The sequence below is a fragment of the Sphingomonas sp. Leaf339 genome (assembly GCF_001426195.1).
In the GTDB taxonomy this organism is placed as follows: Bacteria; Pseudomonadota; Alphaproteobacteria; order Sphingomonadales; family Sphingomonadaceae; genus Sphingomonas.
This window is the reverse complement of the sequence record NZ_LMRS01000059.1, coordinates 56,775-105,213: the sequence shown is the minus strand read 5'-3', so window position 1 is coordinate 105,213 and position 48,439 is coordinate 56,775. Positions and strand designations below refer to the sequence as shown.

Below are 48,439 nucleotides of genomic sequence, written 5' to 3'. Positions count from 1 at the left end.
GCCAGCGACTTGGTCGCATCACAGGCCGGACAGATGGCAGCATCCGACTAAGTGTCAGACCCTCAATAAACCGCTTGCAACCGAAGGGGCGTCCACAGATGGAAAGCGGCCTGTCCGTTTTCGGGCGGCGATCGCGGAAAGTCGCCGTTCGTTTAGATGGCGGGGCAGAGGGTCAAGTCCCCGGTTTCTGGTGGGAAACGGCCCGTCCGCTTTGGGGCAGTGAGCCTCAAACCAGCCAGCTTCGTCGTCAATCACGTAATGATGCACGATACGCTGAAACAACGTCTCCCCAATTGAGACCAAGGCGCGACAATTGTGGTACATGACAAGCTCATCGCTCCGTCCCTTGCAAGCCAGGCCAGGTGCGACAAGCGCTGCTACCAATGCCGCATCCGCATTGAGATCATGTTTGGCAGGCTGAAGGACTGGGGCCGCGTCGCCGCTCGCTACGACAATCGCGTTACCACTTTCTTCTCCGCCATCGTCCTCGCGGCCACGGCCATCTTCCGGTTCCAGCTAACGAGTACTGGCCCTAAATGACCCTCTGACTAATCAATAAATCCACAACGTCTGGAGATGATAACGTCGACAGATCTCCAAGATTGTGTGTATCTCCCTCTGCAATTTTTCGAAGAATCCTTCGCATGATTTTGCCTGAGCGTGTTTTGGGCAACATAGGCGCAAATTGAATTGCATCGGGGCTGGCTATCGGACCGATTTCTCGCCGAACCCAGGAACGAAGATCATTTCTCAGTTCGTCCGAAGCCTCTTCTCCGACGTTGAGCGTGACATACGCGTAGATGCCTTGGCCTTTGACGGCGTGCGGCCTGCCGACGACCGCGGCTTCGGCTACCTTCGGGTGGGAGACGAGCGCGGATTCGACCTCCGCAGTGCCCATACGGTGGCCGGAGACGTTGATGACATCGTCGACGCGGCCGGTAATCCAATAATAGCCGTCGGCGTCGCGGCGGCAGCCGTCACCGGTGAAATATCGGCCCAAATAGGTAGTAAAATAGGTCTGGAAAAAGCGATCGTGATCGCCCCACAAGGTGCGCATCTGGCCCGGCCAGCTATCGGCGATACAAAGATTGCCTTCTGCCGCGCCGGTCAGCACCGCACCCTCGGCATCGACCAGCAGCGGCAGGACGCCGGGCAACGGTTTGCTCGCAGATCCCGGCTTCAGGTTGGTGGCGTGAGGTAGTGGAGAGATCAAGATGCCGCCCGTCTCCGTTTGCCACCACGTGTCGACGATCGGGCAGCGTCGCTCGCCGACGACGCGGTGATACCAGTCCCACGCTTCCGGATTTATCGGTTCGCCAACGGTGCCGAGCAAGCGCAGCGACCGGCGGCTGTTGCGCGTTACCCAATCGTCACCTTCGCGCATCATCGCGCGAATGGCGGTCGGCGCGGTGTAAAAGATGTTGACGCCTAGTCGGTCGATCGTTTCCCAAAAGCGGCCGTGGTCGGGGTAGTTTGGTACGCCATCGAACATCACGGTCGTCGCGCCGTTCGCGAGGGGGCCATAGACAACATAGCTGTGGCCGGTGACCCAGCCGACATCGGCCGTACACCAGAAGACCTCTTCGTCGCGATAGTCGAACACGTCGCGGAACGTCGTTGCCGTCCAGACGGCATAGCCACCGGTGGTGTGCAGCACGCCTTTCGGCTTGCCGGTCGAACCCGAGGTGTAGAGGATGAACAGCGGGTCCTCCGCATTCATCGGCTCGGGCGGGCAGTCCGGTGCGGCGGCGGACAGCAGCGCATCGTACCAAAGGTCTCGGCCCGCAGTCATCGCGACATCGCCGCCGGTGCGGCGGACAACGATCACGCGTTCAACCGACGGGCATTGCGCGAGCGCCATGTCGACGTTCGCCTTGAGCGGAACCCGCTTGCCGCCGCGGCACCCCTCGTCGGCGGTCACGACCAGTCGGCAGTCGCAATCCTGGATGCGATTGGCGAGACTGTCGGGAGAGAATCCGCCGAACACAATCGAATGAATTGCGCCGATGCGTGCGCAGGCCAGCATCGCCACCGCGGCTTCGACGATCATCGGCAAGTAGAGCGTCACCCGGTCGCCCTTGCGCACGCCTTGTTCCTTGAGCACGTTGGCGAAGCGGCAGACGCGGTCGTACAGATCGCGATAGGTGACGGATTTCGTCTCGCCCGGCTCATCGCCTTCCCAAACGATGGCGGGCTGTTGGCCGCGGGTCGCCAGATGGCGATCGAGGCAGTTGGCCGAAAGGTTCATGGCGCCGTCGCCGAACCAGCGGATGCGGAAGTCCTTTTCGTCGAACGAGGTGTCCTTCACCTGGGTATAGGGGACGATCCAGTCGATGCACCGCCCCGCCTCGCGCCAATAGGCCTCGGGATCCTCGGCTGCGGCAGCATGGCGGCGTTCGTATTCGGTCGTATCGATACTGCCGGCACGCGCGGTGGCAGGGTAGGTCGCGTCGGTCATGATGTCTCCGGATGCGTGGCCGTCATCGCACAGCCGATGGGCGTTGCGACGACGGCGGGGATCGGCAGATGCCGGTCGATGTGTCGGTTCAGAAGAATAGAATGGCACCGGCCGCCAGCGCGTCGGAATCGGCGTCGTTGCCGTTGTGCGACTTCGACATGGTGTGGGTATATTCCCCGATCAGGGTCACCCAGCTGGTCAGGCCATAGCGAAGCTGGCCGACATAGCTCGAGTTGCGCCGGACGAGGTTCGAGATCGCCTCGCCATCGGCGCGGTCGAGATTGCTCTGCCCGTAGCTGGCACCGGCAGTGAATTTGCCGAAGCCGAGTGTGCCCTGGACGTAATAACCGTCGCTATCGCGCTTGCGCCCCAGCGCATCGGTGGAGAGCAGGAACAGGCCGATCGTGCCGACGCCGGAGCCAGTGTAATAATACCCCGTGAGGCTGGCGTTGGCATAGGATAGCTTGGCACCGAGATCGAGCGCCTTGCCGGTATATTCGGGCAGCGTGGCGGTTGCATCATGCTTCTGCACGAGCCCACTCAGCCAGGCGTGCATGCCGAAGCCGCCGTCGACCGGCACCATGTCGTACGTCACCTTGGCCTGGAAGCCGGGGCTGTCGTTGACCTCACTGAAGCCCACCGTCGTCAGGGGCTGGAAGATGCCGCCCGACACCTGCAACCCGCCGAACTTGGGCGAGGAATAGGTGATCTGCGGCTGGAAGTCGGTGTAGATGTAGCCGAGGCCGATGCGGCCCAGCGAGGTGTTCGACGGCGCGGCGTTGCCCGATGCGGTGCCGACGGCGAGCAGCGTGATGTCGTTGAGGATCGCGTCCGAGCCGAACAGGCCGATGTCGCGGCCGATCTTCACTTCGCCGAAATTGGCACGGCCGAAGGTCAGATAGGTCTGGCGAGCGTCGATGCCCGACGTCTGAAGCGCGGCGGGCGATCCGCCGCCGTTGGCGCCGGCATTGCCCAGATTGCTGTTGATGCCAGGATACAGGCCGAAATGCGCGCCGACGTCCCAGCCGCCCTGGTTGGTCGAAACCTCGACCTTCAGGAAGCCCGGCAGCAGGCCGTTGCGGATCGAGGAAGAATTGTCGCCGACGGTGGCCAGACCGCCGGCGACGGTGTTCGCCGGGATCGCGCGGTCGCCGCTGTCATGGACGTAGAAGCCGTTCACCGAGCCGGAGAATTTCAGCGCGACGTCGCCGACCATCAGGCCGACGCCCGAATCGGTCATCCGCACCATCTTCTTGTCATCGAGCCGTTCGGCGGCCGCCTGCTGCGTCGCCTCGCCCTGCGCGACGGCGGCGTTGACGGTCGGCTGGCCGGTCGCAACGGGGGCGGCCGCCTGCGTGGACTTCCGCGCGACCAGCGCGTCATATTCGTCGCTGGTCAGGATCCCCTTTTCCTTCAGCCGCAGCAGCAGTTCGTCGGTGGCGTCCTGCGCCTGCGCCGGCGATGCCGCACAACACATCAGCGCCGCTCCGGCGACCGCGCTCAGCAGCTTGCCCGTTCGGTTCATATCCGTCCTCCCCTGTTCGCGAGACCATCGGTCGAGGCCCTTGGGCGAAAAGCTGACGGATGACGGGGGCGGGCGGAATTGGACTTTGGAGAGGCTCAGGGAGCGATGGCGACACCCCATGGCGCCCTGCCCGCGGGGATGGTGGCGGTCACCGTATTGGTCTTTAGGTCGATGACCGATACGTCATCGCTCAGCCCGTTGGCGGTGAAGGCGCGGGTGCCGTCCGCATCGATCGCCACCTGCCAGACGCGCTGGCCGACAGGTATGTAGCCCGTCACCTTGCGCGTCGCGACGTCGATGATCGCGACGTGATTGGCGCGGCCGAGCGCGACGAGTGCGCGTTTGCCATCGGGCGTGAAGCGGATGCCGACCGGCAGCACCTTTTCGGGCGCGATCCCGGGCGGAGCGAAGGGGATCGTCTCGACCACCTTGTGCGTGGCGGTATCGACGATCTGCACCGTGCCGCCAATTTCTGCCGAAGACCACAGCCAGCGGCCATCGGCGGTGAATTCGGCATGGCGCGGGCGCGCGTCGACGCTGGTTTCGGCGATCGGTTTGCGGCTGGCGATGTCGATCCAGTGCAGCGCATTGTCGGTTTCCGACGTCGACACCGCGGTCCTGCCATCGGGACTGACCGCCATGCCTTCGGGTTCGACGCCGACGACGATCTGGAACGCGACGGCGCGGCGCGGCACGTCGATCGCGGTGACCGTCGCATCGCGCTCGTTGGAGGCGAACAGCAAGGTGCCGTCGGGCGACAGCGCGAACGTCTCCGGGTCCTCGCCGGAGGGCAGGTCGGCGACGACCCTGCCGGTGGCACGGTCGATCACCTGCACCGCATTGTCGTCGCTGGCGCAGACGTACAGTTGCTTGCCGTCGCGCGACAGCGTGATGCCGCGCGGGCGCTTGCCGACCGGCCAGGTCGCGACCGGTTTCAGCGTCGCGCCGTCGATGACGGTGACCGAATCGCCGCGTTCGTTGGTGACGTAGATCGTCTCGGCGGCGGCCGGGGCGGCGAGCATCGCCGACAGGGCGAGGAGGGGGAGCGTGCGCATGGCCGACAGGATAGCAGCGACCGTTGCGAACGCCCCTCCTACCAAAGTGCAATGGGGTTTCCGGCGCCTGTCCGTACGATCCCGGCCGAGTAACCGCGCATGGCGGTCGTTCGGGAGAGATGTGGTATGGCGTATCGTGGATCACGGCTGATATTCGCCGCATCCGTGCTGGTCGCGGCAGGTTCGATCGGCGCCAATCTGCTCGCGCACGGCAACGTCGTCCCACAGGCGGTCGACACCAGCGCGCTGCCCGACATCGCCGGCGGCAACGATGTCTTCGTCACCAAGAACCCGTATCGCGCCGACCCCAAAGTTTATGCGACCGCGCAGAAGATCGGCCAGAGCGCCTATGGCCAGAATTGCGCGCGTTGCCACGGGCTGGAGGCGATATCGGGCGGGATCGCGCCCGATCTGCGCTACCTCGAAAAGGGCGAGGATGGCGACGAATGGTATATGGAGCGTTTCCACAAGGGGTCGGCGCGCGACGGCAAGGTCTATATGCCGCCGATGGGCGACGTGTTGGGGCAGAAGGCCGGGTGGGCGATCCGCTCGTGGCTCGACACCAAGCGCGAGGAATAGGCGGGTGATCGGGCGCAGGGGATTTCTTGCCGGGGCGCTGGCGAGCGCGTTGCTGCCGGGTGCCGCCGCGGCAGTGTCGTTCAACAAGGTGAAGGCGGCGGGCGTGATGCGCGTCGCCGTCTATCGCGATTTCGCGCCCTGGTCGTGGCGGCAGGACGGCAGGCTGGTCGGCATCGACGTCGATTTCGCCGAGGCGCTGGCCAAGGCGATCGGCGTGCGCGCCGAACTGGTCGACTTCATGGCGGACGAGGATGTCGGCGACGACCTGCGCAACATGATCTGGCGCGGGCCGCTGATCGGCGGATCGGCGGCCGACCTGATGATGCACGTCCCGTACGATCGCGCCTTTTCATTGGCCAACGATCGTGCCGTGTTCCTGGCGCCTTATTACCGCGAGGGATTCCAGATGGCGTGCGGGGTCGACACCGACTGCGAGGTCGCGCCGCCGCAGCTGAAGGGCAAGCGGCTGGTCGCGGAACTCGATTCGATTCCGGATTTCTATCTGTCGGGCAGCTTCGGCGGCGTGCTGCGCAGCGACGTGCAGCATCTCACCAGCGGTGACGCCGCGCTGACCGCCGTGAAGGAGGGCAAGGCGGATGCGGTCCTCGCCACCCGCGCCCAGGTCGAACATGCGCTGATGGGCGGCAATACGAAGGTGAAAGTGCGACACGGACCGTTGCCCGCGCTGCCGTCGCCGGGCTGGGACGTCGGGCTGGCGGTGAAGGACGACAGCCGCGATCTGGGCGACGCGCTGGAGCGTGCGGTCGCGGGGTTGCAGAAGGACGGCACGTTGGCGGCGATTTTCGCAAAATACGGCGTGACCCCGAAGCCGGCGTTGAGCGCGGGGTAGGGTGGACTCAAAAGCCTGCCGAACTTCCCCGTCACGCTGGGCGCGTCCGGCGACGATCCTCTTCGGACGTGTACCGGTCCTATGCTCCCGCCGTCGCGCGAGCGCATGTCATGACGGGCAGGACCCTATCCAGGGTCGAAGGGGGTAAGCACCGACTTGTTCCGGGGCCATGGTTCCGCACAGGCAATGCTGTTGGAGTGCGGCGCGGCGGACCCCGGACCCCGTCCGCAGTGACGGAGTGGTCGGGACACGTTCGAGCCTGGGTTCGCATGGCGTTCGTCGGCCCCCGATTCTCAGCGAACTCTCATAGTGCCAAGGTAGCATTTGGACCGTCGCCACTGCGGTTTAGTCTCCACGTCAGATAGCCCGACCGATCCACCGGAATCGGGCAATGGGGAGAGACCGCATGATCCGACACCGCACCCGCTTCGCCTTGCTGGCAGGCGTAGCGCTATCGACCGGCGCACTGGCCGCCGCCGACAAGCCCGCGACGCCGACCGCAGCCCCGGTCGCCGCCGCCGGTGCAGGGCCTACCGACGCCGACCTGATGAACGATGCAGCGACGCCGGGCGACATCCTGACCTATGGCATGGGTCCCAAGGCGCAGCGGTTCAGCCCGATGGCGCAGATCACCACCGCCAACGTCAAGAGCCTCGTCCCCGCCTTTTCCGCGTCGCTCGGCGGCGAGAAGCAGCGCGGCCAGGAATCGCAGCCTCTGGTCTATGACGGCACGATCTACGTCACCGGATCGTACAGCCGCCTGTTCGCTTTCGATGCGAAGACCGGTGAGGAGAAGTGGCAATATGACGCGCGCCTGCCGGACGGCATCATGCCGTGCTGCGACGTCGTCAATCGCGGTGCCGCGATCTATGGCGACAAGGTTATCTTTTCGACGCTCGACGCGCATATGGTCGCGCTCAATCGGACGACGGGCAAGGTCATCTGGAACAAGAAATTGCAGGATTACGCCGCGGGCTATTCGAACACGGCCGCCCCGATGATCGTCAAGGGCAAGGTGATCTATGGCAATTCGGGCGGCGAATTTGGCATCGTCGGCCGCATCGAGGCGCGCGACGTCAACACCGGCGAGCTGATCTGGTCGCGTCCGACGATCGAGGGCAATGTCGGCGAGCTGAACGGCAAGCCGTCGACGATGACCGGCAAGCTCAACGCCACCTGGCAGGGCGACCAGTGGAAGACCGGCGGCGGCGCGACGTGGCTCGGCGGCACCTACGATCCCGAAACGAACCTCGTCTACATGGGTACCGGCAACCCGGCACCGTGGAACAGTCACCTGCGTCCGGGCGACAACCTGTATACCGCATCGACGCTGGCGCTGGATCCCGACACGGGCGAGATCAAGTGGCATTACCAGACCACCCCGCACGACGGCTGGGACTTCGACGGCGTAAACGAGTTCATCCCGTTCGATCAGGGCGGTCGCAAGCTGGGTGCGAAGGCGGACCGCAACGGCTTCTTCTTCGTGCTCGACCGGACCAACGGCAAGTTCGTTTCCGCGACCCCGTTCGTCAGCAAGACGACCTGGGCGAAGGGCTACACCAAGGCCGGCCGGCCGATCTACGACGATACCAACCGTCCCGGTCCGCCGACCGCAGAAAAGGGAACGACCGTCTTCTCCGCGCCGGCGTTCCTGGGTGCGAAGAATTGGATGCCGATGGCCTACAGCCAGCAGACCGGCATGTTCTACATCCCCAGCAACGAATGGGGCATGGACATCTGGAACGAACCGATCGCCTACAAGAAGGGCGCGGCGTATCTGGGCGCGGGCTTCACGATCAAGCCGCTGTACGAGGACCACATCGGCGTGCTGCGCGCGGTCGATCCGAAGACGGGCAAGATCGCGTGGGAATACAAGAACAAGGCGCCGTTGTGGGGTGGCGTACTGACCACCGCCGGTAATCTCGTCTTTACCGGTACGCCAGAGGGGTTCCTAAAGGCGTTCGACGCCAAGACCGGACAGGAATTGTGGAAGTTCAACACCGGTTCGGGCGTCGTCGGTTCGCCGGTGACATGGGAACAGGACGGCGAGCAATATGTCGCCGTCATGTCCGGCTGGGGCGGCGCGGTGCCGCTGTGGGGCGGCGAAGTCGCCAAGGCGGTGCAGCACATCAACCAGGGCGGCGCGCTCTGGGTGTTCAAGCTGCCGAAATCGTGATGAACGAATGGGGGGCGTCGGCAACGGCGCCCCTTGGCTCCGGCCCGTCAGACGCGCTAGGCTTGCCGCAGGGGAGAGGGGGCAGCGTGGAACGTGTCCTGATTGCGGACGATCATCCGCTCGTACGCGACGGATTGCGGACGGTGATTTCGGTCGCGTTCGACCAGACCGAATTGTTCGAGGCATCGTCGATCGCCGAAGCGCAGGCGGTGATCGAGCGGGAGGGGGATTTCGACCTCGTCCTGCTCGACCTCAACATGCCCGATGCCGATGGCTTCGCGGGGCTGGCCACGTTGCGGACGCGCTTTCCCTCGGTGCCGATCGTCATCGTGTCGGGCGCGGTCGAGGGCGGTCTCATCAGCGCTGCGATCGCGCACGGTGCGGCCGGCTTCATCCCCAAATCGCTTAAACGCAGTGCGATCGTCGCCGCGATCCAGTCGATCCTGGCGGGCGACGTGTTCATGCCCGAGGAATTCCGCGTCGGATCGGGCGACAATGGCGAAGGCGCCGATATCCGTCGCCGCATCGACACGCTGACCCCGCAGCAGCGCGTCGTGCTGGGGCTGGTCGTCGCGGGCAAGCTCAACAAGCAGATCGCCTATGAACTCGAAGTGTCGATGACGACGGTGAAGGCGCATGTTTCGGCCGTCCTTGCCAAGCTGAATGTCTACAGCCGCACGCAGGCGGTGATCCTCGCCAACAAAGTGCATTTCGTCGGCGCGTCGCGGGGCTAGATCCCGCCGGTCCCGCCACTCCTGCTGGTCAGCTGCGCCAGCAGCGCGCGCAGCTGCGCCGGCTTCACCGGTTTTTGCAAGACGTGCAGCCCCTGCGCGATCAGCGCATCCCGCAGCGCCGGCATGCGGTCCGCGGTGATGATGACCGCCGGCACCGGACGACCGAGATGGGAACGCAGCCGCGCGACTGCGGTATCGCCGGTAACACCCTCTTCCAGATGATAATCGGCGAGGATCACGTCGATCGCCGCGGTATCGGACGGAGAGGCGGCGCGTGCGGCATCCTCGTCCAGCGCGGTGACGACGTGGCACCCCCAGCCTTGCAGCACGGCGCGCATCCCGTCGAGGATCGTCTGTTCGTTGTCGAGCACCAACACCGCCCGCGCGCCGATGCCGCGGCTGCTGGTCACCGTCACCGGCGTGCGCGACTGGACGCCGACCGCGGCGAGCGGTGCGGCGACGGTAAAGGTCGACCCCGTACCCGGTTCGCTTTCCAGTCGGATCGGGTGGCCAAGCATGCGCCCGGCACGCTGCACGATCGCCAGGCCCAGGCCGATACCCGGCCCGTTGCGTCCGTCCAGCCGGCGGAATTCCTCGAAGATTTCGGCATGGTGGCGCGGATCGATGCCGGGGCCGGTGTCGCTGATCGCCATGCACACCTCGCCGCCGACGCAATGCGCGGTCATCCGCACCTCGCCCGTCATCGTATAGCGCAAGGCGTTCGACAGGAAGTTCTGGAGGATGCGGCGCAGCAATCGTGCGTCGGAACGCACCCAGATCTCGGTCGACGCCACCACCAGCGACAGGCCGCGCTCGTCGGCGGCATGTGCATATTCGGCGCGCAGGGCGGCGAACAGATCGTCGAGCGGCACGTCGACGATCTCGGGCGTGATCGCGCCGGCGTCGAGCTTCGAGATTTCGAGCAGCGCCTCGAGCAATTGCTCGATCGAACCGAGCGCCGAGGCGGTCTGGTCGACCAGGATTCGGTTCGGTGGGGCAAGCCGGCGCGTACTGAGCGCGGAGACGAACAGGCGTGCGGCGTTGAGCGGTTGCAGCAGATCATGGCTGGCGGCGGCGAGGAAACGCGTTTTCGACAGGTTCGCCTGTTCGGCCGCGGTCTTCGCCTCGCGCATCGCAGTCTCGGCGGCGACGCGTTCGCTCACCTCGCGTTGCAGTTCGGCGGTGCGTTCGGCGACGCGGCGTTCCAGCGCCTCGGCGGCGCGCAGCCGGTCGGTGACATCGTCGAAGCCGATGACCATGCCGCCGCCGGGCATCGCCAGCCGCCGGACCTCCAGCGACCGGCCATCGGCGAGGCGGCGGATCTGCGACACCTCGCGCGCCTCGGCGTGTTCGTCGATCCAGCCGAGCGTGTTGATCGCATCGGCACGTGGCAGGACCAGCTTGCACCGCTCGACCAGCGCGTGATGATCGGCGATCTGCGCCCGCGCGCGCGCCGGGTTCAGCTGGAGCAGCGCGAGCAGCGGCCCGTTCCACGCGAGCAACGCGCCGCCGCGATCGAAGACGCAGACGCCCTGCGGCATCGCATCCAGCGTCGATTGCAGCACCACCGCACGCTCCGCCGCCTCGCGTGCCCGCTGCCGCGCCTCGTCCGCCTTCAGGTCGGTGATGTCGGTGTAGACGCCGACGATGCCGCCTTCCGACGTGCGGCGTTCGTTGACCTGGATCCAGCGCCCGTCCGCCAGCGCGATGACATGGCCGCCGCCCGCCACCTGATGCTGCGCGACGCGTTCGGATATCCAGCGATCCGGCGCGATCATCGCGCCCAGCGAGCTGCCGGTCGCGCCGATCCGCCCGGCGATCTCGTCGAAGCTGACGCCCGGCACGATCTCGTCCGCGATCGCCGGCCACAGCGACCGATAGGTCTGGTTGCACAAGAGCAGCCGGTCGTCGGCGTCGAAGATGGCAAAGCCTTCGTTGATCGTCTCGATCGCGTCGCCCAGCCGGCTGCGCGCGCTGTCGGCGGCATCGCGGGCATGCGCCAGCGCAGCATTGGTCGCGGCCAGGTCGGACAGCGCGCGCTCCAGGTCGGCGGTACGGTCGCGGACCTTGCTTTCCAGGCTGATCGCGGTTTCGAAAACCGAAAAGGCATTGCCCTGAAGATCGGTGGAGCGTTCGACCCGGCCCATCAGCGAAGCGTTGATCCGGGTCAGCTTGGCAACCTGCGTCTCCAGCGCCGCGACCCGTGATTCGGGATCGTCGGCAAGGTCGTTGGCGGGACTCAGCATGGGATACGCCCGATCGCCAGCCCGCTGAACGTCTGGTTGACGTGCAGGCCGTGGAACTGTTCGCCATAGGTATTAAAGCCGACGACGCCCTTGGCCGCGAACAGACGCGAGACCGCCTGACGCAACTGGCGCTGTTCCATCTCGACCGAATTGAGGACGCAGTCGAAGCCGAGGACATGGTCGATGCCGCCGACGCTGTCGTCCAGATCGTCGAACAGGCGGTTCAGCCCACCCATGATGTCGCCCGCCTCGCCCAGCGTCAGCACGATGCCCTCGTCGATCGCGCAATAGAAGGTGAGGCTGCCGTCCGGATTGGCGGTCTGAATCGAGCGGACGTAATATTCGCCGCCGGCGCGGACCATCGGCGGATGCGTCGCGAAGACTGCGGGGCCGAGGTCCTCGACCCGCGCGCCGACCAGCCGGGCATATTCCGCCGCGGCGGGCTCGGCGTTGATCTCGTGGACGGTGCGCAGGTCGGTGTTGGCGGCGGTGATGACCATCTTGATGCTGCCGGGGCCGTAATGCTGCGCGCGGAACGCCTTCAAAGGGCGGCGAGACGACAGCAGCGCGACGATCGCGGCATCGCGGCGGAAGCGGCCGTCGTACAGGACGAAGGTCTCGCGGAAATCGAGGCCGTCGCCGGACGATCCGCCGACCAACGGTACCTCGCCCAGCGCATCCTGCAAGGTCAGCGTCAGCATCTCCTCGCGATGCGACAGGCCGTCGACGAGGAAGACGCCGGCATGATGCGTCATGTCCATGTCGCGCGTCGCTTCATTGGCATCGGCGACGAGTGCACGCAGCACCCGCTGCGCCTCGGCGGCGTCGAACACGTCGAGGTTTTCGAAACAGGTCGCCGACAGGCGGAAATCGCCGATCGGGAAACCGATCGCAGTGATCGTGCCTTCGTCCAGTCCGTCAGGCGTGATCTCGCCCGACGAGGTGCAGCCGACGATCGTCAGCCCGTCGGATCGCGAACCGATCGCCTCGGCCAGCACATCGAGCGGATAGCGGCTGGAGCAGAACAGGATCATTCCGCTGAGTTCCGGCACGTCGAGATCGCGGAACAGTGCGCGGATCGCAAGTTCGGGATCGTCGATGCGGGTGGACGCGACACGGATGGGCATGGCGGGGATCATGTCATCGCGCTTCGCCAGCGTCATCCCTTCATTGTCCCCGCGCGGGTTCGCCGGCCCTGTCCAGCGCGTCGGCTTCGTCGTCGGTGAACACGCGACTGCGCACGATGAAGCGTACGCCCTCCGGCCCCTCCAGCGAAAAGCCGGCGCCGCGGCCGGGGACGACGTCGATCGTCACCTGCGTATGCCGCCAATAGGCGAATTGCGCTGCGCCGATCCATACCGGCACGTCGCCCGCCGTGCCGACGTGGCCGAGCAGCACGTCCTGTCCGCCGACGCGGAACTCACCGGCCGGGTAGCACATCGGCGCCGACCCGTCGCAGCAGCCGCCGGACTGGTGGAACATCAGCGGGCCATGCTTGCCCGCCAGCATGGCGATCGTCGCGTCGGCCTGCGGCGTGGACAGGATACGGGGTGGGGGCATCATGCGCGGGTCTCCTGAAACGGAAAGAGCGGCGGACCCGAAGGTCCGCCGCAAGCTGCCCCGCAGGTCGCGGGAAAGGGGGAAGGCTCCCCGCAGGGCAAGGGAGAGATCAGAAGAAGCCGAGCGCCTTCGGGCTGTAGCTGACCAGCAGGTTCTTGGTCTGCTGATAGTGATCGAGCATGATCTTGTGGTTTTCGCGCCCGATGCCCGACTGCTTGTAGCCACCGAAGGCGGCATGGGCGGGGTAGGCGTGATAGCAATTAGTCCACACGCGCCCGGCCTGGATGCCGCGACCCATGCGATAGGCCGTCGTCCCGTCGCGCGACCATACGCCGGCACCGAGGCCGTAGAGTGTGTCGTTGGCAAGGGCGAGCGCGTCGTCGGCGTCCTTGAACGTCGTCGCGGCCACGACCGGGCCGAAGATCTCTTCCTGGAACACGCGCATCTTGTTGTGGCCCTGAAGGATCGTCGGCTTGACGTAATACCCGCTGCCCAGTTCGCCTTCGAGGGTGGCGCGCTCGCCGCCGGTCAGCACCTTGGCACCTTCGGCGCGGCCGATGTCGAAATAGCTCAGGATCTTTTCGAGCTGGTCGTTCGACGCCTGCGCACCGATCATCGTCGTCATGTCGAGCGGGCTGCCGGCACGGATCGCCTCGACGCGGGCGACGCATTTCTCCATGAACTTGTCGTAGATCGATTCCTGAATCAGCGCGCGGCTGGGGCAGGTGCAGATCTCGCCCTGATTCAGCGCGAACATCGTGAAGCCCTCGACCGCCTTGTCGAGGAAATCGTCATCCTCGTTCATGACGTCGGCGAAGAAGATGTTGGGCGACTTGCCGCCCAATTCCAGCGTCACCGGGATCAAATTCTCGGTGGCGTATTGCATGATCAGGCGCCCAGTCGTCGTTTCGCCGGTGAAGGCGATTTTGGCGATGCGCTTGTTCTGCGCCAGCGGCTTGCCGGCCTCCACGCCGAAGCCGTTGACGACGTTCAGCACGCCCGGCGGCAGCAGGTCGCCGATCACATCCATCAGCACCATGATCGACATCGGCGTCTGTTCGGCGGGCTTCAGCACCACACAATTGCCGGCGGCGAGCGCGGGGGCAAGCTTCCACACCGCCATCAGGATCGGGAAGTTCCACGGAATGATCTGGCCGACGACGCCCAGCGGTTCGTGGAAGTGATAGGCGACGGTGTCGTGGTCGATCTCGGACAGCGACCCTTCCTGCGCGCGCAGGCAGCCGGCAAAATAGCGGAAATGGTCGATCGCCAGCGGCAGGTCGGCGGCGGTCGTCTCGCGGATCGGCTTGCCGTTGTCGATCGTCTCGACCATCGCGAGCAGCGACAGTTTCTCTTCCATCCGGTCGGCGATGCGGTTGAGGATCAGCGCGCGTTCGGCGGGCGCGGCACGGCCCCACGCATCCTTGGCCTTGTGCGCCGCATCGAGCGCCAGTTCGATATCCTCGGCGGTGCCGCGGGCGATCTGGCACACCGTCTTGCCGGTCACCGGCGACGGATTGTCGAAATACTGGCCACGGACGGGAGCAACCCAGTCACCGCCGATGTAATTGTCGTATTTGGGACGAATCGCGACCTGGCCCTTCAGCTGGTCTAGCGCTTGTTGCAACATGGCATCCTCCTGATCTTCGTCGCGAACTGTCTGCCTCTCGTTCCGCGTGCGCCATTGCACCAAAGGCCGATTGCGCCGGATCGCCCCATCCGGCTGAGACGGCAGGGTAAAAGGAGAACCGTATCATGAAGCTTGCACATGCCGCCGCCGCGCTGCTGGCGCTGACCGCGACCCCCGCCTTCGCCAAGGAGATCGTGGTCAAGATGAAGAACCAGGGCGCGGCGGGCGCGATGGTGTTCGAACCCGCGTTCGTAAAGGCGATGCCGGGCGATACCGTCCGCTTCGTGCCATCCGATCCCAGCCACAATGCCGAGACGATCCCGACGATGCTGCCCGCCGGCGTCGTGTCGACCAAGGGCGGCATGAACAAGGAATTCGTGCTGCCGGTGAAGACGCCCGGTCTCTACGGGATCAAGTGCATGCCGCATTATTCGATGGGCATGGTGGCGCTGGTGCAGGTCGGCAACGGGCCGTCGGCGAACCTTGCCGCGGCCCGCGCGGTCAAGCTGCCGCCCTTCGCCGCCAAGCGGATGACGCCGATGCTCGCGCAGGCCAAGTAGGATGCCCGCCGCTTTGCTGGTGAGCTATCCGGCGACCGAGGGCGCGCGGTTCGACCGCGATTACTATACCGCCACCCACCTACCGCTGGTACGCGAGACATGGGCGCCGCATGGTCTCACCGAGGCGATCGGCATGTGGCCCGACGACGACGCGCCGGCGCATGTCGCGGTCGCGTTGCTGACGTTCCGCGATGCCGCGGCGCGCGATGCGGCGCTGGCGTCGGCAGAGGCGGCGGCGGTGTTCGGCGACGTGCCGAACTTCACCGACATCCAGCCGGCGGCGCAGCGGCTTACCGTCGCCTGACCGTCGCCCGATACGGCGCGACCGGGACGAGGCCGCGTCCCAGGTCGCGCCAGCCATCGCTGCCTTCGGCGAACCAGCGCACCTGCGTGTAGCCGGCGCGGCGCAGGCGCAGTGCGGCGTTCCAGCTCATCCAGCAATCCGCCAGGCAGAAGACGACGATCGGCGCGCGGGGCTGCGCGGCGGCGAGGGTGCGGACGCCATCGAGGAACCAGCGTGCGATCGCGGGATCGGGAACGCCGCGGCCCGCTTCGGGAAACCAGTGCGCCCGTGGGATCGACACCGCCGGTCGGGCAAGCCGCCACATGCCCGTCGCCGTATCGCGCACGGCGCCCTCGGCCGGAACGACATCGATCAGCACGGCCCGGTCACCGAGCGCCGCGACCGCCGCCGCATTGATCTGCGGCACGCCGGGCGGCGGGTCGGGAACCACGCCGCGATAGGCGGCGATGCGATAGCCGCTGACCGGATCGAATGCCGTATCCTGAACGGGCGCGACGACCAGAGCGGCGAGGGCAAGCAAGCGACCTGATACCATGGTGCGATGGTAGCGGCGTGGCGGCAGGCGTAACCCCCTACCTTGGAATGACACGCTGGACCATGCTCGCGCCGATCGCGCTTCTCGCCACCCCGGCCGCCGCCGCGTTGCCGAAGGACCCGCTCGCCTCGCCGATGTGGGAATTCGTCGGCGATCAGGTGTTCGGGGCGAATGCCGTCGTCCGCTTCGATCCGCGGGTAAAGGTCAGCTTTCCGACCATCGCCGAGAACCAGCGTGTGTTCCCGGTGCAGGTCGACGCCCGCGATATTCCCGACGTCGTGCGGATGGTCATCATGGTCGACCTGAACCCGATCCAGCTGCCGCTCGATTACCGGCTGGAGGACGCCGACGCGTTCGTCGCCGCGCGCATCAAGCTGGACCAGCGCACGCCGGTGCGCGGCGCGGTGCAGCTGAAGGACGGCAGCTGGCTGGTGTCGGGCGGCTGGATCGACGCGGCGGGTGGCGGCTGTTCGGCACCGCCGGTCAGCCGGGTGAAGGGCGACTGGTCGCAGCATCTGGGCGAGGTGCGCGGTGGCCTGTGGCAGCAGGACGGCGCAGTGCGGCTGCGGCTCGCATTCCGCCACCCGATGGATACGGGCCTGGTCGACAACATCGCGGCTTACTACCTGGACGAACTCGCCGTCGCCTCGTCGACGGGCCGTCCGCTCGGCAAGCTGACGTTTCAGGCGGCGATGGCGGAGGATCCGGTGATCTCGCTGCAACCGCATCTGCGTGACGGCGAGAGCATCCGCTTCGACGGCCGCGACACCAATGGCATCGAATTCCGCGGCAGCGTGGAGCAGGTCCGCTGATCGACCGGCGCCACCTGCTGGGCGGCATCGCGGCCTTGTTCGCCGTGCCGGCCGCCTCCGCGCCGCTCACCTACGTGCTGGTGCCGGAGCCGGTTGCCGACGGCATCTGGCTGATCCGCGGCGCCGACGAGGATATCCGCCAGTCGAACGGCGGTGCGATCGCCAACATCACGGTGATCGCCACCGATGCGGGCGCCGTGCTGGTCGATGCGGGGCCGTCGCTGCGTTACGGCCGGCAACTGGCCGAGGTTGCCGCCAAGCTGGTCGGCAAGCCGGTGACGCGGGTGTATCTGACCCATCTGCATCCCGATCATACGTATGGCGATGCCGCTTTCGATCCCGCCGCGATCGCCGCGACGCCGGCACTGATCGCCAGCCTGAAGGCGGAGGGCGGGGGATTTGCCGACGGCATGTACCGGCTGCTCGGCGACTGGATGCGCGGCACCGAATTGCGGCTGCCCGGCCATGTCGTCAGCACGCCGGACGAGATGGTGGGGGCGCGCAAGTTCCGCCTGCTGCCGCTCGCCGGACATAGCGCCGCCGATCTCGCGTTGCTCGATACGCGAACCGGAACGCTGGTCGCCGGCGACCTCGTCTTCCACGATCGCGCACCCTCGACGCCGCACGCCGACCTGCCGCGCTGGCGGACATCGCTCGACGCATTAAAGGCGCTCGGCCACACCCGCGTCATCCCCGGCCACGGACCGCTCGACGCGACGCCAAATGCCGCAATCGACCAGACGCGCGACTGGCTGGACTGGCTGGACGGCGCGCTCGGCGACGCCGCGGGCCGGGGGCTCGACATGGTCGAGGCCGGCGCGATGCCGATCCCACCCCGCTTCGCCGCGGTAAAGGAGGCGCGCTACGAATTGCAGCGGTCGGTCGCCCATCTGTATCCGGCCTTCGAGGCGCGCTGGCCACGGGTCGACAGGCGTTAGGAGATACGCGCCGCCGCGATGATACCGCCGCCGTCGCTCGCCTGCACCAGCACGACACGACGCCAGCGCGATGCCGGCGGCAACATGACCCGCACCGCGTCGCCACTCCACCGGCCGATCGCGCGCAGGCCGCGCACGACGTTGCGATGGGGCAGGATACGGCCGCTGTTCTCGCCTGCGCCGATCGGCACCAGCACCGTGCGCGGATCGTACTGCACCAGCCACAAGGTCGCCGGTCGCGCGGTGCGGCGATCCGCGCCGACGACCAGCGCCGCGCCCGATCGCCGAATCGACGGACCGGGATCGGCCGGCTCGGCATTGCGGATCGCGCGCGCCATCTCGGCGGGGTCGCGTCCGGTGATCGCGATCCGGCCGTTGACCAGCACCTGCGGCGTCGCCAGTTGGCGGTGGCCGACGATCGCATAGCGCCGCTGCCGTTCGGTGAACGCAGGCTGCCCGAACCGGTCGTGCCAGCCGAGCGCATCCCAATAGGTGACCGAAAAGCTGAGCGCGATCACATCGGGCCGGTCGGCGAGCGCATTCACCACCGCCTGCGCCGGCGGGCAGGCGGCGCAGCCCTGCGCGGTGAACAGCTCCACTACGGCCGGGCGCGGCAACGGAGCGCTTGCGGATAGCGATAGGCTGATGCCCGCGAGCCAGAGCCTGTGCATCGCGGCAGGCTCTGCCTCCGATCCCGCGCACGCAATGGTACCAAAGTGTCAGGCGCGGCGGGCGGCATCGGCGGCTAGGACAGGCTCATGATGCGGGGGTGGGTGACGCGCCGGGACCGGTTGCCGTTGACGGCGGCGTTCGCGCTGCTGGCGTCGATCGCGACGCTGGCCGTGCTGTTCCTCCACACCGCCGACCGGGGCGCGACGCTGTTCGACAGGGCAGCGCTGAGCCAGGCGCAGTTCGGCGACGTGCTGGCGATCCACGCCGCCGCCCAAGCCGGCGATGCGCCTGCGGTCGCCGCCGCGCTGGCGCGCTACCGGGCGGACATCGCTGCGGAAAGCTGGCTGATCGGCGGCGGCGGGCAGCATGACGAACGGATCGACGCGGCGGCGATGGCGGCGCTCGCCGGAGCGCAGCCGCCGCGGCTCGAAGCGCTGTCGCGGCTGGTCGCGGCGGCGACCGCACGCGAGCGGGCCGAGGCCGATGGCACCGCGCGGCAGATGGCGGCGCTGCGATCGCGCAGCCGTGGCTTTGCGCTGCTGCTCGCCGCCTGCGCCGCGTTGTCGGCGCTGGTCGGTGCGGCCGGGCTGCGCCTCGCCAACCGCCGGCTGGAGCGGGCGGTCGCCGACCGGACGGCGCGGCTGGTCGGCGTCGATGCGTCGCGGCGCCTGTTCTTCGCGAAGGTCAGCCACGAACTGCGCACGCCGGTGACGGTGATGCGCGGCGAGGCGGAGGTGGCGCTGGCGACCGGACCCCGGGATGCGGCGGCGCTCGGACTCGCCTTGCGCGAGGTGGTGATGCAGAGCGAACAGCTCGACCGCCGTATCGGCGAGTTGCTGGCGCTGTCGCAGGCCAACGACGGCAGGTTGGCGCTGGACGATGCGCCGTTCGATCTCGGGAAAATCGTCGCCGGTGCGGTGGCCCGCACCCACCGGCACGCCGCCTCGCACGGCGTCCGGCTCGCGGCGGCCCCCACGTCGCACGTGTCGATACGCGGCGACGCACGCTGGCTGGAACAGGCGCTGGTGGCGGTGATCGACAATGCCATCAAATTTTCGGGCGAGGGCGATGTCGTTGACGTCAGCCTGAAAGGACATGGCGCAACCGCCGAAATCCATATCGCGGATCGTGGCTGCGGCAGCCTGCCCGAAGCGCTGCCACGGCTGTTCGACGCCTATTACCAGACCGACGAGGGGCGCGCCCGCGGCGGCAGCGGACTGGGGCTGGCGCTCGTCCGTTGGGTGGCCGAGCGCCATGGCGGCACCGCCCGCGCCGCCGTCCGCGATGGCGGCGGCTGCATCGTCACGCTCGTGCTGCCGGTGACGGCATGAACGTGCTGCTGATCGAGGACGATCCCGGCATCGGCCGCTTCGTCAGCCGCGGGTTGACCGCGCGCGGCTATCGTGTCGCCTGGGAACGGGACGGATCGCGCGCGCCGGCGCTGCTGTCGGGTGGTGCCTTCGCCGCGGTGCTGCTCGACCTCGGTTTGCCCGACGGCGACGGGCTGGCGCTCACCCGGCGGCTGCGCGCGGCGCAGAATGCGGTGCCGATCCTGATGCTCACCGCGCGCGGCGCGTTGCAGGACCGGCTCGACGGCTTCGCAGCCGGGGCGGACGATTATCTGCCCAAGCCGTTCGCGTTCGATGAGCTGCTCGCACGGCTGGCGGTGATGGTGCGACGGGGCAGCGCGGCGGCGGTGCCGCTGCGTTTCGGTGCGCTGGAGCTGGCTCCGGCAAAAGCGGGGGCCACCGTCGATGCGCGTATGCTCCCGCTCAGCCGGCGCGAATATCGGCTGCTGGCGGCGCTGGTGGAGGGGCGCGGTGCGGTGATCCCGCGGGCAGCGCTCGCCACCGCGATCTGGGGCGATGCGCCGGTCAGCGACAACGCGCTCGACGTCTATGTCGGTTACGTCCGTCGGCGGCTGGCGGAACATCCGCACGCGCCCGCGATCGTGACGGTGCGCGGGATCGGCTTTCGCCTCGCCGATCCCGCCTGACGGCGTCAGAACGCCAAGCGCATGCCCGCCTGCACCGAGCGCGGCGCGCCGGGTGCGTAGAAGGTCGAATTGACCAGCGGCCGCTCGCCGTCGATCACCGGGCCGGCGAATGGCCGCGCGACGAAGTTGCCGGTCGCGTCGAACCCCGTCGCGCCCAGTTGCGCCGCAGTAGCATAGTCCTTGTCGAGTACGTTGCTGATCTGTGCATAGAGCGCGAACCCGGGCGCCGGGCGCACCTCCATCCCGGCGTTCACGACCGCATAGGCGCGGGTCTTGCCCTCGCCGAGATAATAGGTGCCGTCCGGTTCATGATCGCCATTCTCGTTGCCGCGGGCGATCACGCCGGCGCTGGCGACCATGTCGGTGGACACGGTCAGCCAGTGCACCGGGTCGATGGCGACGCCGGCCTTCAGCAGGTGGCGCGAGATCAGCGGGATGCGGTCGCCCCTGACGATGTCGATCTCGCCCTCGAATCCCGGCGCCGGCCCTTCGTTGCTGCTGTTCGCGGAACCATCCACCGTTTCCGGACTGCGATAGGTCGCGTCGAGGAAGGTGTGATGCGCGGTGAGCGTCAGCGGCCCGACCCGGCCGGCGAGGTCGATGTCAACACCCTGCCGCCGCGTCCGGCCGAAATTGCGGAAATAGCCGAAGCCCGCCTGATCGTCGGCGACGAACAGGATGTCGTCGCGGCTGACGGTACGGAACACGCCGACGCGCGCCTGGATGCCGGCAATGGTCAGGTTGATGCCGCCCTCCACGGTCCGCCCCACCACCTGATTCAGCGGCGGATCGCCAGCGAGCGCGTTGGGCAGCCGGCACGGGCTTTCGGGATCGGCGCACCCCAGTTCGATCGCCGACGGCGCGCGGCTGGTCTGCGCGATCGCGACGTCGAACGCCAGCGCCGCGGTCGGCGTCCAGCGCAGCGCCACCGCTGGGTTGAGCCGGTGAAAGCGGTGGTCGCCGTCCAGCGACCCGGTGCCGCCGCCCGGAGTGATCCGGTCGCGATTGCGCACGACGGTGCGGTCGAAACGCGCCGACAGGTCGGCATGCAACGTCGGCGTCAGGTCGATGGCGTCGAGCGCATAGGCGCTGAACACCCGCGTCCGCCCCTTCAGGTCGACCCGCGCGTCGAAGGCATTCTCCGAATCCTGCGTGCCGTCGGCGAACGCGCCGGGGCCGCCGATCGGCACGACGCCGCGATCCGCGGTCAGATAGCCGAACTGCGACGACTGGATGAAATCGGCCCGGCCATCGACATAGGCGAGGCCCAGCGTCAGCCGGTTGATCCCCGCCGTCCAGGCGAGTTCGCCGGTGCCGCCCCATTCGTGCTGTCGCGTCGAGGATCGGTTGGCGAGGCTGTTGCACTTCTCGTTCGGCTCGCTGTCGAGCAGTGCATTGGCGATGCAGCGCCAGCGCGGGAAGGGCGTGTTCGCCTGAGTCTCGCCCGCCAGCGGGAAGCCGGTGAACCCGGCGCGGGTCAGCGCCGCCCGCTCCACGGCGCTCGGCTGGTACAGGTTCTCGCCCAGCGCATCGTCGTTGATGTCGCCGTTGAAGGTGCGCGTGCGGATGTTGCGGTAAAAGGCGTTGGTATTGAGCGTCAGCCGGTCGGATAGGTCATGCGCCAGCGTCAGGTTGCCGCTCCACGCGCGGTTCCGCGTGGTGTCGGGGTGCGTGTAGACGCTGCTCCGGTCCCGCTCCAGCAGGCGCAATTCCTGCAAGCCGTTGCCGTTGAGGTTGGTGTCGGCAAAGCTGCCCGACAGCGCGATATCGGTGCGATCGTCAGCCCACCCGACCTTGCCGAACAGCTGCCCGGCGCGCGACGGCGAGACATCGCGCCAGCCGTTCTCGGCAAAATAGTCGGCGGACCCGAACCAGTGGAAGCCGCCCCGTGCCTGGCCGCCGACCGTGGCGCGGGCGATCCTGCGGCGGAAGCTGCCATAGCTGACGTCGGCGGTCATGCCGGGGTGGCTGCGCCCGTCCTTGGTCTGCACGACGAGCGCGCCGCCCAGCGAGTTGCGCCCGAACAGCGGGTTCGATCCCGACACCACCGTGGTCGAGCGGATCGCCGAGGTCGGGATCAGATCCCAGCTGACGACGTCGCCGAACGGCTGGTTGACCCGGACGCCGTCGACATAGACCGACAGCCCCTGCGGCGTGCCGAGCAGCGGCGAGGCGGTGAAGCCGCGATAGGTGATGTCGGGTTGCAGCGGATTGCCCTGAACCTCGTTGACGAACACGCCGCCGACGGTGCGGCGCAGGTAATCGGTCAGGTCAACGGCATGCGCCGCGACGAGTTGTTCGTCCGACACGTGCTGCGCGGGCAATCGGACAACGTCCTCGCCGGCATCGAGCAGCGGCGTCGCCACCACGACGATGTCGCCGCCCCCGTCGCGGGCAGAATCGACGGTCTGCGCTGCCGCTGGCGTGGTGACCACTGCGGCGCAGAGCAGCCAATGAGCGTGCAAAATCGTCTCTCCCCTCGAGATCTGTGTTGCTAGCTTAGCAACGTTGGATGCGGGGATGCTGAGAGGAATCTCAGGATGCCATCGTGCCTTCGGCCGAAGGTTCTATCAGTTACATGATTTTTGTGCGCACCCCTAACCAGAGCGTCCGCGGTGTCGCGCGTTCGACGATGTTGGCGCCGCTGATTCCCACCTCGACCCGCGCGTCCAACACGTTCTCCGCCCGCACCTCGATCGTCAGCCCATGGGTCAGGGGCAATGCGGCGAAGCCGTCCAGCGTCGTCGCGGGGGCGAGGCTGCGGCTGTTCTGGTCGTCGTCGAACTGGCGGGCGACGTGCCGCACTGTGGCGGACAGCGCGGCGCCACCCCGGCGCCAGCCCAGCGTCCCCGACAGCGCGTCGCGCGGCGTCTGCGCCGGGCGCAGGCCGTTGAGCGCCACCGCGGCACCCGACGCCCTGACCCGCGCATCGACGTGGCTCCACGATGCCAGCGCGCCGAAGGCGCCCAGCGTATAGCGCGCGTCGACCTCGACACCGGTCGACCGGATCGCGTCCAGATTGCGCCGCACCCGGGATGCGCTGGTCGGCGTCGACGACAGGGTCACGTTGGCGATCGCATCGTCCAGCCGGTTGTGGAAGACCGTCGCCGCGAGGCTGGCACCGGCGAACGGGGCCAGCGTCACGCCGCCCTCGACGCCGGTCAACCGCTCCGGTGACAGCGCGGCATTCGCGGCGGTCGTGTCGTTGCCGACGCGGAACGGGCGGTAGAGTTCGTTGAGCGTCGGCAGCCGCCAGCCGCGATAGCCTGCGGCGCGCAGCGTCACCGCCGGGACCGGGCGATAGGCCGCGCCGATCCGCCCGGTGAATTCGCTGCCGTCACGGTCTGCGAAACGGTTATCGGTTAGCGCCGCGCCACCGGCGATCGGCCGCTCGCTGAGGTAACCACCGTCGATCCGCCACCAATCGACGCGCGCCGCACCGGTCAAGGTCAGGTCGCCGATCGGCACGCTGCCGTCGGCGAACAGGCCGGCGGTCCGGGTCGATCCACCCGCGTCGCGCCGCCGCGTCGGGGCGGCGTTGACGAAGGTGAACAGCTCCTGCGTCTTGCCCGACACGTCGCGGATGTCCGCGCCCAGCCGCAGGTCGACGAACCCGCCGAGCGGCGGCTGCACCTCGATCCGCGCGCCGAGGCCCGTTGCTGGGGTGTTATACTGGTCGAGCGACTGGCTGACCGTCGTTCGGGTCGCGTTGACGCTGGCGAAGCTCGACGCGAAGGCGCGAGTCTGCAGATAGCCGAGCGCCGACCAGCCCCAGGCTCCCCGCCCGACGAGGCGCAGGCTGGCGTCCGCCCCTTTCGAGCGGTTGGCAGTGAACGCCGTGCCGCGCTCGCGGGTGTCGGTGAAAGCGCTGACATTGGCCTGCACTTCGGTCGAGGGGGCGATCGTCACCACGGTGCGGAGCGCGCCGGATGCCTGTTCGTAGGGTGCCGGGCGATCGACCGGGCCGCGGCTCTCCGCCACCGTCGGTACGAAACCGTCGCCGCGGGCATAGGCCGCCGACAGCGTCGCGAAGCCGCCGTCGCGCACCAGCGCTGCCGACCCTTGAGCCTCGACCGAATCGCGGCTGCCGTAGACGACGCTCGCCACCAGCGGCGCGATCTGGTCGGGCGTTGCGCTGTCGAGTTCCACCGCGCCGGCGAGCGCGCCCGGCCCGAAATAGCCGCTGCCGCCGCCCCGCGTCACCCGCACCTGCCCCAGCCGGCCGGTCGCATAGGCCGGAAACGCGACCCAGCCGCCGAACGGATCGGCCTGCGGCACGCCGTCGAGGATCAGCAGCGCGCGGCTCGACGCGTTGCCGCCGATGCCACGCAGGGTGATGCCCTGACTGGTCGGATTGGCAGAGCGGCTGTCGGAGCGGCGGAATTGCTGGAGGCCGGCGACGTCGGCGAGCACGCTTTCCAGCCGTTGGCTGGCGTTGGCCTGCAACCGGTCGCGATCGATGGTGACGATGTCGAAGGCGCGCTCGCCGGGCGACACCGGCAGGCCGCGCCCGGTCACGACGATGTACTCGTCGGTAATTTGCCCCTTCGAGTTTTTCTGCCCATCTAACGTTTGACAGGTAGCTGGTGTAGTGACCGACATGCTGATTAAGGTCGATAGGGCGATACGCTTTTGCATAACTCTTCAGAGTCCGCGAAGCTTACGAATGCTATAGAACCTTAGGTCGGTGAAATGATCTTGGTTCGGCCTAATTCCGCGGAAGGGGCATTCGGCTTTTAAGTCCGAGCCACGCTAGTCTTTTTTGGGTGGAGACCCGCCTGTCTGCTTTAGATTTTAAGAATGTTGAAATCGGACGTTCGTTCAGCTTCAGATCCCGCAAAATCGGAAACGCTAAAGCGTCGTTCGACTGAAAAAGTCGCTGATGGAGCCGTCGAAATGGGCGTTCATCATCGCCACCGCGGCAACGGTGTCGCGGTCGGCGATGGCGTTGGCGATGGATCGGTGATGCGCGAGCATCACATCCTGTTGCTCGATGTCGGTCCGGGTCCGCCATGCCGTCGGCACGGCAACCAGCATCAACGCCTCGAACGATCGCACGATCTGCAGGAACAGGGCATTGCCGCTCGCCTGCGCGATCGCCTGGTGGAACGCGATGTCGTGCCGCGTTCGCGCGTCGAGATCGTTGCGATCGACGATCATCGCTGCGGCCAGACCGGTGATCCGGCGCACATCGCTGTCGCTGCGATGATGCGCGGCGAGTTCGGCCGTGCGCAGTTCGAGCGTGCGCCGCACATCCCACACATCGGGAACCGAGATCTGGTCGGTCGCGACGGCATGGTCGAGCGAAGCGCTCATCACCGTCCCGTCGATCGCCGCGACGCGCGCGCGGCGGCCATTGGCGACGTCGATCTGGCGCAGCGCGGCCAATGCCCCGAACGCCTCGCGCATGACGGCGCGGCTGACTCCGAGGTCGGCGGCAAAATGGCCTTCGCCGGGCAGGGTGTCGCCCGGTTTCATGTTGTTCGACCGGATGTGATCGCGCACGCGGCGTACGGCCTGATCGACGAGGCTGCCGCCGATTGCGGTTACGACGGTCACGCCGCCATCGCCCCGGCGCGCAGACGCGAGGGGACGACACCGTAGCGACGCGAGAAGGCGCGGGTGAAGCTCGCATTGCTGAGATAGCCGCAGGCATAGCCGACCGACGAGACGGGCAAATCGGTCGCCAATAGCATCTGTCTTGCGCCGCCAAGCCGCCGTTCGGCGATCGCATCGGCGACGCTGACTCCAAACATCGCGCGGAACCCGCTCGTGAGTTTGACGCGGTTGACGCCGCAGGTCCCCGCGATCGTGTCGAGCGTCAGTTTCTCGCGCCAATGCTGGTCGATGATATCGCGTGCATGGACGATCCGACGCGTATCGCGCTCGGACAAGGCGGCGTTGGCATTGGCGGGCACCAAGGCGCCACCGAGCAGCGCTGCGATGCTTTGACACAGCAATTCGGTGCTCTTGGCACCCCGCAATGTGATCCCGGCAGCGCCTTCCAGCGTGCAATCGCGAACTGCCAGCGCAATCGCGCGCAGGTCGCTGGGAAGGTGATAGGTTGCCGGCAGGGTAGGGATCTGGCCAAACAAGCGGCGGCACGCATCCTCGGTAACGCACAACCGCAACGCGGCCGTATCGCTCGATGGGTCAGCCTCCTGGATTGCGATGATCGGCATCTCGCCAAGGCTGAAGGCCAGCATAAGCGATGCGTCGAGCGGCGGGTCGGTTACGCCGGGTCCCACGATTGCCATCATCTCGGGCGACATCGGTATGCGTTCCATCTCGCCACTCCTCGACAAAGCCCATAGAGCTATCGGATAGGTTGATCAACTGCTCTCTTATAGGTCGGCCTTATAGTGATCGGTCGGCGCCATCGGCGCGCGGCGCATCGCGATATAGAATGAGCCAAGCGCCGCGATGCTCGTCGTCACGCCGACGATCGTCAGGCTGATTGCAAGATGCTGCTCGCCGCCGAGCAATAGGCTGACCCAGCCGACCAGCGGCGGTGCGAGGCCGTAGCCGATCAAGCCGGCAAAGGCGATGAACGCGCCGAGGCACAGGCCGCGCAGGTCGTTGGGCAGCATCACCGTGATCGCGACCGAGGTGATCAGCCCGGTGATCGTGCCAGCGAGCATCAGTGTCCCGAGCGCGATTGCAAAGACCGGAACCGATCCGCTGAGCGGAAACAAGGCCGCCGGAATGCCGATCACCGCCGCGCCGACAGCGCCGATCAGCAGCCCGCCGCGCCGTCCGCTATTCTGCCCAAGGTCCGCGACGATCCCGCCGAGCAACGCGCCGATGACACCAGTGCCGAGCAGCAACGCGCCCATCCAGCCCCCGAACTGTTGCGGCGTCAGGTGAAAATAGCGGGTCAGCATCGGCGCGGCCCAGATACCGGCCGCCGCGTCGGCCATCACCACCGATACCTGGCCCATGAACAGCGGGATCAGGAAGGCGCGGCGCGCCCACAGTTGATGGGCAACGACGCGAAAGGCCGCACGCGGGCCAGCCGCGACCTCGAGCCGCACCGGCTCCGCGAGCAGCAACAGCGGCAGGCTGGCGAGCGCGGCAACCGCGGCGAGCGCGATATGCGTCGCGCGCCATGGCAGCCCGGTTCCCAGCAGGGTGAAGCCGCCGGAGAACAGGCCGAACAGCCATCCGACGAGTGCAAAGGCGCAGGCGACGCCGAGCGATTTCCCCAGCGTGACGAGCAACATCGCGCGCCCGCGCTGCGCCGGCGCGCACATGTCGGCCGCCAGCGACAAGGCCGCAGTGAGCCCGCCGGTGGTCGCGATGCCGGTCATCATCCGCGCGACGAACAAGGTCGGCACATTGCCGGCGATCGCGGTCAGCAGCGATCCGCACACCGCCACGGCCGAAAACAGCAACAGCAGCCGCATCCTGTTCCAGCGATCGACCAGAATGCCGATCGGGATCGAGAACAGTACCAGCGGCACCGCCGCGCTGCCGCCCTGGATCAGGCCGAGCGTAACGTCGCTCAGCCCCAGTTCGGCCTTGGCGCCTTCCTGCACGGTGCTGAACGAGCCCATCTGCGCGAAGCCGACCGCCATTGCGAGCCCGAGCACCAACAGGCCGGGGACGGCGCGACCGAACGGCCGGTCGATGACACGCTCGTTCATAAAGAAAAGATCTTGCCGGGGTTGAACAGGTCCTGCGGATCGAGCGCCCGCTTCAGCGTCCGCATCACATCCACCGCATCGCCGAGCTCGGCGACCAGCCAGTCCTGCTTGCCGAGGCCGATGCCATGTTCGCCGGTGCAGGTGCCCTCCATCAGCAGCGCGCGCTGGACCAGCCGGGCGTTGATCGCCTCGACCTCGCGCAACTCTTCCAACGAGTTCGGGTCCATCGAGAAGATCACGTGGAAGTTGCCGTCGCCGACATGGCCGAGGATCGTGGCGGGGACCGTGCCCGCCTCGAGATCGCGCTTCGTCTCAAGGATGCATTCGGGCAAGCGGCTGATCGGGACGCAGACATCGGTGGTCCAGCCGACCGCACCGGGGCGGACGTTGACCGCGGCGTAATAGGCTTCGTGTCGCGCCTTCCACAGCTTGGCGCGCTCCTCGGGCAGGTTGGACCACTGGAACTCGCCACCGCCGTTCGCCTCGGCCAGATCGCGCACCAGCGTGACCTGTTCCGCCACCCCGGCCGGCGAGCCATGGAATTCGAAGAACAACGTCGTCACCTCGGGATAGCCGAGCCTCGACCAGGCGTTGACCGCCGCCATCTGCTTGTCGTCGAGGATCTCGACGCGGGCGAGCGGGACGCCGCACTGGATCGCCTGCACGACGGTATCGACCGCGCCCTGCAGGCTGTCGAAGCCACAGACCGCCGAACTGATCGTTTCGGGAATCGGGTGCAGCCGCAGCGTCACCTCTGTAATAATGCCGAGCGTGCCCTCCGACCCAACGAACAGGCGCGTCAGATCATAGCCCGCCGCCGATTTTCGCGCGCGGGTGGCGGTCTTGATCGCCTTGCCGTCGGGCGTGACGACGGTCAGCGACAGTACCGCTTCGCGCATCGTGCCATAGCGCACCGCGTTCGTGCCGCTGGCACGCGTTGACGCCATGCCCCCGATCGTGGCGTTCGCGCCGGGATCGATCGGGAAGAACAGGCCCATGTCTCGCAGATGCAGGTTCAGTTCCTCACGGCGCACTCCGGCCTGCACCGTGCAGTCGAAATCCTCGGCATGGACCGCGACGATCTCGGTCATCCGCGAGAGGTTGACGCTGACACCGCCGCGCACCGCCAGCGCATTGCCCTCGATCGACGTACCGGCGCCGTAGGGAATGATCGGCACGCCGGCCGCGGTGCACATCCGCACCAGATCGACCACCTCGTCGGTCGACCCCGCATAGACCACGGCATCGGGCGCCATCGGCGCGAAATGCGCTTCGCTCGCGCCGTGCTGGGCAAGCGCCGCGGCGCCCATGTCGAGCGCATCGCCGAAGCGCTGCCGCAGCGCCGCGACGAAGCCGGGATCGAGCGGCGGGCGCGTTAAAGTAACGTCGATATGCATGAAGTCGTCCTTTGCCCGGGCGGCAGGGTCAAAAACGCAGCGCCGCTTCCAGGCCGATCGTGCGCGGCTGGATATAGGCGGCGCCGTACACCTGTCCGGCGGTGTTGCTCGGCGCGAGACCGGCCGGCGCGACGACGGTGATCGCACGCTTGTCGGTCAGGTTGCGCGCGAAGGCCGAGAGAGACCAGGCGCCGTAGCCAATTCCCGCGCGCAGATCGAAGGTGGTGTAGGCGTTCAGCCGCTTGGGGAATCGCTGGCTGTAATCGGAATTGCGATTGCCGATATAGTTCACGCTGCCGCCGATGTTGGCCTTCATCTCTCCGCTGAGTGGAATGCCATAGTCGGCGGTGAGCGATCCGGCGAGCCGCGGGACGTAGGGCAGGCGGTCGCTATTGAGCCCGCCGGCTGCCGGTGCCGCGGTCACCAGCTTGGCATCGGTGTAGCCGGCATTGAGGCCGAAGTTCAGGCCGGTGACCGGACGATAGCGGATCGTCGCCTCGGCCCCTTGGCTCCGCGCCTTGCCGCCGTTGACGAAGAAGTTGAACCCGGCCGCGCTGGTCTGGATCTGGATGTCCTTCCAGTTGGTGTAGAACAAGGCGGCATCAATGCTCAGCTTGCGGTCGGCGGTCTGCCCCTTGAAGCCGATCTCATATTGTGTCAGCTGGTCGGGCGCGAAGGTGTCGGGCGCGACGAAGACGTTGGGCGGTGGCACGGCGTTCGGCCCGCCGGGGCGATAGCCCGAGGCGACGCGGCCATAGATCATCGCATTGTCCGACAGCTTGTAGCGCGGCGAGACAAGGTAGGTGGCGATGTCGGCCTTTTCCTTGCCGGTGTTGATGCGGCGGGGGCCGATGATCAGTCCGCTATAGTCCTGGAAATAGTCCTGATCGTCATGGCTGTAGCGGATGCCGCCGAGCAGATCGAATTTGTCGCCGAGATGCAGCGTCGCATTGCCGAACACCGAATATTCCTCATATTTCGAGAGGATCGCCGCGGTCACGAGATTGGGCAGCGGGAGCGCCGCCCCGTTCGTCGTCAGGAACGGATCGAAGCTCGGGATCCGGTTCGAATCCTGCTCGTGCGTCCAGTAGAAGCCGGCCTGCAGATCGATCAGCCCGTTGCCGACGCCATCGGCACTGGCGCGGACTTCCTCCGACCAGCGCTCGCTGCGCGTGTTCTGGTTCTGGCGCACGCCGAGCGTCGGGATCCCGAACAGCCCGCCGAGCAGCGCCCCGAAGCTGCGCGTCGCGTCGGACACCTGGCGGAACGACGTATGCTGATACGTCGTCGACGAGACGACGTTGATCGCGCCGAGATCGGCGCGCAGCGTGGCATTGTAGAGGCGGAACTGGGTGAAGCCGCTCTCCGCCACGTTGCGGTTCTGCGTCAGCCGGCCGAACAGCGGCTGGAGCGTCACGGCGTCGACGTCGACGGTGTTGAGTCCGCGCGTCGAGGTATCCTGGCCGATTGCCGACAGGTCGAGCCGCACGTTGGGCCCAAGCTTCATCGCGAGCACCGCGCGCCCGCCGCGCACCGTTGCGCGGTTGATGTCGCTGCGGCCGATGCGCGCGTTGACGTTGTCGATATAACCGGCGTCGCGCCGATAGAAGCCGCTGACATGGAAGGTCAGCTGATCGGTGACGAGCGGGACGTTGAGCACGCCGCGACCGGCATAACCGACGCCGCCATGCGCGACTTCGGTAACCCCGCCGGACACGCGCCCGCCGAGCTCGGTGAAGCTGGGCGATGCCGTCACGAACTTGAGCAGGCCGCCGACGGCGCCCGCACCGTAGAGCGTTCCCTGCGGGCCCTTCAGCACTTCGATCTGCGCCAGATCCGACGGATCGAGATCGGGCGTCGTGGTGCTGCCACCGGTATAGGCGTTGACCGATCCGATCGGCGCCTCATCGACATAGTAGCCTGTCGAGGATGCTGACTGTGCCGCGCCAGTGGTGATGCCGCGGAGCGTGACCTGCGTCTGTCCGGTGCGGACCGAGGTTAGCGACAGGCCGGGCACGCGCGTCGCGTAATCGGAGAATTGGACGACGCCCTGCTTGGTGAGATCGGTCGCGGTGACGACCGAGACGGAGGCTGGCACGTCGCGAAGCCGCTCGCTGCGCTTTTGCGCGGTGACGACGATATCCGCGGTTTCGCTGGTGTCCGACGCCGGCGTCGCCTGCGCCGCGGTCGTGTCCTGCGCCGTGGCAGCGACCGGCACGAGGATCGCGAACGCTACGCCGGTCAGTAGTGCGCGCGAGGTGAAGTTATGAGCGCCTGACATTGTCTCTCTCCCGTGAAGATGCTGTGCTGCACCCGTCTTTTGTTTTTGACCTATCAGGTAGGTAGAGACGTCCTATCAGATAGGATCGGGAGTGCACACGGGAACAGTGTGCCGATCGGATGCCAGATTGTGCAGAGATGCGAGCGGGAGGGCAGTGGTCGCCAAGCGCGCACGGCGTCCTGGAACGGGAGTCGTGTCGGCGCAGGCCAGCACCGGACCTAGCGGATACGCGCGGGCTTCCGGGTCAGGCCAGGAACGGCGCCGCAGGCATGGACGGTTCCGAAACGGCTTCCCCGCGCTCCAATTGGTATACCTGCCGGGTATCCGCATCGAACGCGGCCCACGGCAGATAGCCGTCGGTCGCGAAGCGAACCCACAAGGCGTGAACGCGCGTCGCCAGATCCTGCGGCGGTGCGGTGCCGGTAAGGCCTTCGGGACCGGTCGTGATCGCGAGCGAGTCGAACACGAAGGGCAATTCCATGCCGTGCGCTGCACCGAGCCCGCCGCCCGCCGGGGACTGCCAGTCGAACTCGTACATATGCGTGCGACCCCGATGCGCCGCAGCATAGACCCGCGCCGGCCAGCGAAACACAAGATCGGTGGTGGCATCGACGAACACGTCGCCGATCGGCCTCCGCCCCGCGCCATACGCCTTCAGGACGCCCCACGCGCGCGGCATCGATTTGCGCAGCACGACCCAGGCGAGCCATCGCCGCATCTTCGCCTTCACGCCGGTCGGCACGAAATAGAGGTTCATCTCCTGAGCATTGCTGCCGATCAACAGCTGGACATCGGCGCCGGCGCCCTTTTGCAACGCGGCGACCGGCGTGTCGGGCAGAACGTCATCGCCGAACACTGGCACGAACCGGCTGATGCCGAACACCGGCTCGCGACCCTTTGCATCGCGCAGGTCGATGCGGGCGGTCGGTTTGGCCACCGCCTCGACCGCATCGAGACCCGCTTCGGAATCCACGCTGCGGATACCCGCCGCATCGGGCGAGACCTTCAAGATGCCCGCGATCTTCTTCACCAGCCGCTGCGCCACGGACATGTCGCGGACCATCGCGCCGTGGCCGCTCTGCACGATCGCACGGCCGAACAGCCCTCGTGCCAAGGGCGACGCGATCAGGTCGGCGACCGCCATTGCGCCTGCGGATTCGCCGAACACCGTGACGTTGCCGGGATCGCCGCCGAACACCGCGATGTTGTCGCGCACCCAGATGAGTGCAGCGATCATGTCGCGCAGCCCGAGGTTGGTCGGGACGCCCGGGATCGGCAGGAAGCCGTCGATGCCCAGCCGGTAGTTGATCGCGACATAGACGATGCCGTCGCGCGCGAAGGTCGTGCCGTCCTGCACCGACGCATCCTTGCTGCCCACGACGAAGCCGCCGCCGTGGATGAACACCATCACGGGGCGCGCTGCCGCATCGACCGGCGTATGCACGTTGAGCGTCAGATAATCGTCGCCGCGGGCCCGCCCGTCCCCGACCAACGGGATGACGTCGAGACCGGGAAAGTCCCTGATCCGCTGTGGGGCGCTCGCCCCGCGCAGCGTCGCCTCGCGCTCGCCGGTCCAGGGCTCGACCGGTTGGGGGGCGGCAAAGCGCAGCGCGCCCACCGGTGGCGCGGCGTAGGGGATCGCAAAGAAGCTCCGCACGCTGCCATTCCGCGTGCCGCGCAGGCTGCCCGTGCTCAATACGACGCGCTCGTCAGTGCTCATCCTGCATCCCATCGTTGTCTTCGTTGCGTCGCGCTTGGCGACGGACCTGCTTCCCCGGTGATTACGGGGGCAAGATCGTTGCCGACGCTATCGACGCCTGTCGATCGACAGGCCAGCTACCGTTCCGCCAGATCAAACCTAACTGCCGATCTGCATCATTGCGATTGAGGAAGACTCCGGTTGCGAAGGACTACCGCCAACCCTCCCAATGCCGGACATGGCGGCGGGACAGGGCGGCAATGTCGTTCACCCCCGCCAACGCCATGGTGCGTTGAAACTCATCGCCGAGGATCGTCAGCACACGATCGACCCCGGCCTCGCCGGCGGCGGCCAGGCCGTACAGATACGGGCGCCCGATCGAGCAGGCGGTCGCCCCCAGCGCGAGCGCCTTGACGACGTCCGAGCCGCGCCGGATGCCGCCATCGCAGATCACGTCGGGCGCATCGCCGACCGCCGCACGTACGGCATCGATCTGGTCGATCGGGGCGGGGGCTCCATCGAGCTGCCGGCCGCCGTGGTTGGAGATTATCACGCCGGTCGCGCCCGACGCGATCGAGCGGCGGGCGTCTTCAGGGGTCATGACGCCCTTGATCGCGAGCGGCCCGTTCCACTGGCTCGCCAGCCATTCGACGTCGCGCCATCCGACCGAGCGATCGAATTGCGCGCCGATATAGTCGAACAGGCTCATCGGCCCCGAGGCGAGCGCGTCGACCTTGTGGCTGACATTCGCCAGGTTGAACTTCGACCCCGTCAGCGCGGGAAGCGACCAGGACGGGTGGAGCGCGAAGCTCAGCAGCGACTTGGGCGTGAGCTTGGCGGGCAGGGAGAAGCCGCTGACCCGGTCGCGTTCGCGATTTCCCGCGACGGGTGTATCGACGGTCAGCGCAAGGCCGTGGAACCCGGCCTCCTTGCAGCGCGCGACGAATTCGGCCGTCAGCCCGCGATCCTTGAAGATGTAGATCTGGAAGACCTTCGGCCCGGCGAAGGCCTGTGCGAGCGCCTCGAGTCGTGTCGTGCCCATCGTCGACAAGCTGTAGAGGAGGCCGTGCTTCGCCGCCGCGCGCGCCACGGCGAGCTCGGCATGGCCGTGGAACATGCGCGTGAGCCCGGTGGGGGACAGCATCAGCGGCCACCGCGACGTCTGTCCGAAGATCTGGGTTTCGGTCCGGATCGCCGACACGTCGTTCAGCACGTCGGGGACGAGTTCGTAGCGCGCAAAGGCGCTGACGTTGCGCCGCAACGACACCTCGTCGTCGGCGCCGCCATCGATGTAATCGAAGATCGGCCGCGGGAGCCGGCGGCTGGCCATCCGACGGAGATCGGCCACATTGTTCGCACGTTGTATTTGCATCGGGCTTCCCGGCTATTGGCTCTTTGTCGGCATTTCGGATGTCGGGTCAGGATGACGATCGTTCATGCGAAGTCGCTTGCCGTAAGCGCGACCTGCCCGTTGAGGCGGGTGATCATGGTGGGGGGCGAACCGCCATCGAGGTTGATCTCAACGCGCGTCTCGCCGTTCTCGTATCGGACGCGGATTTGGCCGGCGCCGCTGAACGGCGCCGCGCCCACGAACGCCAACCGACGCAACGGAGAGAGGGCGGAAAGGACGATCCGGTCGCCCTCCGATTGTGAGAAATCAGTGATCCGGTCTTCGGTCGCCGCGGTTATTCCGCTGTCGGTGCGGTTGAGATAGACGAAGGCGTCTGCTCCCGCACCGCCGGTCAGCACGTCTGCGCCGCCGTGTCCGATCAACCGGTCCTTGCCGCCCAGCCCCTGAAGCCACTCCGCCCCGGCGCTGCCATCGACGGTCAGCGGAAGCTTGCCCGCAGGGCCATAACCCGGTGCGATCGAGTCGCCCGTCTGGAATTGCTGGCTCAGCGCGGCCGTCGCGGCCGCCTGATCCGCTGCGGACAGCCAGTCAGGCAGCCCGAGCGCAGCCGCATAGGTCGTCGGGTAATGCGCCGCGATCCCGTCGAGCGCCGCGCCCAGGCCGCGCAAGCCGCTGAACGCCGGGAGATACGTGTTGATGCCGATCCGCACCACGCCATTCAGCAGGACCGGATCGTTCGAAGCGGTGAAATCGACCATCCGGGCGGCGGCCAGCGTCGGATCGACCCCGAAATGCGCCGCTGCCGACGCCAGCCAGTTGGGCGAGCCGAAGCCGAGGAAGTCGGCGCGCGCATCGGTTGCGGCCGCCCCGTGGGTCGCGAGCGAATAAGCGAGAATATATTGCGTGTAGCCCGTTCCCAGCGAATGCCCGGTGACGTGGATACGCGCGTTCGCGTAGCGCGGGTCGTTCCAGAGCTGTTCGAAGACATTCGTCGCCCGCGTGGCCTCGTCGAGCGGGATACCGGCGAGAATGGCCTCGCCCTGGACGGCATCGAGCCCTTGCGCGCCCGCGAACGCGACGATCACGTCGGTGATCCGCCCGTTCGCATCGACCTTCTCGACGATGCCGTCGAAGAAATCGCCGTCGCTCGTGCGGTCGATCCGCGCATTGGCATAGCCGCCGCCGAGCACGATCGGGGTCTGGAGCACCTGCCAATAGGCGCCGAACCAGACGCGATCCTGCAAGGTGACGTGGGTCGGGAGACCGCATCCGCCCGTGCCGGGGGCCGGATCGGTCGCACCCGCCGAAGCGGTCAGCGCGGTACAGGCGGCGGTGCCGGGCGTTGCGTCGGACGCCGGGGCGGGCAAGGCGACCGTTGCGATGGTCGCCGTGCCGCTGACGACGGCAAAATCGGGCTTGAGCGGACCTAGCTTGACCCCGGCGGATAGGCCGAGCGTCGCTGCCCCCGCTACACCGATCCCCGCGATGAGCAGTGCGGGCATCAAGGCCTTGGTCATAACCGTCTCCCTACGCGCAAAGCCCCCCGTTTGCCGGGATGACCGACGGCGTCGACAGCACACGTCGACGCCGTCCCCGTTTCGACATGCGTCGTCGCGAGGCGCAGACGTTGCGCCCAGGAAGCGCCGCTCGGCGACCGTTTTCGCTGTGCTGAGCGGAATGCAGGCTGTGCTTTTCGGCAGCAGCAGGCGCTGATGCGGGGTGATCAGGATGGCCCCGCACACGCCGCGGACGCCGATCGACTCGGCCTAAGCGGACCCGAGCAGCGGCGTGGCGCGCGCGGCGAAGGTCTTGAGGACGAAGCTCGACTGGATATGCGCGATCCCGTCGAGCCGGGTGAGCTGCCCGAGCAAGGCGCGGTAATGGTCGAGGTCGCGCACGAAGGCGTGGAGCAGATAGTCGGCGCCGCCGCTCATCAGATAGCCGCCCATCACCTCGGGCAACTTGAGCACCGAGACCTCGAACGCGGTGAGAATCTCGTCGACCTGCCGCTCCAGCGTGACCGAGATGAACACCGCCATCGATCCGATCAGCCGCGTCTCGTCGAGCTTGGCGGTATAGCCCTGGATGATCCCGTCCTGCTCGAGCCGCCGCACGCGGCGCAGCGTCGGGGTCAGCGACAGGCCGATTTCGATCGCAAGGTCGCTCCAGCTCATCCGGCCGTCGAGTGCGAGCGCCTGCAGGATTTTGAGGTCCTGTCGGTCGAGATTCAGCGGATTGGCGATCTTTGCTACCATGCTATCGAATATTAGCGGATATCGCCTAATCCACAACCGAAAGCTGCGTTCTTTGGTCTGAAACACTCCGGGTTCGCAGCTATGCTCGCCGCCTCTCGAGGAGCACGGCATGAAGATCGACCGCACCACCAGCCTGGACGCGATTTACGGGGACGAAACCGGCGCGACCTTCATGACCGGGATCCAGGCGCTGGTGCGCCTGCCGCTGATGCAGCGCCGGCTCGATCGCAGGAACGGGCTCGACACGGCAGGCCTCATCTCGGGCTATCGCGGCTCTCCGCTCGGCGCTTACGACCAGCAATTGTGGAAGGCGCAAAAGTATCTCGACGCGCACGATGTGGTGTTCCAGCCGGGGCTGAACGAGGATCTGGCCGCCACCGCTCTGTGGGGCGCGCAGATGCACAAAGCGTACGGCCCGACCACCACCGACGGCGTGTTTGGCATCTGGTACGGTAAGGGCAACGGCGTCGATCGCACCGGGGACGTGTTCCGCAACGCCAACATGCTCGGCACCTCGGCGCTGGGCGGGGTGCTGGCGATCGGCGGCGACGACCATGCCGCGCAATCCTCGATGTTCCCGCACCAGACCGACGGCATCTTCCAGTCGGTGATGATGCCGGTGCTGCAGCCCGCCAACGTTTCGGAAATCCTGTCGCTTGGTCTCGCCGGCATCGCCCTGTCGCGTTTCGCGGGCGTGTGGGTGGCGATGAAGACGATCGCGGAAGTCGTCGAAAGTGCCGCCAGCTTCGACCTGCCCGAGGCGTATCCCGCCTTCGCCGCGCCCCCAGAACTGGTGCCGCCGCATGGCCTCAACTGGGATCCGGGCATCGCCTGGCCCGCGCAGCGCGCCGAATACGAGCGGCGCATGGTCGAGGAGCGCATCCCTGCGGCGATCGGCTGGGCGATCGCCAACCGGATCGACACGCCGGTGTTCGCGGCCAGCGCCAAGCGGCTGTGTATCGTCACCGTCGGCAAGGCGCATCAGGACGTGATGCAGGCGCTCGAAAATCTCGGGGTCGGCGAGCATGAGGCCGAAACGCTGGGCATCTCGATCTACAAGGTGGCGATGAGCTGGCCGCTCGCCGCGGCGCCGCTGCTGGCCTTTGCCGGCGATGCCGACGAGATATTGGTGGTCGAGGAAAAGGACCCGACCGTCGAGACCCAGCTCAAGGCGGCGCTGTTCCACCGTGCGGGCAAGCGCATCCGTGTCACCGGCAAGACCGATGCCGAGGGCGCGCCGCTGCTGCCGGTCGTCATGGAGTTCACCCCGCTGATGGTCGCGCAAGCGATCGTCGGTCGGCTGAACCATGACCCGATCGGGCTCGTCGCACGTCTCGCGGCGTGGAACGCCCGCGCGCGGACCGGCGAGGTGATCGCCTTCCCGGCGCGCAAACCCTTCTTCTGCTCGGGCTGCCCGCACAACAGTTCGACCCCTACGCCCGAAGGGTCCATTTCTGGCGGCGGGATCGGCTGTCATGTCATGGCGCTGTCGCAGCCCAAGCTGAAGACCGCGACCTTCAGCCAGATGGGCGGCGAGGGGCTGCAATGGGTCGGTGCAGCGCCCTTCTCGCAGACGCGGCACATCTTCCAGAACATCGGCGACGGCACCTACCAGCATAGCGGCCTGCTTGCGATCCGCGCCGCGGTGGCGTCCAGGGCCAACATGACCTTCAAGATCCTCTACAACGATGCGGTCGCGATGACCGGCGGCCAGCCTGCCGAGGGCGTGATCGAGCCGCGCCGCATCGTCGCGCAATTGCTCGCCGAAGGGGTCGGCACTGTTCGACTGGTCAGCGACGATCCCGCCAAGTGGGACGGCCTGCCGAGCGGGGTGACGACGCATCACCGCGACGATCTTGACACGGTCCAGCGCGAGCTGCGCCAGATCGCTGGCGTCAGCGCGATCGTCTACGAACAGACCTGCGCCGCCGAGAAGCGCCGTCGGCGCAAGCGCGGGAACTTCCCCGATCCCCACCGTCGCCTGTTCATCAACCCGCGCGTCTGCGAGGGCTGCGGCGATTGCTCGGTCCAGTCGAACTGCATCGCGGTCGAGCCGCTCGCCACGCCGCTCGGCACCAAGCGTGCGATCAACCAGTCGGCGTGCAACAAGGATTTCTCCTGTGTGAAGGGCTTCTGCCCGAGCTTCGTCGAGATCGACGGCCCCGTGCTCCGCAAGCCCGACGGCAAGCGGATCCAGGCGCTCGAGGCCGAGCTGTTCGCGCGCTTGCCCGATGCGGTGATCGCGCCGCTCGGCGACGTGTACAACGTCTATGTCGCCGGGATCGGCGGCCTCGGCGTGCTGACCGTCGGTGCCTTGCTCGGCACCGCCGCGCACCTCGCCGGGCTCAAGGCGACGGTGCTCGATTTCACCGGCCTTGCGCAGAAGAACGGCGCGGTCGTCAGCCAGGTGCGCATCGCCCCCGCCGACGCGACCATCCACGCGGTGCGGATCGGCGCGGGGGAGACCGACCTTTTGCTCGGCACCGACGCGGTCGTCGCGACCGGCGCCGATGCGCTGGCGAAGTTCGCCAAGGGCAGGGGGCGTGTCGTGCTCAATGGCGACGAGACGCCGACCGCCGATGTCGTCACCGATCGCGACGCGACGCTGCCGACGCAACGGATGATCGACACCATGCTCGGCCGGGCGGGCGAGCAGGGCTTCGTGCTCAGCGCGACCCGCATCGCCGAGGGGCTGTTCGGCAACAATGTCGCCGCCAACACCTTGCTTGTCGGCTATGCCTTTCAGAAGGGCCTGCTGCCGCTGACGGCCGCTGCCTTCGAGGCCGCGATCGAGGCCAATGGCGCCGCGGTCGCACTCAACAAGCGCGCCTTCGCATGGGGCCGGATGGCGGCGGTCGACATGGCCAAGGTCGAGCAGGTCGCCGGGCTGGTCGCGCCCGAACCCGTCGTGGAGGGCACCGCGGCGCTGATCGAACGCCGCGTCGTCGATCTGACCGCCTATCAGGACGCTGCCTATGCCGCGCGCTATCTGCGGTTGGTGAACGCGGTCCGCGCCGCGGTCGCGCCGTTCGGTGCGGAGGGCGAAGCGCTGCTGCGCGCGGTGGCGGTCAACGCCTACAAGCTGATGGCGTATAAGGACGAATATGAGGTCGCCCGGCTCTACGCCGAGCCGGCCTTCCGCGAGACACTGGCAGCGCAATTCGCCGACACCAGGCGCGTGTCGATCTGGCTCGCGCCGCCGCTGCTCTCGCGGATGGACGCGCGCACTGGGCGCCCGGCCAAGCGCAAGTTCGGACCGTGGATTTTTACCGCGTTCGCCCTGCTCGCGCGGATGAAAAGGCTGCGCGGCAGTTGGGCCGACCCGTTCGGGCGCACCGCGGAACGCCGCGCCGAGCGGGCGCTGCGCGAGGAATATTTCGCCACGATCACCGAGCTTTGCACCGATCTCGACCGGTCCGCGCTCGCCTCCGTCACGGCGATCGCCGCCTTGCCGGACAGGGTGCGCGGCTATGGTCCGGTCAAGGAAGCCGCCGTCGCCGACTATGCCGCCCAGCGTGCGAGCCTGCTCGCCGCATCCGTTCCCGTCCTCAGCAAGGCCGCCTGACATGCCGACCGAAACCCAAACCGCCGTCCGCGACGCGGTGCGAAGCTTCGCGCAGGAGCAGATCCGCCCCAACAGCATGGCGTATGAGGCGGCGGGGGGCTATCCGCCCGCGCTGTTCGCCGAACTCGCCGAGCTCGGCCTGATGGGAATGACCGCGCCCGAGGCGGTCGGCGGCGCGGGGCTCGACTATGGCAGCTATGCGCTCGCGCTGATCGAACTCGCCGCCGCCGATGGCGCGCTGTCGACGATCGTGTCGATCCAGAACAGCCTGATCGTCACGGGCCTGCTCAAGGACGGCACGCCCGAACAGCAGGCGCGCTTCCTCCCCGATCTCGTCGCCGGGCGGATGATCGGCGCCTTCGCGCTGACCGAAAGCGACGCCGGCTCGGACGCCGCCGCGATGCGAACGCGGGCGCGAAAGGTCGATGGCGGCTATCGCCTCGACGGCGCCAAGCAGTTCATCACTTCGGGCAAGATCGCCGGGCTCGCGGTGGTCTATGCCGTGACCGATCCGACGGCGGGCAGGCGCGGTATTACCGGCTTCCTCGTCCCGACCGATCGCCCCGGCTACAGCGTCGACAAAGTCGAGCACAAACTCGGCCAGGCCGCATCGGACACCTGCGCGATCCGCTTCGACGATCTGTTCCTTGAGGACGATCTTCGGCTCGGCGCGGAAGGCGCGGGCTATGGCATCGCGCTGTCCAACCTCGAGGCGGGCCGCATCGGGATCGCCGCGCAGAGCGTCGGCATGGCGCAGGCGGCGCTCGACATCGCGGTCGCCTATGCCAAGGACCGCCGCAGCTTCGGCCAGGCGATCATCCAGCATCAGGCGGTCGGCTTCCGGCTCGCCTCACTCGCAACCAGTCTCGAAGCGGCGCGGCACCTGGTGCTTGCCGCGGCGGCGGCGAAGGATGCCGGTGAACCGTGCCTGACGCTGGCCTCGATGGCGAAGCTCTTCGCCTCGGAGACCGCCGAGACGGTGGTGTCGGGCGCGATCCAGACGCTTGGTGGCTATGGCTATCTCGAGGAATATGGCCTGGCCAAGATCTACCGCGATGTCCGCGTCTGCCAGATCTACGAGGGCACGTCCGATATCCAGCGGCTGGTCATCGCCCGCTCGCTCTGATCTTTTAGAAAGACCGCGTCATGTCCGATCCGATCGTCATCTCTTCCCTTGCGCGGACTCCGATGGGCGGCTTCCAAGGCGCGCTCTCCGGCCTGTCCGCGACACAGCTCGGTGCGGCCGCGGTCAGGGCCGCGGTCGAGCGCTCGGGCGTTGACCCGGCGGTCATCGACCGGATCTATATGGGCTGCGTCCTCTCGGCCGGCCTGGGCCAAGCACCGGCGCGCCAGGCCGCGCTCGGCGCCGGGCTGCCGCAGTCGGTCGAGGCAACCACGGTCAACAAGATGTGCGGATCGGGCATGCAGGCCGCGATCATGGCGGCCGAGGCGCTCGCCGCGGACAGCGCCGAGGTGATCGTCGCGGGCGGGATGGAGAGCATGACCAACGCGCCCTACGCGCTACCCAAGCATCGCGGCGGCGCGCGGATCGGACATGACCGGATCGTCGACACGATGATGCTCGACGGGCTAGAGGACGCCTATCAGCCGGGCAAGCCGATGGGTGCCTTCGCCGAGGATACCGCGCAGGCCTATGGCTTCACCCGCGCCGCGCAGGACCATTACGCGCTCGAAAGCCTCGCGCGCGCCACTGCCGCGATTGAAAGCGGCGCGTTCGCCTGCGAGATCGTGCCGGTCGAAGTTCCCGGTCGCGGCGGTACCACGCTGGTCGCGCAGGACGAGCAGCCCGGTAAGGCCAAGCCCGATAAGGTGCCGAGCCTCAAACCCGCATTCACGAACAACGGCACGATTACGGCCGCGACGTCAGCCTCGATCTCGGATGGCGCCGCAGCCCTCGTGATGACGCGCAGCAGTGTCGCCGCCCGGCTCGGTCTGGCGCAACAGGCGCGGATCGTCGCGACGGCGGCACACGCCCATGCCCCGGCCGCCTTCGCCACCGCGCCGGTATTCGCGATCCGCAAGGCGCTCGAGAAAGCGAATTGGAGCGTCGCGGACGTCGATCTGTTCGAGGTCAACGAGGCGTTCGCCGTGGTGGCGATGATCGCGATGCGCGATCTGGTCATTCCGCGCGACCGGATCAACGTCAACGGTGGCGCAACAGCCCTCGGCCATCCGATCGGCGCGAGCGGTGCGCGCATCATCACGACGCTGATCGCCGCGCTCCGGACGCGTGGATCGCGCCGTGGCATAGCCGCGCTGTGCATCGGCGGCGGCGAAGCGACCGCGATCGCGCTGGAGCTGATTTGATGTCGACCACCGGGACTATCGTTCGCTGGTCACCGAGATCGCCGTTACGATGAAGCGGCTGTCGCGAGCGACTTTGCGTACCTTGCCCGCGGGGCTGGGCGTCCCGGGGTACGATCCGGCCACGGTCACGGCCGGGATCGTCCATCTCGGCCTCGGCAATTTTCACCGTGCGCATATGGCACGCTATACTGATCGGCTGATGGCGGTTTCGGCCGAGGCCCGGCGCTGGGGGATCGTCGGGGCGACGCTGTTGCCGCAGGACGCGCCGACCATCGCTGCGTTGGCCGAGCAGGACGGGCTCTACACGCTCGTCGAACGCGACGACGGCGAGGAGCACGCCACGGTCGTGGGATCGCTGACCGGTTTGATCGATGCGAGCACATCAAGTGTGGCGCTGCTCGCCGCCATCGATCGGCCCGAGATCAGGATCGTCAGTCTCACCGTGACCGAGCACGGCTATTGCCTCGACCGCGCGACCAAGACGCTCGACCTCGCGCATCCGCTGATCGTCCGCGATCTGGCAGGTCCCGAGGCGCCGGCGAGCGCGGTCGGGGTGCTGGTCGAGGCGTATCGGCGGCGTCGCGCGATCGGCGGCCGCGCCTTCACCGCGCTCAGCTGCGATAATATTCAGCATAACGGAACGGTGCTGCGCGACGCCGTGCTCACCTTGGCGCGGCAGCGCGATCCCGAGCTTGCCGCCTGGATCGCCGCGGCGGCGCGCTTTCCCGCGACCATGGTCGATCGGATCACACCCGTCACCCGCGACGCGGATGCGGCGGATCTGGAGGCGCGATACGGCGTCGCCGATGCTCGACCGGTCTTTTGCGAACGCTTCACGCAATGGGTGATCGAAGACGATTTCGCCGATTGCCGCCCCGCTTGGGAAGCGGTCGGTGCGCAATGCGTGGCCGACGTCGCGCCCTACGAAAAAATGAAGTTGCGATTGCTCAACGCCAGCCATCTTGCAATCGCTGGCCTGGGGCGCCTGATCGGCTATACGCTGGTCGACGAGGCGATGCGGGATCCAGCGCTGCGCTGCTACATGGCCTTGCTCATGGCGCTGGAGACGGCGCCGACGGTGCCGCCGGTTCCGGGCATTGACTTGGCTGAATATCAAGCGACGCTGATCAAGCGGTTTGCCAATCCGGCGATCCGCGATACGCTCGAGCGGGTCAATACCGATGCGCCGCTCAACTATCTGCTCGATCCGATCCGCGACCGACTGGCCCGAGACCAGAGCATAGATTTGCTCGCGCTGGCTCTTGCCGCCTGGCTGCGGCGTGTGCGGGGTAGCGATGAAGGTGGCCAGCCGACCGAGATTCACCATCCGCTTGCGCCCCTGCTGCGCGAGCGGGCGATAGCAGGCGGCTCGGACCCCAGAGCGTTGCTGTCGATCCGTCCGATGTTTGGCGATCTGGTCGAGCATGCCGCTTTCGTCACGACGGTCGGCGTGCATCTGAAATCGCTCTACGCTTCAGGCGCATCGCGCACACTCGAGGGGATCGTCGGCTTACTCGATGGTGACGACACGCCGCGTCTCGACCTTCGGTAGGTGCCTGATCGCTGGCGGTGTCGCGCGAAGCGGCTTCTTGTGCCGCGACGGCGCTGCTGAACTTACGGCTGAAATTGTTTTGGGCAGCGGGCGCGGAACGCGACCGATGGTAGGTCGTCTCGGCCCCGATCGGTCGGGCGGCTTACGGCGCGTTTTGCCGACATGAACAGATGTCCGAAGTTGGTGACCGCGAAAGCGCCGTTGAATGTCGCCTTGTGGGTCATCCGCTCTAACGATACCCCGCAGCCTGTAGTTCAAATAGCTCGGCATACCGTCCACTTGCTGCGAGCAAATCGGCATGCGTTCCCGATGACTCCACGCGCCCGTCGCTGAGCATTAGAATGCGATCGGCCATCCGTACGCTGGAGAACCGGTGCGAGATCAGCACGGCGGAGCGACCCGCGCTCAGCTCGCGGAACCGCTGAAACACCTCATATTCGGCACGGGCATCGAGGGCTGCGGTAGGTTCGTCGAGGATCAAGACGTTAGCGTCGCGCATGTAGGCGCGGGCGATCGCCATTTTCTGCCACTCGCCCCCCGACAGATCGACACCATTGCGGAAGCGCTTGCCGATCATCTGGTCGTAGCCATCCGGCAGCTTGGCGACGACGCCGTCCGCCAGTGATGCGGTAGCGGCAGCCTTGATCCGTGCGCGATCGTCGCGCGCCTCTATCCGACCGACGGCAATATTGTCAGCAGCCGGCAGGTTGTAGCGGACGAAATCTTGGAAGATCACCCCGATTGCGGAGCGTAGGGCCTCGAGATCGTAATCGCGCAGATCCCGTCCGTCGAGCAGCACGCGACCTTCGACGGGGTCGTAAAGCCGGGCAAGCAGCTTTACGAGCGTCGTCTTGCCGGCACCGTTCTCGCCCACCAGCGCCAGCACCTCGCCGGGGGCCAGCGTGAACGACAGATGGCGCACGGCCCAACGCTCCGCGCCTGGATAGCGGAAGCCCACATCCTCGAACACGAAGCCCTGCCGGACGGGGTTCGGAAAGGACAGGGCGTTTGGCGGCGAGCTGATTCCCGGTATCGTTCGCAGGAAGGAGAATAGGTCGTCAATGTAGAGCGCCTGCCCCGCGGTCGATGAGAAGCCGGTCAGCAACCCTTCCAGCAGACCGCGCAGCCGCAGGAACGAGGCGGCGAGGAAGGTGAGGTCACCGATAGACAGCGAGCCGCTGACCGCCCGCCACGCAATGTAGGCATAGGCCGCGTAGTAGGCGATGGTGCCGAGGGCGGCGAAGCCGGAGCCCCATACCGCGCGGCGGAGCGCCAGTCGGCGGCTCGCGGCGTAGGTGTCGCGTGAGATCGTGCGATAGCGATCGATCAGAAACGGGCTGAGGCCGAAAATCTTGACCTCCTTGGCTGTGTCCGCGCTGGCGGCGACCTGGCGGACATAATCCAGTTCGCGCCGCTGGGGCGTGCGGACATAACTGAGGGCGTAGCTCAGCGCGTTGAAATGCGCCTCGCCCAGGAAAGACGGCACGAGGGCGACGGCGAGCAGCACCATCAACCAGGGCGCATAGACGACCAGGCCGGCGGCGAAGCTGGCCACCGTGACGATGTCCTGCGCCTGCCCGAACAACTGCCCCATCAGCGACATGCGCCCACTCGCCTGCATCCGCGCCCGGTCCATCCGATCCTGGAACGCCGCGTCCTCGAAATCGGCGAGATCGAGGGTGGCGGCGTGCTCCATCAGGCGGACGCTGGCGTCGTTGCTGACCCGGTCCGACAACAGGCCGTCAACCAGCGACACCACCCGACCGAGGAGATCACCGACGACCGCCAACGCGAACTCGGCAACCAGCAGCGCCTCGAGGCGGCCGAGGAGCCCGGAGCCCCACCACCTGCCGATGCCTGCCGGGCGATCGACAAGCTGATTGAGGAGAACAACCTCGTCGATGATCAACTTGCCCACGAACAGCGTTGCGATCGGCAGCAGTGCCCGTACCAGCCGCACCGCGAGCGTCGTCGAGGTCAGCAGTCGGCTCGTACGCCACACCATGGCCAGGAACGGCGGCAGATTCCGCAGCGCGCCCAGCCGCTCGCGCCATGTCGTGGGCCGGGGCGGCATGCTGCCGCGACCGGGTCTGGCGGCGACCGCCATCTAGCGTCCGGCCGCTGCCGACAGGTCCAGCCGCCGATAGGTCGAGGCCAGCAAGGGGGAGATCATCCGCACGTCACCGCCTTTACCCGGCGCCGACGGGGGCGTGTAGCGGTTTCGCTCAGGCTGGGGCGGATCACCGCAAAACCGTCATCGCAAGATGCTCGGGCCGGCTCATCCCGCACACCGAAAGCAGCCGTCGGATCGCGATGAACGACCAGCTGAATCCGGGTGACAGGATGAGCGGTTTGAACAGACGACGATGGGTCAATGTCGATACCCACGATATCCGTTTGCTCACACGGCATAACCGCCTAGACGACGCCATCCCCGGGGGGCCGCTGAAGCGCGGTTGAGAGGTGGGCAGCAGCCCATGACCCGCTGAACCTGATCCGGGTGATACCGGCGTAGGGAGGGTTGCGGCTCCTTTGTCGTCCCTCCGTGTGGAGTGGACTCGAGACGATGCCGGTTATGATTTTGTGTGTCCTGATGATCCGGTGCAGCACCTTGGCGCTGTCCGCTGCATTCCTGACGCTGCCCGTTGCCGCATCGGCGCAACAGGCGACCGAAGACCGGACGGACATCCGCGTGATCGGCCGCCGCGATCCCGAAGGGCTGCTGCCCGATCAGACCGAGCCGAAGGCGGTGAGCGCGATTTCCGCCGATTTCATCGTCAAGCAGGCCCCGACACTCAACGCGTTTCAGCTCGTCAATCTGTTGCCCGGTGCGAACGTCGCGTCCAGCGACCCATACGGTCTGTCGACGAGTTCGAGCCTGACGCTCCGCGGATTGGGGCAGGACGAGATCGGCGTGCTGCTGGAGGGCGCGCCGCAGAACGATATCGGTTACTATTATGCCTACCCGTCGCAGTTCGCCGACCCCGGGAACATAAGGCAGATCGCGCTCGCGCAAGGATCGGTGGACATCGATTCGCCGACGGTCGGCGGGGCGGGCGGTCTGCTGTCGCTCACGCTCGACGACCCTAAGGCGACGCGGCAGGCGCTCGTCGATCTCTCGCTGGGATCCTACTCGCTGCGCCGCGTGTTCGCCCGCGTCGATACGGGGACGATCGGCACGACCGGCCTCAAGGCGTTCGTGTCCTATTCGAACACCCGCGCCGACAATTGGCGCGGCGCCGGCTATGACACGCGCCAGCATGTCGACGCCAAGCTGTTGCGCGAATGGGGTAACGGCGACCGCGCCAGCCTGGCATTGTCGTACAACGACGCCAATTCGGCCAGCTACCCCAGCCCGACGCTCGCCGACTGGCAGGCCCAGGGTCGCGGGTTCAACCACGACGCGCGCTACAGCCCCGGAAATACGAATTACTGGCGGCTCTATCGGGCACCCTTCCGCAACCTTTACGCCTCGGCACCGGTGCATGTGGCGCTGAACGATCGGCTGACGCTCGACAGCACGACCTATCTCCAGTTCGGTTATGGCAATTCGCCGTACGGCACCCAACTCGCCACCACGGGCAACTTCCTCGGCAACGAGGAACTAACGCAGCCGATCGCATTGCCGGGCACGGTCGATGGTGTCGCGACCGTGTTGGGTAATTACACCGGCGACCAGATGCGCACGGGCAACGTTAGCAAGCTGACGCTGCGGGCGGGTGTCCACCGGATCAC

Annotated in this window: 35 protein-coding genes, 2 pseudogenes and 1 riboswitch (1 of these 38 running past the window's edge); of the genes and pseudogenes, 16 read left to right on the top strand and 21 right to left on the bottom strand. The window is 67.1% G+C overall.

Annotation, left to right across the window (positions count from 1 at the left end; translation table 11 throughout):
• Positions 1 to 366: 366 nt before the first annotated feature.
• Positions 367 to 540, top strand: a pseudogene (locus ASG67_RS17180) (transposase); the annotation flags it as partial.
• On the opposite strand, the gene acs reads toward ASG67_RS17180, so the two are convergent.
• The 3 genes from acs to ASG67_RS17165 all read right to left on the bottom strand — a co-directional run bounded on the left by acs (position 533) and on the right by ASG67_RS17165 (position 5,038).
• Complete coding sequence (gene acs, locus ASG67_RS17175) at positions 533 to 2,458, bottom strand: acetate--CoA ligase (RefSeq protein WP_056532695.1); 1,926 nt, start codon at positions 2,456 to 2,458, stop codon at positions 533 to 535. The pseudogene ASG67_RS17180 and the gene acs sit on opposite strands and share 8 nt — an antisense overlap.
• Before the next feature lie 88 nt (positions 2,459 to 2,546).
• Entirely contained in the window at positions 2,547 to 3,983 is a 1,437-nt protein-coding gene (locus ASG67_RS17170) for a porin (RefSeq protein WP_056532691.1), read from the bottom strand.
• Between the two features lie 95 nt (positions 3,984 to 4,078).
• Positions 4,079 to 5,038, bottom strand: coding sequence for a PQQ-dependent catabolism-associated beta-propeller protein (locus ASG67_RS17165; protein ID WP_056532688.1), 960 nt, complete (start codon positions 5,036 to 5,038; stop codon positions 4,079 to 4,081).
• 126 nt (positions 5,039 to 5,164) lie between these two features.
• On the opposite strand from ASG67_RS17165, the gene pedF reads away from it, so the two are divergent.
• From pedF to ASG67_RS17145, 4 genes are all read left to right on the top strand, one after another.
• A complete protein-coding gene (gene pedF, locus ASG67_RS17160; protein ID WP_056532685.1) occupies positions 5,165 to 5,617 on the top strand; it encodes a cytochrome c-550 PedF in 453 nt (150 codons plus the stop codon).
• Between the two features lie 4 nt (positions 5,618 to 5,621).
• Positions 5,622 to 6,467 carry a substrate-binding periplasmic protein gene (locus ASG67_RS17155; protein ID WP_056532681.1) on the top strand — a complete coding sequence of 282 codons (846 nt, stop codon included), beginning with the start codon at positions 5,622 to 5,624 and terminating at the stop codon, positions 6,465 to 6,467.
• Between the two features lie 406 nt (positions 6,468 to 6,873).
• Positions 6,874 to 8,643, top strand: a complete 1,770-nt coding sequence (locus tag ASG67_RS17150) for a methanol/ethanol family PQQ-dependent dehydrogenase (protein WP_082543618.1) — start codon at positions 6,874 to 6,876, stop codon at positions 8,641 to 8,643.
• A gap of 86 nt (positions 8,644 to 8,729) precedes the next feature.
• Positions 8,730 to 9,377: a response regulator gene (locus ASG67_RS17145; protein ID WP_056532679.1), complete on the top strand. Its 648-nt coding sequence runs from the start codon at positions 8,730 to 8,732 to the stop codon at positions 9,375 to 9,377.
• Here ASG67_RS17145 and ASG67_RS17140 read toward each other — a convergent pair.
• From ASG67_RS17140 to adh, 4 genes are all read right to left on the bottom strand, one after another.
• Positions 9,374 to 11,623, bottom strand: coding sequence for a NahK/ErcS family hybrid sensor histidine kinase/response regulator (locus ASG67_RS17140; RefSeq protein WP_056532676.1), 2,250 nt, complete (start codon positions 11,621 to 11,623; stop codon positions 9,374 to 9,376). The two genes, ASG67_RS17145 and ASG67_RS17140, sit on opposite strands and share 4 nt — an antisense overlap.
• Entirely contained in the window at positions 11,617 to 12,750 is a 1,134-nt protein-coding gene (locus ASG67_RS17135; protein ID WP_235535276.1) for an FIST N-terminal domain-containing protein, read from the bottom strand. The genes ASG67_RS17140 and ASG67_RS17135 overlap by 7 nt, the downstream gene beginning before the upstream one ends.
• Positions 12,751 to 12,790: 40 nt before the next feature.
• The gene (locus tag ASG67_RS17130) at positions 12,791 to 13,186 is read right to left on the bottom strand and encodes a DUF779 domain-containing protein (RefSeq protein WP_056532670.1); all 396 of its coding nucleotides are present in this window, start codon (positions 13,184 to 13,186) and stop codon (positions 12,791 to 12,793) included.
• Between the two features lie 106 nt (positions 13,187 to 13,292).
• Positions 13,293 to 14,813 carry an aldehyde dehydrogenase gene (adh, locus tag ASG67_RS17125; protein ID WP_056532721.1) on the bottom strand — a complete coding sequence of 507 codons (1,521 nt, stop codon included), beginning with the start codon at positions 14,811 to 14,813 and terminating at the stop codon, positions 13,293 to 13,295.
• 125 nt (positions 14,814 to 14,938) lie between these two features.
• On the opposite strand from adh, the gene ASG67_RS17120 reads away from it, so the two are divergent.
• Together ASG67_RS17120 and ASG67_RS17115 are read left to right on the top strand one after the other, a co-directional pair.
• Positions 14,939 to 15,373, top strand: a complete 435-nt coding sequence (locus tag ASG67_RS17120) for a pseudoazurin (protein ID WP_200940827.1) — start codon at positions 14,939 to 14,941, stop codon at positions 15,371 to 15,373.
• A 1-nt stretch (position 15,374) separates the two neighbouring features.
• A complete protein-coding gene (locus ASG67_RS17115; protein ID WP_056532664.1) occupies positions 15,375 to 15,677 on the top strand; it encodes an EthD family reductase in 303 nt (100 codons plus the stop codon).
• On the opposite strand, the gene ASG67_RS17110 is transcribed toward ASG67_RS17115, so the two are convergent.
• Positions 15,664 to 16,212, bottom strand: a complete 549-nt coding sequence (locus ASG67_RS17110) for a rhodanese (protein WP_056532661.1) — start codon at positions 16,210 to 16,212, stop codon at positions 15,664 to 15,666. The genes ASG67_RS17115 and ASG67_RS17110 overlap by 14 nt on opposite strands.
• 62 nt (positions 16,213 to 16,274) lie before the next feature.
• Here ASG67_RS17110 and ASG67_RS17105 point away from each other — a divergent pair, with 62 nt between their 5' ends.
• Both ASG67_RS17105 and ASG67_RS17100 read left to right on the top strand, forming a co-directional pair.
• Positions 16,275 to 17,024, top strand: a complete 750-nt coding sequence (locus ASG67_RS17105; protein ID WP_056532718.1) for a quinoprotein dehydrogenase-associated SoxYZ-like carrier — start codon at positions 16,275 to 16,277, stop codon at positions 17,022 to 17,024.
• Entirely contained in the window at positions 17,021 to 17,962 is a 942-nt protein-coding gene (locus tag ASG67_RS17100) for a quinoprotein relay system zinc metallohydrolase 1 (protein ID WP_056532657.1), read from the top strand. The genes ASG67_RS17105 and ASG67_RS17100 overlap by 4 nt, the downstream gene beginning before the upstream one ends.
• Here the strand turns inward: ASG67_RS17100 and ASG67_RS17095 are convergent.
• Positions 17,959 to 18,633, bottom strand: a complete 675-nt coding sequence (locus ASG67_RS17095; protein WP_082543616.1) for a DUF1223 domain-containing protein — start codon at positions 18,631 to 18,633, stop codon at positions 17,959 to 17,961. The genes ASG67_RS17100 and ASG67_RS17095 overlap by 4 nt on opposite strands.
• Positions 18,634 to 18,720: 87 nt before the next feature.
• On the opposite strand from ASG67_RS17095, the gene ASG67_RS17090 reads away from it, so the two are divergent.
• A complete protein-coding gene (locus ASG67_RS17090) occupies positions 18,721 to 19,965 on the top strand; it encodes a sensor histidine kinase (RefSeq protein WP_056532651.1) in 1,245 nt (414 codons plus the stop codon).
• A complete protein-coding gene (locus tag ASG67_RS17085; RefSeq protein WP_056532649.1) occupies positions 19,962 to 20,630 on the top strand; it encodes a response regulator transcription factor in 669 nt (222 codons plus the stop codon). Before ASG67_RS17090 ends, ASG67_RS17085 begins: the two co-directional genes overlap by 4 nt.
• A gap of 5 nt (positions 20,631 to 20,635) precedes the next feature.
• Here the strand turns inward: ASG67_RS17085 and ASG67_RS17080 are convergent, their stop codons facing one another.
• From ASG67_RS17080 to ASG67_RS17030, 11 genes are all read right to left on the bottom strand, one after another.
• Complete coding sequence (locus tag ASG67_RS17080; protein ID WP_235535274.1) at positions 20,636 to 23,095, bottom strand: TonB-dependent receptor; 2,460 nt, start codon at positions 23,093 to 23,095, stop codon at positions 20,636 to 20,638.
• A gap of 109 nt (positions 23,096 to 23,204) precedes the next feature.
• Positions 23,205 to 25,268 carry a TonB-dependent receptor gene (locus ASG67_RS17075; protein WP_414887716.1) on the bottom strand — a complete coding sequence of 688 codons (2,064 nt, stop codon included), beginning with the start codon at positions 25,266 to 25,268 and terminating at the stop codon, positions 23,205 to 23,207.
• Between the two features lie 213 nt (positions 25,269 to 25,481).
• On the bottom strand, positions 25,482 to 26,189 hold the full coding sequence (locus ASG67_RS17070) for a FadR/GntR family transcriptional regulator (RefSeq protein WP_056532643.1): 708 nt from the start codon (positions 26,187 to 26,189) through the stop codon (positions 25,482 to 25,484).
• A complete protein-coding gene (locus ASG67_RS17065; protein WP_056532640.1) occupies positions 26,186 to 26,917 on the bottom strand; it encodes a helix-turn-helix transcriptional regulator in 732 nt (243 codons plus the stop codon). Before ASG67_RS17065 ends, ASG67_RS17070 begins: the two co-directional genes overlap by 4 nt.
• Positions 26,918 to 26,974: 57 nt before the next feature.
• Positions 26,975 to 28,276, bottom strand: coding sequence for an MFS transporter (locus ASG67_RS17060; RefSeq protein WP_056532637.1), 1,302 nt, complete (start codon positions 28,274 to 28,276; stop codon positions 26,975 to 26,977).
• Positions 28,273 to 29,673, bottom strand: a complete 1,401-nt coding sequence (locus ASG67_RS17055) for an FAD-binding oxidoreductase (protein WP_056532634.1) — start codon at positions 29,671 to 29,673, stop codon at positions 28,273 to 28,275. Before ASG67_RS17055 ends, ASG67_RS17060 begins: the two co-directional genes overlap by 4 nt.
• Before the next feature lie 28 nt (positions 29,674 to 29,701).
• Complete coding sequence (locus tag ASG67_RS17050) at positions 29,702 to 31,954, bottom strand: TonB-dependent receptor (protein WP_056532631.1); 2,253 nt, start codon at positions 31,952 to 31,954, stop codon at positions 29,702 to 29,704.
• Between the two features lie 244 nt (positions 31,955 to 32,198).
• The gene (locus tag ASG67_RS17045; RefSeq protein WP_056532628.1) at positions 32,199 to 33,674 is read right to left on the bottom strand and encodes a carboxylesterase/lipase family protein; all 1,476 of its coding nucleotides are present in this window, start codon (positions 33,672 to 33,674) and stop codon (positions 32,199 to 32,201) included.
• A 190-nt stretch (positions 33,675 to 33,864) separates the two neighbouring features.
• Positions 33,865 to 35,025 (bottom strand): alpha-hydroxy acid oxidase, encoded by a 1,161-nt coding sequence (locus ASG67_RS17040; protein ID WP_056532625.1) that lies wholly within the window; start codon positions 35,023 to 35,025, stop codon positions 33,865 to 33,867.
• A gap of 62 nt (positions 35,026 to 35,087) precedes the next feature.
• A complete protein-coding gene (locus ASG67_RS17035) occupies positions 35,088 to 36,521 on the bottom strand; it encodes a M10 family metallopeptidase C-terminal domain-containing protein (RefSeq protein WP_056532622.1) in 1,434 nt (477 codons plus the stop codon).
• 249 nt (positions 36,522 to 36,770) lie between these two features.
• Complete coding sequence (locus tag ASG67_RS17030) at positions 36,771 to 37,259, bottom strand: Lrp/AsnC family transcriptional regulator (protein WP_056532619.1); 489 nt, start codon at positions 37,257 to 37,259, stop codon at positions 36,771 to 36,773.
• A gap of 103 nt (positions 37,260 to 37,362) precedes the next feature.
• On the opposite strand from ASG67_RS17030, the pseudogene ASG67_RS17025 reads away from it, so the two are divergent.
• The 4 genes and pseudogenes from ASG67_RS17025 to ASG67_RS17010 all read left to right on the top strand — a co-directional run.
• Positions 37,363 to 40,824: pseudogene (locus tag ASG67_RS17025) on the top strand (indolepyruvate ferredoxin oxidoreductase family protein); the annotation flags it as partial.
• Position 40,825: 1 nt separating this feature from the next.
• The gene (locus ASG67_RS17020; RefSeq protein WP_056532613.1) at positions 40,826 to 41,950 is read left to right on the top strand and encodes an acyl-CoA dehydrogenase family protein; all 1,125 of its coding nucleotides are present in this window, start codon (positions 40,826 to 40,828) and stop codon (positions 41,948 to 41,950) included.
• Positions 41,951 to 41,970: 20 nt separating this feature from the next.
• Complete coding sequence (locus ASG67_RS17015) at positions 41,971 to 43,152, top strand: acetyl-CoA C-acyltransferase (protein ID WP_056532610.1); 1,182 nt, start codon at positions 41,971 to 41,973, stop codon at positions 43,150 to 43,152.
• 73 nt (positions 43,153 to 43,225) lie between these two features.
• A complete protein-coding gene (locus ASG67_RS17010) occupies positions 43,226 to 44,704 on the top strand; it encodes a mannitol dehydrogenase family protein (RefSeq protein WP_162244376.1) in 1,479 nt (492 codons plus the stop codon).
• A 229-nt stretch (positions 44,705 to 44,933) separates the two neighbouring features.
• Here the strand turns inward: ASG67_RS17010 and ASG67_RS17005 are convergent, their stop codons facing one another.
• A complete protein-coding gene (locus ASG67_RS17005; RefSeq protein WP_082543614.1) occupies positions 44,934 to 46,811 on the bottom strand; it encodes an ABC transporter ATP-binding protein in 1,878 nt (625 codons plus the stop codon).
• Positions 46,812 to 47,129: 318 nt separating this feature from the next.
• Positions 47,130 to 47,239, top strand: a riboswitch (TPP riboswitch).
• Between the two features lie 40 nt (positions 47,240 to 47,279).
• On the opposite strand from ASG67_RS17005, the gene ASG67_RS17000 reads away from it, so the two are divergent.
• A protein-coding gene (locus ASG67_RS17000) for a TonB-dependent receptor (RefSeq protein WP_235535273.1) crosses the window boundary here: on the top strand, positions 47,280 to 48,439 show its 5' portion. The gene runs 1,138 nt beyond the window's last position; only the first 1,160 of its 2,298 coding nucleotides appear in the window; the start codon lies at positions 47,280 to 47,282; the stop codon falls past the right edge of the window.

Bases quoted from the DNA above. Each gene is read 5' to 3' on its own strand.
- acs (WP_056532695.1), bottom strand. From the start codon at position 2,458: ATGACCGACGCGACCTACCCTGCCACCGCGCGTGCCGGCAGTATCGAT.
- ASG67_RS17170 (WP_056532691.1), bottom strand. From the start codon at position 3,983: ATGAACCGAACGGGCAAGCTGCTGAGCGCGGTCGCCGGAGCGGCGCTG.
- ASG67_RS17165 (WP_056532688.1), bottom strand. From the start codon at position 5,038: ATGCGCACGCTCCCCCTCCTCGCCCTGTCGGCGATGCTCGCCGCCCCG.
- pedF (WP_056532685.1), top strand. From the start codon at position 5,165: ATGGCGTATCGTGGATCACGGCTGATATTCGCCGCATCCGTGCTGGTC.
- ASG67_RS17150 (WP_082543618.1), top strand. From the start codon at position 6,874: ATGATCCGACACCGCACCCGCTTCGCCTTGCTGGCAGGCGTAGCGCTA.
- ASG67_RS17140 (WP_056532676.1), bottom strand. From the start codon at position 11,623: ATGCTGAGTCCCGCCAACGACCTTGCCGACGATCCCGAATCACGGGTC.
- ASG67_RS17135 (WP_235535276.1), bottom strand. From the start codon at position 12,750: ATGCCCATCCGTGTCGCGTCCACCCGCATCGACGATCCCGAACTTGCG.
- ASG67_RS17130 (WP_056532670.1), bottom strand. From the start codon at position 13,186: ATGATGCCCCCACCCCGTATCCTGTCCACGCCGCAGGCCGACGCGACG.
- adh (WP_056532721.1), bottom strand. From the start codon at position 14,813: ATGTTGCAACAAGCGCTAGACCAGCTGAAGGGCCAGGTCGCGATTCGT.
- ASG67_RS17120 (WP_200940827.1), top strand. From the start codon at position 14,939: ATGAAGCTTGCACATGCCGCCGCCGCGCTGCTGGCGCTGACCGCGACC.
- ASG67_RS17115 (WP_056532664.1), top strand. From the start codon at position 15,375: ATGCCCGCCGCTTTGCTGGTGAGCTATCCGGCGACCGAGGGCGCGCGG.
- ASG67_RS17110 (WP_056532661.1), bottom strand. From the start codon at position 16,212: ATGGTATCAGGTCGCTTGCTTGCCCTCGCCGCTCTGGTCGTCGCGCCC.
- ASG67_RS17105 (WP_056532718.1), top strand. From the start codon at position 16,275: ATGCTCGCGCCGATCGCGCTTCTCGCCACCCCGGCCGCCGCCGCGTTG.
- ASG67_RS17095 (WP_082543616.1), bottom strand. From the start codon at position 18,633: ATGCACAGGCTCTGGCTCGCGGGCATCAGCCTATCGCTATCCGCAAGC.
- ASG67_RS17090 (WP_056532651.1), top strand. From the start codon at position 18,721: ATGATGCGGGGGTGGGTGACGCGCCGGGACCGGTTGCCGTTGACGGCG.
- ASG67_RS17085 (WP_056532649.1), top strand. From the start codon at position 19,962: ATGAACGTGCTGCTGATCGAGGACGATCCCGGCATCGGCCGCTTCGTC.
- ASG67_RS17075 (WP_414887716.1), bottom strand. From the start codon at position 25,268: ATGCAAAAGCGTATCGCCCTATCGACCTTAATCAGCATGTCGGTCACT.
- ASG67_RS17065 (WP_056532640.1), bottom strand. From the start codon at position 26,917: ATGGAACGCATACCGATGTCGCCCGAGATGATGGCAATCGTGGGACCC.
- ASG67_RS17060 (WP_056532637.1), bottom strand. From the start codon at position 28,276: ATGAACGAGCGTGTCATCGACCGGCCGTTCGGTCGCGCCGTCCCCGGC.
- ASG67_RS17055 (WP_056532634.1), bottom strand. From the start codon at position 29,673: ATGCATATCGACGTTACTTTAACGCGCCCGCCGCTCGATCCCGGCTTC.
- ASG67_RS17050 (WP_056532631.1), bottom strand. From the start codon at position 31,954: ATGTCAGGCGCTCATAACTTCACCTCGCGCGCACTACTGACCGGCGTA.
- ASG67_RS17045 (WP_056532628.1), bottom strand. From the start codon at position 33,674: ATGAGCACTGACGAGCGCGTCGTATTGAGCACGGGCAGCCTGCGCGGC.
- ASG67_RS17040 (WP_056532625.1), bottom strand. From the start codon at position 35,025: ATGCAAATACAACGTGCGAACAATGTGGCCGATCTCCGTCGGATGGCC.
- ASG67_RS17035 (WP_056532622.1), bottom strand. From the start codon at position 36,521: ATGACCAAGGCCTTGATGCCCGCACTGCTCATCGCGGGGATCGGTGTA.
- ASG67_RS17030 (WP_056532619.1), bottom strand. From the start codon at position 37,259: ATGGTAGCAAAGATCGCCAATCCGCTGAATCTCGACCGACAGGACCTC.
- ASG67_RS17020 (WP_056532613.1), top strand. From the start codon at position 40,826: ATGCCGACCGAAACCCAAACCGCCGTCCGCGACGCGGTGCGAAGCTTC.
- ASG67_RS17015 (WP_056532610.1), top strand. From the start codon at position 41,971: ATGTCCGATCCGATCGTCATCTCTTCCCTTGCGCGGACTCCGATGGGC.
- ASG67_RS17005 (WP_082543614.1), bottom strand. From the start codon at position 46,811: ATGGCGGTCGCCGCCAGACCCGGTCGCGGCAGCATGCCGCCCCGGCCC.